The organism is Dyella kyungheensis (assembly GCF_016905005.1).
GTDB lineage: Bacteria > Pseudomonadota > Gammaproteobacteria > Xanthomonadales > Rhodanobacteraceae > Dyella > Dyella kyungheensis.
Genome location: NZ_JADIKC010000015.1, coordinates 1 through 42,917, shown reverse-complemented (window position 1 = coordinate 42,917; position 42,917 = coordinate 1). Strand labels below are relative to the sequence as shown.

Annotated in this window: 44 protein-coding genes; 12 read left to right on the top strand and 32 right to left on the bottom strand. The window is 61.4% G+C overall.

The window, feature by feature from the left end:
* Positions 1–732: 732 nt before the first annotated feature.
* From cyoE to ISP20_RS21225, 4 genes are read right to left on the bottom strand one after another with little or no spacing between them, the layout of a single operon-like run.
* Positions 733–1,647, bottom strand: a complete 915-nt coding sequence (gene cyoE, locus ISP20_RS21240) for a heme o synthase (protein WP_425490879.1) — start codon at positions 1,645–1,647, stop codon at positions 733–735.
* Positions 1,644–2,810 (bottom strand): COX15/CtaA family protein, encoded by a 1,167-nt coding sequence (locus ISP20_RS21235; RefSeq protein ID WP_204638221.1) that lies wholly within the window; start codon positions 2,808–2,810, stop codon positions 1,644–1,646. The genes cyoE and ISP20_RS21235 overlap by 4 nt, the downstream gene beginning before the upstream one ends.
* Positions 2,810–3,373: a hypothetical protein gene (locus ISP20_RS21230; protein WP_204638220.1), complete on the bottom strand. Its 564-nt coding sequence runs from the start codon at positions 3,371–3,373 to the stop codon at positions 2,810–2,812. Before ISP20_RS21230 ends, ISP20_RS21235 begins: the two co-directional genes overlap by 1 nt.
* The gene (locus tag ISP20_RS21225; protein ID WP_204638219.1) at positions 3,370–4,107 is read right to left on the bottom strand and encodes an SURF1 family cytochrome oxidase biogenesis protein; all 738 of its coding nucleotides are present in this window, start codon (positions 4,105–4,107) and stop codon (positions 3,370–3,372) included. Before ISP20_RS21225 ends, ISP20_RS21230 begins: the two co-directional genes overlap by 4 nt.
* Before the next feature lie 59 nt (positions 4,108–4,166).
* On the opposite strand from ISP20_RS21225, the gene ISP20_RS21220 reads away from it, so the two are divergent.
* Complete coding sequence (locus ISP20_RS21220) at positions 4,167–4,382, top strand: twin transmembrane helix small protein (protein WP_046971617.1); 216 nt, start codon at positions 4,167–4,169, stop codon at positions 4,380–4,382.
* 298 nt (positions 4,383–4,680) lie between these two features.
* On the opposite strand, the gene ISP20_RS21215 is transcribed toward ISP20_RS21220, so the two are convergent.
* From ISP20_RS21215 to ISP20_RS21200, 5 genes are all read right to left on the bottom strand, one after another.
* Positions 4,681–5,568: a cytochrome c oxidase subunit 3 gene (locus tag ISP20_RS21215; protein ID WP_204638218.1), complete on the bottom strand. Its 888-nt coding sequence runs from the start codon at positions 5,566–5,568 to the stop codon at positions 4,681–4,683.
* 108 nt (positions 5,569–5,676) lie between these two features.
* On the bottom strand, positions 5,677–5,808 hold the full coding sequence (locus tag ISP20_RS21770) for a hypothetical protein (protein WP_275586833.1): 132 nt from the start codon (positions 5,806–5,808) through the stop codon (positions 5,677–5,679).
* A gap of 50 nt (positions 5,809–5,858) precedes the next feature.
* The gene (gene ctaD, locus ISP20_RS21210; protein WP_204638217.1) at positions 5,859–7,478 is read right to left on the bottom strand and encodes a cytochrome c oxidase subunit I; all 1,620 of its coding nucleotides are present in this window, start codon (positions 7,476–7,478) and stop codon (positions 5,859–5,861) included.
* Between the two features lie 47 nt (positions 7,479–7,525).
* Positions 7,526–8,491, bottom strand: coding sequence for a cytochrome c oxidase subunit II (gene coxB, locus ISP20_RS21205; protein ID WP_204638216.1), 966 nt, complete (start codon positions 8,489–8,491; stop codon positions 7,526–7,528).
* A gap of 19 nt (positions 8,492–8,510) precedes the next feature.
* Positions 8,511–8,951, bottom strand: coding sequence for a DUF2244 domain-containing protein (locus ISP20_RS21200; protein WP_204638215.1), 441 nt, complete (start codon positions 8,949–8,951; stop codon positions 8,511–8,513).
* A gap of 511 nt (positions 8,952–9,462) precedes the next feature.
* On the opposite strand from ISP20_RS21200, the gene putA reads away from it, so the two are divergent.
* Positions 9,463–12,618, top strand: coding sequence for a bifunctional proline dehydrogenase/L-glutamate gamma-semialdehyde dehydrogenase PutA (putA, locus tag ISP20_RS21195; protein ID WP_204638214.1), 3,156 nt, complete (start codon positions 9,463–9,465; stop codon positions 12,616–12,618).
* Between the two features lie 54 nt (positions 12,619–12,672).
* On the top strand, positions 12,673–13,407 hold the full coding sequence (locus ISP20_RS21190; protein WP_204638213.1) for a TlpA family protein disulfide reductase: 735 nt from the start codon (positions 12,673–12,675) through the stop codon (positions 13,405–13,407).
* A gap of 766 nt (positions 13,408–14,173) precedes the next feature.
* Here ISP20_RS21190 and ISP20_RS21185 read toward each other — a convergent pair.
* Positions 14,174–15,643 carry a flavin-containing monooxygenase gene (locus ISP20_RS21185; RefSeq protein ID WP_204638212.1) on the bottom strand — a complete coding sequence of 490 codons (1,470 nt, stop codon included), beginning with the start codon at positions 15,641–15,643 and terminating at the stop codon, positions 14,174–14,176.
* A 64-nt stretch (positions 15,644–15,707) separates the two neighbouring features.
* Positions 15,708–16,517: an acid phosphatase gene (locus ISP20_RS21180; protein ID WP_204638211.1), complete on the bottom strand. Its 810-nt coding sequence runs from the start codon at positions 16,515–16,517 to the stop codon at positions 15,708–15,710.
* 128 nt (positions 16,518–16,645) lie between these two features.
* Between ISP20_RS21180 and ISP20_RS21175 the strand changes: the two genes are divergently transcribed.
* Together ISP20_RS21175 and ISP20_RS21170 are read left to right on the top strand one after the other, a co-directional pair.
* Positions 16,646–17,719, top strand: coding sequence for an AraC family transcriptional regulator (locus ISP20_RS21175; RefSeq protein ID WP_204638210.1), 1,074 nt, complete (start codon positions 16,646–16,648; stop codon positions 17,717–17,719).
* 30 nt (positions 17,720–17,749) lie between these two features.
* Positions 17,750–18,145, top strand: a complete 396-nt coding sequence (locus ISP20_RS21170; RefSeq protein WP_204638209.1) for a DUF4288 domain-containing protein — start codon at positions 17,750–17,752, stop codon at positions 18,143–18,145.
* A gap of 73 nt (positions 18,146–18,218) precedes the next feature.
* Here ISP20_RS21170 and ISP20_RS21165 read toward each other — a convergent pair whose 3' ends face one another.
* Entirely contained in the window at positions 18,219–19,742 is a 1,524-nt protein-coding gene (locus ISP20_RS21165; protein ID WP_204638208.1) for a glycosyltransferase family 39 protein, read from the bottom strand.
* Between the two features lie 428 nt (positions 19,743–20,170).
* Between ISP20_RS21165 and ISP20_RS21160 the strand changes: the two genes are divergently transcribed.
* From ISP20_RS21160 to ISP20_RS21130, 7 genes are all read left to right on the top strand, one after another.
* Positions 20,171–21,292: a retroviral-like aspartic protease family protein gene (locus ISP20_RS21160; protein ID WP_204638207.1), complete on the top strand. Its 1,122-nt coding sequence runs from the start codon at positions 20,171–20,173 to the stop codon at positions 21,290–21,292.
* Between the two features lie 99 nt (positions 21,293–21,391).
* On the top strand, positions 21,392–22,012 hold the full coding sequence (locus tag ISP20_RS21155; protein ID WP_204638206.1) for a hypothetical protein: 621 nt from the start codon (positions 21,392–21,394) through the stop codon (positions 22,010–22,012).
* A gap of 181 nt (positions 22,013–22,193) precedes the next feature.
* Positions 22,194–22,877 carry a CC0125/CC1285 family lipoprotein gene (locus ISP20_RS21150; RefSeq protein WP_204638205.1) on the top strand — a complete coding sequence of 228 codons (684 nt, stop codon included), beginning with the start codon at positions 22,194–22,196 and terminating at the stop codon, positions 22,875–22,877.
* 289 nt (positions 22,878–23,166) lie between these two features.
* Entirely contained in the window at positions 23,167–24,207 is a 1,041-nt protein-coding gene (locus ISP20_RS21145) for a TraB/GumN family protein (RefSeq protein ID WP_338031040.1), read from the top strand.
* Between the two features lie 36 nt (positions 24,208–24,243).
* A complete protein-coding gene (locus ISP20_RS21140; protein WP_204638203.1) occupies positions 24,244–24,576 on the top strand; it encodes a hypothetical protein in 333 nt (110 codons plus the stop codon).
* A gap of 409 nt (positions 24,577–24,985) precedes the next feature.
* The gene (locus ISP20_RS21810; RefSeq protein WP_204638202.1) at positions 24,986–26,395 is read left to right on the top strand and encodes an amidohydrolase family protein; all 1,410 of its coding nucleotides are present in this window, start codon (positions 24,986–24,988) and stop codon (positions 26,393–26,395) included.
* 135 nt (positions 26,396–26,530) lie between these two features.
* Entirely contained in the window at positions 26,531–27,301 is a 771-nt protein-coding gene (locus tag ISP20_RS21130) for a TIGR00266 family protein (protein ID WP_204638201.1), read from the top strand.
* Positions 27,302–27,612: 311 nt separating this feature from the next.
* Here the strand turns inward: ISP20_RS21130 and ISP20_RS21125 are convergent, their stop codons facing one another.
* The 20 genes from ISP20_RS21125 to ISP20_RS21030 form a co-directional block, all read right to left on the bottom strand.
* Complete coding sequence (locus ISP20_RS21125; protein WP_204638200.1) at positions 27,613–27,912, bottom strand: hypothetical protein; 300 nt, start codon at positions 27,910–27,912, stop codon at positions 27,613–27,615.
* A 33-nt stretch (positions 27,913–27,945) separates the two neighbouring features.
* Positions 27,946–28,389, bottom strand: coding sequence for a hypothetical protein (locus ISP20_RS21120; protein ID WP_204638199.1), 444 nt, complete (start codon positions 28,387–28,389; stop codon positions 27,946–27,948).
* A 349-nt stretch (positions 28,390–28,738) separates the two neighbouring features.
* Positions 28,739–30,946 (bottom strand): peptidyl-dipeptidase Dcp, encoded by a 2,208-nt coding sequence (gene dcp, locus ISP20_RS21115; RefSeq protein WP_204638198.1) that lies wholly within the window; start codon positions 30,944–30,946, stop codon positions 28,739–28,741.
* Positions 30,947–31,217: 271 nt separating this feature from the next.
* On the bottom strand, positions 31,218–31,652 hold the full coding sequence (locus ISP20_RS21110) for a hypothetical protein (protein WP_204638197.1): 435 nt from the start codon (positions 31,650–31,652) through the stop codon (positions 31,218–31,220).
* A gap of 215 nt (positions 31,653–31,867) precedes the next feature.
* On the bottom strand, positions 31,868–32,464 hold the full coding sequence (locus tag ISP20_RS21105) for a hypothetical protein (RefSeq protein WP_204638196.1): 597 nt from the start codon (positions 32,462–32,464) through the stop codon (positions 31,868–31,870).
* A 260-nt stretch (positions 32,465–32,724) separates the two neighbouring features.
* The gene (locus ISP20_RS21100) at positions 32,725–33,186 is read right to left on the bottom strand and encodes a hypothetical protein (RefSeq protein WP_204638195.1); all 462 of its coding nucleotides are present in this window, start codon (positions 33,184–33,186) and stop codon (positions 32,725–32,727) included.
* Between the two features lie 317 nt (positions 33,187–33,503).
* Entirely contained in the window at positions 33,504–33,818 is a 315-nt protein-coding gene (locus ISP20_RS21095) for a HigA family addiction module antitoxin (RefSeq protein ID WP_204638194.1), read from the bottom strand.
* A gap of 138 nt (positions 33,819–33,956) precedes the next feature.
* Positions 33,957–34,301, bottom strand: coding sequence for a hypothetical protein (locus ISP20_RS21090; protein ID WP_204638193.1), 345 nt, complete (start codon positions 34,299–34,301; stop codon positions 33,957–33,959).
* A gap of 726 nt (positions 34,302–35,027) precedes the next feature.
* Complete coding sequence (locus ISP20_RS21085; protein WP_239536260.1) at positions 35,028–35,573, bottom strand: RebB family R body protein; 546 nt, start codon at positions 35,571–35,573, stop codon at positions 35,028–35,030.
* A 579-nt stretch (positions 35,574–36,152) separates the two neighbouring features.
* Positions 36,153–36,542, bottom strand: a complete 390-nt coding sequence (locus ISP20_RS21080) for a hypothetical protein (protein WP_204638191.1) — start codon at positions 36,540–36,542, stop codon at positions 36,153–36,155.
* 110 nt (positions 36,543–36,652) lie between these two features.
* The gene (locus ISP20_RS21075; RefSeq protein WP_204638190.1) at positions 36,653–37,162 is read right to left on the bottom strand and encodes a hypothetical protein; all 510 of its coding nucleotides are present in this window, start codon (positions 37,160–37,162) and stop codon (positions 36,653–36,655) included.
* A gap of 62 nt (positions 37,163–37,224) precedes the next feature.
* The gene (locus ISP20_RS21070) at positions 37,225–37,791 is read right to left on the bottom strand and encodes a hypothetical protein (RefSeq protein WP_204638189.1); all 567 of its coding nucleotides are present in this window, start codon (positions 37,789–37,791) and stop codon (positions 37,225–37,227) included.
* Between the two features lie 62 nt (positions 37,792–37,853).
* Complete coding sequence (locus ISP20_RS21065; RefSeq protein ID WP_204638188.1) at positions 37,854–38,162, bottom strand: hypothetical protein; 309 nt, start codon at positions 38,160–38,162, stop codon at positions 37,854–37,856.
* A gap of 594 nt (positions 38,163–38,756) precedes the next feature.
* The gene (locus ISP20_RS21060; protein ID WP_204638187.1) at positions 38,757–39,203 is read right to left on the bottom strand and encodes a hypothetical protein; all 447 of its coding nucleotides are present in this window, start codon (positions 39,201–39,203) and stop codon (positions 38,757–38,759) included.
* Positions 39,204–39,395: 192 nt separating this feature from the next.
* The gene (locus ISP20_RS21055; protein WP_204638186.1) at positions 39,396–39,848 is read right to left on the bottom strand and encodes a hypothetical protein; all 453 of its coding nucleotides are present in this window, start codon (positions 39,846–39,848) and stop codon (positions 39,396–39,398) included.
* Between the two features lie 126 nt (positions 39,849–39,974).
* Positions 39,975–40,592: a DUF2059 domain-containing protein gene (locus tag ISP20_RS21050; protein WP_204638185.1), complete on the bottom strand. Its 618-nt coding sequence runs from the start codon at positions 40,590–40,592 to the stop codon at positions 39,975–39,977.
* Between the two features lie 187 nt (positions 40,593–40,779).
* A complete protein-coding gene (locus ISP20_RS21045; protein WP_204638184.1) occupies positions 40,780–41,271 on the bottom strand; it encodes a hypothetical protein in 492 nt (163 codons plus the stop codon).
* 166 nt (positions 41,272–41,437) lie between these two features.
* Positions 41,438–41,854, bottom strand: coding sequence for a hypothetical protein (locus ISP20_RS21040; RefSeq protein WP_204638183.1), 417 nt, complete (start codon positions 41,852–41,854; stop codon positions 41,438–41,440).
* A gap of 64 nt (positions 41,855–41,918) precedes the next feature.
* Complete coding sequence (locus ISP20_RS21035) at positions 41,919–42,299, bottom strand: pentapeptide repeat-containing protein (protein WP_204638182.1); 381 nt, start codon at positions 42,297–42,299, stop codon at positions 41,919–41,921.
* A gap of 84 nt (positions 42,300–42,383) precedes the next feature.
* Positions 42,384–42,650, bottom strand: coding sequence for a hypothetical protein (locus ISP20_RS21030; protein ID WP_204638181.1), 267 nt, complete (start codon positions 42,648–42,650; stop codon positions 42,384–42,386).
* Between the last annotated feature and the right edge of the window lie 267 nt (positions 42,651–42,917).

Genomic DNA, 42,917 nt, shown 5'->3' with positions numbered 1-42,917 from the left:
GGCGGAGATGTTCATGCGTGCGCTGGGGCGCGATGACCTCGCCCAAGCGATCGATGATGCACTTCTAGATTGACACCGCCTAACCAAAAGAAAGGGCCCCCCGGATGACGCGCCTTCCGGGCCTAGCGGCCCTCCAGGTGCGCGGGTGGGTTGCGGGGTTTTTCGACAGGGCATCCCGCCCTGGCGAAAAACTGGCCCGCATCCCTGCGGGCCACCCTGCGGGCTTTCCTCCACCCACCCGCCGCGTCATACGGGGACCCCTGAGAGCCAAGAGCCAAGAGCAAATAGCCAAGCTCGACTTGGCGATGTCGTCGCGATTACCCGCCCCTCACCCCAGCCCTCTCCCCGGCGGGGAGAGGGAGAAGTGGGGTGCATCGCGAAGACAAGCCACGGGAATACGCAGCGAACCTCCGCTTTAAGTCCTCAGCGACTGGGGCGCGTTGCGCAGCGCATTGAGGTACCCCTGGGGTACCCTCCCATGGAGATCCGGTGGGACGCGCCTCGAGCGCTCGCGCTTGGATTCAACACGATGCTGCCAGCTTTAAAGGCCATTTCTTTGGGTTACTTTTCTTTGGGCCAGCAAAGAAAAGTGACTCGAGCGGCGGCAGCCGTTCGAAACGCCCGCTGCGTAAGCGGCCAGATCGCGGGATCGCGACAACCAAGCGAAAAGGCACTGGATTCCTGCTTCCGCAGGAATAACGAGCTGGTGAGGCCTTCGCGGGAATGACGCGCTTAGAGCGCCCGTTCGAACACCACGCCCTGGTGCTGAATCAACGGCTCCATCACCCAATGATCCACCAGCAAAAACGCGAACAGCGCCATCAAATACACGATGGAATAGTTGAACACCTTCATCGCGAAAAACTCATCCGGCGGATTGAGCAGACGCACGGCGTAATAGAGAAAGCCCAGGCCCAGCACTACGGCGCCGCCCAGATACACCATTCCGCTATAACCGGTGAGCGCCGGCAACAGCGTCACCAACACCAGCAGGATCGTGTAGAACAGCACGTGCCAGCGCGTGAACACCACGCCATGCGTCACCGGCAGCATCGGCACCTGTGCGCGCGAGTAATCGTCGCGACGGAAGATCGCCAGCGCCCAGAAATGCGGCGGCGTCCAGACGAAAATGATCAGGCACAACTGCAGCGCGAACGGATGCAGCGCACCGGTGACGGCCGTCCAGCCCAGCACTGGGGGAATCGCACCGGCCAGGCCGCCGATCACGATGTTCTGCGGCGTCGCACGCTTCAGGTAGGCGGTGTAGATCACCGCGTAACCGATCAAGCCGCCGAAGGTCAGCAACGCCGTCAACGGATTGATCAGGAACACCAGGATCAACATCGACACCGCGCCCAGCGCCAACGCAAACGTCAGCACCTGCTTGGGCTTGAGATGGCCGGTGGCGAGCGGCCGGTGTGCCGTGCGCGCCATCACCTTGTCGATGCGCTGGTCGATCAGGTGATTGAACGCGGCGGCCGAACCCGAGGCCATCCAGATGCCCAGTGTGCCGAACACCAGCGCGCGCCACGGCGGTATGCCGGGCACGGCGAGAAACATGCCGATGACGGCGCAGAACACCAGCAACGCGACGACGCGCGGCTTGGTCAGTTCCAGGTATTCATGGAAACGGCGGCTCATCGTCATCGGTATCCGTGGGAAAGAAACATCGCGTCCTCATGACGCTTTTGCGTGCGCGCCAACGCCGCCAGCAGGGTGAACAGCAGCAGCGCGGCGACCCCATTGTGCAGCGTCGCCACCGGCAAGGGCAGCCCGAAATGCACATTGCTGATGCCCAGCAACACCTGCGTCACCAGCACCACGGCAATCGCCAGGCCCAAGGAACGCAAACCGCGGCGCGACACGCGATGCGACAGCCACGCCAGGTAGCAGAACACCACCAGGGCGCCCAGGCGATGGGTGATCTGGATGGCGCTGCGCGCGGCCATGTCGAGCACGCCGCCTTCGTAGTTCACGCCAATCCCGCGCCACAGCACGAAGCCTTCGCGGAAATCGGTGGCAGGAGCCCACTGGCCGAGGCATTTGGGGAAATCGGTGCCGCAGGCGAGCGCCGCGTAGTTGGACGACGTCCAGCCGCCCAGCGCGATCTGCGCCAGCAGCAATACGATGCCGACCACCACGGCCTTGCGCAGGCCCGCATAGCTGTCGTCGTTCGCGCCCACGCCAGCGAAACGCAGTGCGGCATAGGCGAGCAAGGCAAAGGTGGTGATGCCACCCAGCAGGTGACCCATCACCACGATCGGCTTCAACAGCAACGTCACCGTCCACATGCCGAGCATGGCCTGGAATACCACCACCGACAGCGCCAGCACGCTGATGCGCCACGCGCCGGGGCGATGAAGGCCGATCGCCGCGATCAACGGCAAGCCGATGGCGAGCAGCGATACCAGCAACGACCAGTGGTGTTCGCCCTTGATGTACATGGCGACGCCGACGGCCGCGAAGATCGCGCCCGCGATCACCGCATAGCGCGTCCACGGCTTGCGCCAGCTGGCGATCAGCGCGAGCACGAACACCAGCGTGCCCAGTGTGCCGGCGAGGAAACGGTGCACCTGCTCGCGCCAAGCCTTGTGGGTTTCGTACGGGCGATCCGGGAAGGCCTGGTTCGCCTGCGCGATCTCATGCTGTTGTTCGGGCCACGCGGCTCGTCCATAACAGGTCGGCCAGTCGGGGCACGAGAGGCCCGCATTGGACAGGCGCACGAACGCGCCGAACATCACCACGCCAAAGGCAAACACGGCAGCGAGCAACGCGAGGCCGCGCAGCACGTTGTGGGAGCGGGAGGTCATCAGCGGATCACCTTCTGCAGATCCTTGCGCAAGCCGGTGGCATCGAAGCCCACAGGATAGAACGACAACGCAGTGCCGTCGGATTCCACCAACAGAGCAGCGACGCTGTCGGGCGTGGTGGGCGTGAACGGCGCCAGCACGGCCATCGGATCCTGTCCGAGTTTCCAGTAGCCAGTCATGCCGCTGGCGACGGCATCGGCGGGCGGCCTGCCCACGTAAAGCAGACGCAGGCGCGGCGCATTGCGGTTGAGCGTGATGCGTGCGGCGGCCATCTTGGTCAGCACATCGAGGCACTGTTTGGCGCAGCCAGGACCGGCTAGTGCGACCAGCGTGAGTTGCGGCTCCTTCGCACGCCAGGCCCAGGTGTCGCCGTTGCTGAGCGAGATGGGCAGTTGCTCGGCGGCGAAATTTCGCTGCGGCGTCACGGGCTGGCCGTTGGCCTTGCCCGAGGGCTGCCAGCCGGCAAACGTGAGCACCAGGGCCACGATGATGGGTGCGGCGAACACCAGCATGATCAGCAGCAGTTTCAGGCGACTTGCGCGCAAGGCGGTGGGATCGGTCATGGCTTGTCCGGTCGGGAAGGACGACGACGATGCAGTACCAGCAGGATCACCACCACCGCCACGGCGAAGGTGAACCACTGGAACGCGTAGGCACGATGGCGCGCGGGCGGCATCGCCGAGAAATCGATGGTGTGCTCGCGCACGTAGATGGACGAAGGTTCCGCGTCGAGCGACAGGACGCGCGGATACAAGGCGGTACCGAGATCGCTGCCGATCTGCGCCAGGTCGAGATAGATGGTGGTCTTGGGCCAGTGCGTCTGCCGCGTCAGCGCGTTGCCACCCATCGCATAGCCCACGCCCGGAGCCGGCACATAAAGCCCGTGCAGTTGCTGCGGCCCGGTGGGCAGCGCCGGCAACTGCGGCGCCTGGTCGGTGCCATTGCCCGGCAGGAAACCCATGTCCACCAGCAGCAGGCGATCGCCGCTACGCGGACGGAAAGGCGCATAGACTTCCACACCACCGCGCTGATCGTGCTTGGGGTTGTCGAGCAGATAGAGACGGTCGGCGAGGTATTCGCCCTGCACGTCGACACGCGCAAACGCGTCCACGGGGGGATTTGAGGCCACGGCCGCAAAGTCGCGCGGCGCGGCCGTTTCCGCTGTGGCATACCGTCGCAGAATGGCTTCCTTCTCGTCGGCGCGATGCAGCTGCCAGACGCCCAAACGTATGAACAACAAGGCGCTCACCGCTGTGAGCAGCAGTGCAAACCAGGATGGACGGCGCAGCCACTTCACGCGGTGGCGCCGTGCACGACCGCTATACTGCGGATGTCTAAAACGTTCGGACCAATCACGTGGAAACCATCTACAAATATGCGCTGGTGATTCTGCTGCTGGTGGTGCTGTTCAATCTTGGTCAGGCCCTGTATTTCATGATGACCGACAAGGAAGGCAGCAAGCGCACGGTGTGGGCGCTGACCCGTCGCATCGGGCTGTCGGTGCTGCTCATCCTGATGGTGGTGTTCGGCATCTGGATGGGCTGGCTCCACCCGCACGGCGTGGGGCAGTAATTGTAGCGGTCAAGCGCCCTGCTCGCCTTGCTGCGACAAACGGTTCCTTGGAAAGCCCGCCCCTGGCGGGCTTTTCTTTTGGGGGCTCTCACCCCAGCCGTCCCCTTGTGGGAGCGCACCCTGTGCGCGACACCGACGGCGCGCACCCTTTGGGCGACTGCGGTACCTCCGTCGCTACCGCGCTGTCGGAGTCGCGTACAGGGTGCGCTCCCACAGAGATAGGGAAGGTCTTTGTCTGTCCGCCCCAACAAAAAAGCCCGCCTTTCGGCGGGCTTTTTTGCTGCGACGCGCCAGCGTCTCAGAGGATGTAGACGAACATGAACAGGCCGAGCCATACCACGTCGACGAAGTGCCAGTACCAGGCCACCGCTTCGAACGCGAAGTGGTGTTCCTTGGTGAAATGGCCCTTGGCCACGCGCAGCCAGATGATCGCCAGCATGATCGTGCCCAGCGTCACGTGCATGCCGTGGAAGCCGGTGAGCATGAAGAAGGTCGAGCCGTACACGCCGCTCTGCAGCGTGAGGTTGAGCTCTTTATAGGCCTCGATGTACTCGTGCGCCTGGAACCACAGGAAGGTGGCGCCCAGCAGCACGGTGAAGCCGAGGAACCAGAGGATCTTGGCGCGGTGGCCGGCCTTCAGCGCATGGTGCGCGATGGTCACGGTGACGCTTGAGGACAGCAGGATCAGCGTGTTGAGCAGCGGCAGGCCCCAGGGCAGCACCGTCTCGAAGTTGCCGCCGATGCGCTCCGGACCGCCACCGCCGCCAGCGCCCCACGAAGCGGCGTAGTCGCTCCACAGGAACTGGTGGGTCAGCACGCCGTGGCCTTCGCCGCCGAGCCACGGCACCGCGAACATGCGGGCGTAAAACAGCGCGCCGAAGAAGGCGCCGAAGAACATCACCTCGGAGAAAATGAACCACATCATGCCCATGCGGAACGAGCGGTCCACCTGGTCGTTGTAGCTGCCCGCGAGCGACTCGCGGATCACCGAGCGGAACCAGCCGAAGAACATCAGCAGGATGCCGACGATGCCGACGGTGAGCATGGTCTTGCCAAAGCCCGCTTCACCCGGGGGCGCATTCAGCCAATGCGCGGCACCGAGCACGGTGACGAACATGACCACCGCGGCCACGATCGGCCACTGGCTCTTGGATGGAACGAAATAAACGCCTTCTTGCTGGGCCATGCTGAGATCCCTATGGAATGCTCTGTCTACTTCCGCCCGCGCACTCGTCGCCCGGGCTGCAACCCGTGATGCCTCATCGGCATCGCGGAGGAATACTGCAAGGTCGCGTCAGGAGTACTTCAGCCCCTGCAACAACGAGAGCACGAAGATCGCAAAGGCGATGGTGCCGACCACCGTGACGGTGAGTCGCACACCTTTCTTGCGGGCTTGCTCGATCGTTGTCATGGACGGCTGGTTCATCGTTTCGCTTCCTTCCGCTCCGGCACAACACCGGAGCGGCAATACGTGGATCAGTCTTCGACGTGGCCGTGTGCCAGTTCGTCATCATGGATGACCGGCGGCACATCGAACGTGTGATACGGCGCGGGCGACGGCAGCGTCCACTCCAGGCCCTTGGCGCCTTCCCACACGCGGTCCGGTGCCTTCTTCTTGGAGAACCACACCGCGTGGATGATCACGCCAAGGAAGATCAGCTGCGAGGCGCCGAACAGGAAGCCGCCGATCGAGCTGATCATGTTGAAGTTGGCGAACGCCACGTTGTAATCCGGGATGCGGCGCGGCATGCCGGCCAGGCCCAGGAAGTGCTGCGGGAAGAACAACACGTTGACCCAGATCACGCTGTTCCAGAAGTGGATCTTGCCCCACGTTTCCGAATACATGCGGCCGGTCCACTTCGGCAGCCAGTAGTAGGTGCCCGCGATGATCGCGAAGATCGCACCAGTCACCAGCACGTAGTGGAAGTGGGCCACCACGAAGTACGTGTCGTGATACTGGAAGTCGGCCGGGGCCAGCGCCAGCATCAGGCCGGAGAAGCCGCCGATGGTGAACAGGATGACGAACGCGATGGCGAACAGCATCGGCGTTTCGAACGTCATCGAGCCGCCCCACATGGTGCTGACCCAGTTGAACACCTTCACGCCGGTCGGCACCGCGATCAGCATGGTGGCGTACATGAAGAAGATTTCGCCGCCCAGCGGCAGACCCACCGCGAACATGTGGTGGGCCCACACGATGAACGACAGGAAGGCGATCGAGGCAATCGCGAACACCATCGCCTTGTAACCGAAGATCGGCTTGCGCGCGAAGGTCGGGATGATCTCGGAGACCAGGCCAAAGGCCGGCAAGATCATGATGTAGACCTCGGGGTGGCCGAAGAACCAGAAGATGTGCTGGAACAGCACCGGGTCGCCGCCGCCCGCCGCATTGAAGAAGCTGGTGCCGAAGTACTTGTCGGTGAGCAGCATGGTCACCGCACCGGCCAGCACCGGCATCACGGCGATCAGCAGGAACGCGGTGATCAGCCAGCTCCACACGAACACCGGCATCTTCAGCAGATCCATGCCCGGCGCGCGCATGTTGAGGATGGTGGCGATGATGTTGATCGCGCCCATGATCGAGCTGATACCCATCAAGTGCACCGCGAACACCAGGTACGCGACCGAGTCACCCTGCAGCGACAGCGGCGGGTACATGGTCCAGCCGCCGGCCGGGCCACCGCCCGGAAGGAACAGCGTGGACAGCAGCAGCGAGAAGGCGAACGGCAGGATCCAGAACGACAGGTTGTTCATGCGTGGCAACGCCATGTCCGGCGCACCGATCATCAGCGGGATCATCCAGTTGCCCAGGCCCACGAAGGCCGGCATCACGGCGCCGAAGATCATGACCAGCGCATGCATCGTGGTCATTTCGTTGAAGAAGTACGGCTGCACCAGCTGCATGCCGGGCTTGAACAGTTCCGCGCGGATCACCATCGCGAAGCTGCCGCCAATGAAGAACATCAAGAGCGAGAACACCAGATACAGCGTGCCGATGTCCTTGTGGTTGGTGGACATGCACCAACGGACGAAGAAATTCTTGGGCGCGCCGTGATGATCGTCGTGATGATGATCGTGTGTCGCTGCGTGGGCCATGCCTTGCACCTCTACCTAAATGCGAATGCTGTGATGGAGCTGATTGCTCAGCCCTGATGGCCCTGCGAAACAGGTGCGTCGACGGCCGCGGTCTTGGGCGCGGCAGCAGTGGAAGCCGGTGCCGGTGCTGCGGGCTGAGCCGGCGGCGGCGTTGCCGCGGCCTCCTGCTCGGCCAGCCACTTCTCGAACTCGGCCTTCGGCAGCGCCTGCACCACGATCGGCATGAAGCCGTGATCCTGGCCGCACAGCTCGGCGCACTGGCCGCGATACGTACCCGGCTCGGTGATATTGGTCCAGGCGGCGTTGACGATGCCCGGGATGGCATCCATCTTCCAGCCCAGCGCCGGCACCCACCAGGAGTGGATCACGTCGCCCGCGGTGATCACGAAGCGGATCTTGGTGCCCACCGGCACCACCAGCGGCTTGTCCACGTTGAGCAGGTAGGTGTTTTCGTCGCCCACCTTCACGTTGTGCGGATCGAGGCCCGAATTGAGCTGGCGCGTCTCGTCGCTTTCGCGGTCGAGCTTGGACATGAAGCCGACCTTGTCGATCGCCTTGCCCTGGTACTCGACATAGTCGTAGCGCCACTTCCACTGGTAGCCGGTGACCTTCACAGTCATCTGCGAGCCGGTGGTGTCGGCGAACGTGCGCAGGCCGCCGGTGGCCAGGTAGGCCAGCACGATCAGGATGATCACGGGGATGGTCGTCCACACGATCTCGAGCGTCGTGTTGTGCGACCACTTCTCGGCCACCGCGCCGCGCGATTTGCGGAAGCGGAACATCGCGATGAACATCGCGCCGAACACAAGGATGCCAATCACGACGCACACGCCGAGGGCAACGTTGTTGAGGAAATAAGCCTCGGGCGACCAGGTGGACGCGCCGCGGGTCATGTTCAACTGCCCTGGCTGCGGATTGGCCGAGGCCACGCCGCCGAACATGGTTAGAGCGAAGAGTGCGCTTGCCGCCACTGCTCGCTTGATGCTGCCAGGCTTGATGCCGCCAGATGTCATGTTTGCACCTTTGTTGAACCTACCTGCGCTGCTGTTGGTTGAGCTCCGCCAGCAACACCATGAGTTTCCTTGACAGCTCGGCACGCTCCTCTTCCCCGAGGAAAGCCCCGATTTCCAGCTCCCGTCCATGCGACGCCAGCAGCAGACGATCCCTCCCTTGACCGGACCGCAGCCGCACGCGCACCCAATACGTGGGAAAACGCGCACTGCGCCGACCTGGCAGGGATTGCACCTCCAGCGACGACTCGTCGAGGGTGATGCGTTCGCTGCGGTCGCCGGCCCGCCAGGCTACGCCAAGGGCGAAAGCCACCGCGGAGGACTCGACCAGTGCAAACAAAGGAGCAAAGACATTCCCCTGCCATGCTCCCAACACGGCCGTCGTCAACGCCAGCGCCGCCAGAACTCCGATCAATCGACGCAGGTCGCGTCGGCTCAGGGCACGATTGGGCTTGAGCCACATCGTTGCGCACGGCAAGCCGGCTGCTGCTGGTCGAAGCACGATCATGAGAACCCGGCGTGCCTGGAACCCAAGCATGATAGGCCGCGAGCGCATCGGGGAGCAAGAATGCCGCATGTGCTTGATTTGAAGCAGGGGTGAATGCGCAAGTTCGTGCTCGCGTGCGCGTACAGACGCCCGCACAAGCGCTGCTTTCCCTTGCGGAACACACGTTTGCGCAACCCATGGCGCCCATAGTGACGACCACCAGGCTGAGCGGCGCCTTGGGTGCGACCGTTTGCCACGGGCCGCGGCGCGTGCCCGACACGCCGCTGACATCTGCCGCGCCACGCCATGCCGCCGGGATGACAACGCTCATCCGGGAAGCCTTCTTCCGCAGCGCTCCCGCCCATATATATGTGTACGGCCGCATGGCGGCTGCCGCACCGCAACACCGCGTACGGGTGCGTGCGTATGGCCCCCACGCGTACAATTCCGCGATTCCCTGCCCCCACCACGTTTCGGCTAAAGCCCAGTGACACAACCCATTCTCAGCCCCGAACTGCCGACCGGCGTCGAACCGGCTCGCGCGCGCATCACGGCCAACTGGCTGCGCGACGAGACCGAAGCGGTCAACGACCTGCTGGCCCAGGCCACCTTGCCGCCGGTCGAGCGCGAAAAGGTGATCGACCTGGCCGCCGAGCTGGTCAGCCGCGTACGTGTGCGCGCCAAGGACCAGAGCGCGGTCGAATCCTTCATGCGCCAGTACGACCTCTCCTCGGAGGAAGGCGTGCTGCTGATGTGCGTGGCCGAAGCGCTGCTGCGCATTCCGGACAAGACCACCGCCGACAAGCTGATCCGCGACAAGCTGGGCGACGCGAACTGGAAGAAGCACCTGGGCCAGAGCGAGTCGCTGTTCGTCAACGTCTCCACCTGGGGCCTGATGCTCACCGGCAAGCTGGTCACGCTGTCGGAAGAGACGCGCCACGATTTCACCGGCGCGCTGCGTCGCCTGGTGGGCCGCGCGGGCGAGCCGGCGATCCGCCTGGCCGTGCGCCAGGCCATGCGCATCATGGGCCACCAGTTCGTGATGGGCCGCACCATCGGCGAAGCGTTGGATCGCTGCGCGCAGAAGGAATATGCGGTCTATCGCTATTCCTACGACATGCTGGGCGAATCCGCGCTCACCAGCGAAACCGCCGAGCGCTATCAGCAGGATTATCGCAACGCGATCGCCGCGATCGGTTCGCGCGGTCCGTTCGCCAACCACACCGATGCGCCGTCGATCTCGGTGAAGCTCTCCGCGCTGCATCCGCGCTACGAAGTGGCCAAGCGCGAAATCGCCCGCCGCGATCTCACCGCCAAGCTGCTGGAACTCTCGCAGCTGGCGATGAAGAACGGCATCGCGCTGTCCGTCGACGCGGAAGAAGCCGATCGTCTCGAACTGTCGCTCGACATTCTCGGCGACGTGTTCGCGCACCCCTCGCTGGAAGGCTGGAACGGCCTCGGCATCGTGGTGCAGGCCTATGCCAAGCGCACGCCGTTCGTGATCGACTGGCTGATCGAAACCGGCCGCGCCAGCGGCCGTCGCTGGTACGTGCGACTGGTCAAGGGCGCGTACTGGGACGCCGAAGTGAAGCGCGCCCAGGAAAATGGCCTCAGCGGTTATCCGGTGTATACGCGCAAGCCGAACACCGACGTGTCGTACCTGGCGTGCGCACGCAAGCTGTTCGATGCCGGCGTGGCGCTGATCTACCCGCAGTTCGCCACGCACAACGCGCACACCATCGCTGCCGTGCACCACCTGGCGCAGAACCGTCCGTACGAATACCAGCGCCTGCACGGCATGGGCACGGACCTCTACGCCGAAGTGATCGGCAGGCAGAACTTGAACGTGCCGTGCCGCGTGTACGCACCCGTGGGCACGCATGAAGACCTGCTGCCTTACCTGGTACGCCGCCTGCTCGAGAACGGCGCCAACACCAGCTTCGTCAACCGCGTGGTCGACGAATCGCTGCCGGTGCGCGAACTGGTCGCCGATCCTTGCGAGACCGTGCGCTCCTTTGCCTCCATTCCTCACCCGCGCATCCCCCTGCCGGTGAATCTCTACGGTGAACTGCGGAAGAATTCCATGGGCGTCAACTTCTCCAACGATAACGAACTGAAGGCCCTCGCCGAGGCGATCCAGAACAAGAGCGGTCCGTGGAACGCCGAACCGCTGGTGCCCGGCGCCAAGAGCACCGGTGCCACCGTGCAGGTGAGCAATCCGGCCGACCGCCGCCAGAACGTGGGCAGCTACGTCACCGCCGACAGCGCCACCGTCGACAAGGCGCTCGCCAATGCCGTGAACGCGCATCACGCGTGGGATCGTCTGCCGGCGGCCAGCCGTGCCGCGATTCTCGAGCACGCCGCCGAGCAGCTCGAAGCGCGTCGCGGCGAATTCATCGCGCTGTGCGTGCGCGAAGCAGGCAAGAGCCTGCCCGACGCCATTGCCGAAATCCGCGAGGCTGCCGACTTCCTGCGTTACTACGCGACCATGGCACGCCGCCTGTTTGGCCATCCGGAACAGCTGCCCGGTCCCACCGGCGAGAGCAACCAGCTGTTCTTGAGTGGCCGCGGCGTGTTCGTCTGCATCAGCCCGTGGAACTTCCCGCTGGCGATCTTCCTGGGCCAGGTCAGCGCGGCGCTTGCCGCCGGCAACGCCGTGATTGCCAAGCCCGCCGAGCAGACCAGCCTGATCGGCTATGTCGCGGTGAAGTTGCTGCATGACGCTGGCGTGCCCGCCGACGTGCTGCAGTATCTGCCGGGCGACGGCGCCACTGTCGGTGCGGCGCTGACGCGTGATCCGCGCGTGTCTGGCGTGGCCTTCACCGGTTCGACCGAAACCGCCTGGGCGATCAACCGCGCCCTCGCCGCGCGCAATGCACCCATCGCTGCGCTGATCGCCGAAACCGGTGGCCAGAACGCGATGATCGCGGACTCTTCCGCGCTGCCGGAACAGATCGTCAAGGACGTGATTTCCTCCGCGTTCCAGTCCGCCGGCCAGCGCTGCTCGGCGGCGCGCGTCCTGTTCGTGCAGGAAGACATCGCCGACAAGGTCAATGCGATGCTTGCAGGCGCGATGGCCGAGCTGAAGGTGGGCGACCCGGGCCAGCTGTCGACCGACGTGGGTCCGGTGATCGACGAGGATGCGAAGAAGATCCTGGTCGACCACGCCGCACGCATGGACAAGGAAGCGAAGAAGATCGGCGAAGTCGCGCTCGACCCGGCCACCACCGGCAACGGCACGTTCTTCGCGCCGCGTGCCTACGAAATCCCGGGCCTGGCCACGCTGACCCGTGAAATCTTCGGCCCGGTACTGCACGTGATCCGCTGGAAGGCCGACGAGCTGCCGAACGTGGTGGACCAGATCAACGCCACCGGCTACGGCCTTACGCTCGGCATCCACAGCCGCATCGACGACACGGTGGAGTTCATCCAGAGCCGTGCGCGCGTGGGCAACTGCTACGTCAACCGCAACCAGATCGGCGCGGTGGTCGGCGTGCAGCCGTTCGGCGGCGAAGGCCTGTCGGGCACCGGCCCGAAGGCCGGCGGCCCGCACTACCTGCTGCGTTTTGCCGGCGAGCGCACGCTCACCATCAACACCACCGCCGCTGGCGGCAACGCCTCGCTGCTTACCATCGGCGAGTAAGCGCAACACGGGCCGGCGCAACCGCGCCGGCCCGCACGTTCGAAGGGAGCCCGCATGCGGCATGCTTCGCGACTGCTTGGTCTAATCCTCCTGGCGCTCATCCTCTGCCCGCTCCATGCAGCGGACAGGCAGAACGACGAGCAAGGCTTCGTCGCCACCCTGCGGCTGGGCCCGTCACCCGACGTCCACTACCTCGACGCCGCCGGCAAACCGCTGGACTACGCCGCGTTTGCGCAGCAGCTCGGCCAGGGTCGCAACTACAGCAGCACCATCGACAGCAAGGCCAACGCGGCGATGCTGCGCCTGCGTCCGCCCGGTACCAGCACGGGCGCGGGGCGTTTCTCGTTCGGACGCGGCAGCGCCTTTCCGCCGTTCGAGCTGCCGTCGCTGCAAGGCGACACACAGCATTCGAGCGACCTGCGCGGCCGCTACACCTTGGTGAGTTTCTTTTTCGCCGACTGTGCGCCATGCATCGCCGAAGTGCCGGTGCTGAATGCCTTTGCGCATGCCAACGGCGATATGGGCTTCGTCGCGATCACCTATGAAGACGCGGCCACCGCACGCCAGTTCGTGGCCGATCGGGGTTTGAAGTGGCCGGTACTGCACGACGGACAAGCGCTGGTCGACACGCTGGGCGTGAGCATCTATCCCACTCTCATGCTGATCGATCCCTCAGGCCGCGTCGCCGGCTCTGCGGTAGGCATGACCATGCGCGAAGGCCAGGACAAGCAACTCGCCGACCTCACCGGCTGGGTGCAGCAATGGAAGAAGGCATCACAGCACCCCTGATGCTCCCGCCGCTTTCTGTGGGAGCGCACTTGTGCGCGACAAGCCTACGGAGCGGTATCGGCGCAGCGCCGCAGTCGCGCGCAAGCGCGCTCCCACAAAGTGACGGCGTCTCTAACTCACCTCAGTCCTGTGGGAGAGCACTTGTGCGCGACAAACCTACGAAGCGGTAGCGGCACGGCGCTGCAGTCGCGTGCAAGCGCGGTCCCACAAGGTGACGGCGTCTTCAACTCACCTCAGTCCTGTGGGAGCGCACTTGTGCGCGACAAACCTACGAAGCGGTACGGCACGGCGCCGCAGTCGCGCGCAAGCGCGCTCCCACAAGGTGACGGCGTCTCCAACTCACCTCAGTCCTGTGGGAGCGCACCCTGTGCGCGACAAACCTACGAAGCGGTAACGGCACGGCGCCGCAGTCGCGCGCAAGCGCGCTCCCACAAAGTGGCGGCGTCTCCAACTCACCTCAGTCCTGTGGGAGCGCACTTGTGCGCGACAAACCTACGAAGCGGTAGCAGCACGGCGCCGCAGTCGCGCGCAAGCGCGCTCCCACAAGGTGGCGGCGCCTTCAACTCACCTCGGTCCTGTGGGAGCGCACCCTGTGCGCGACAAACCTACGAAGCGGTAGCAGCACGGCGCCGCAGTCGCGCGCAAGCGCGCTCCCACAAGGTGGCGGCGCCTTCAACTCACCTCGGTCCTGTGGGAGCGCACTTGTGCGCGACGAGCCTACGAAGCGGTACCGACATGGCCTTGCGGTCGCGCACAGGGTGCGCTCCTACAGGGAGTGCTGGATTTCCAGCGCGGCATCCGCAACGGGCCACTTCAGCAGCATCTCGCAATCGCGCTCGTAGTTGTTCAATACGCGCCACGGCACATGTCGGCCCTGTTTGGGCAACACCGGCGCACCTCGCTGCACATAGCCCGACGTCAGCGCGCCCATGATCGAATCGTCCTGCCGCTCATCCGCGGGTGCACGCGGCGTCACCACGCTGGCGCCCTGTTCACGCATATGCGCAAGCAATCGACAGACGTATTTCGCGGCGAGGTCCGCCTTCAGCGTCCACGGCGCATTCGTGTAACCGAAAATGCAGGCGAAGTTCGGCGTGTCCTGCAACAGCACGCCTTTGTAGGTGACCAGTTCGCCCATCACCCGCGGCTGCCCATCCACGTCAAGCTGCATGCCACCCAGGGTCTGCATGTCGAGCCCGGTGGCGGTGATGACCAGATCGGCCTCCAGCAGCTCGCCCGATGTCAGCTGCACGCCATGCTCGGTAAACGTGGCGACATCACCGGTCATCACGGATGCCTTGCCGCTCTTGATGGCCTCGAACAGGTCGCCATCGGGAACCACGCACAGACGCTGATCCCAGGGCTGGTAGGTTGGCGTGAAGTGGCGCATGTCGGCATCGGGACCGAGCTTCTTGCGCACACCGGAAAGCAGGAACGCACGCACCTTGTCCGGCCAGCGTCGCGCGGCCTTGTAGATAAGGCGGGTAAGGAAAATATTCCGCCGCCGCGCCATGCGGAATACCAGCGGCTTCGGCAGGAAGGTCTGCAGCACCGCGGAAATCTTGTCGAAGCGCGGCAACGACAGGATGTAGGTAGGCGAGCGTTGCAACATCGTCACGTGTGCCGCATCCCCGGCCATCGCGGGCACCAGCGTCACCGCCGTTGCGCCACTGCCGATCACGACCACGCGCTTGTCGCGATAGTCCAGCCCAGGCGGCCACTGTTGCGGATGCACGCACTGCCCCTGGAATCGATCCACGCCGGGAAATGCCGGCAGGTAGCCGCGATCGTAGTTGTAGTAGCCGGTGCAGACGATCAGGAAGCGGCTGGTGAACTCGCGCGTTTCGCAGCGTTGTTCGTCGAGCACCTGCACGCGCCACTGACGCGCCGTGCTCGACCACGACGAGGAGAGCACTTTCAGGCCGTAGTGGATCTTGCCGTCTACGCCGTACTCGCGCGCCGTGTCGATGACGTAGTTGCGAATGGCGTCCCCATCGGCCATCACGTCCAGCGCATGCCAGGGGCGAAACGCGTAGCCGAAGGTGAACATGTCCGAGTCCGAGCGCACGCCGGGATAGCGGAACAGATCCCACGTGCCGCCCATCGCCGCGCGGCGTTCGATCAGGCCCACGCGCAAACCGGGATGATCCATGGCGAGGTGGCATGCCATGCCGATGCCCGACAGGCCCGCACCGATGATCAGCGCGTCGAAAGACGACGAACTCTCCTGATCCATGCACTCGTCCCCGTGTCTCGCGGTGAAGAAGCCACGCGACCAGCTTACGCCGGTCGTGGCGTGCTCAATACGGCGTCGGTTCGATCAAGGCCTTCTGCGCGCTGCACTGCGCCGTGGGCATGCTGTGGTTCGCCGCGCGATACGCATTCAGTTCCTGCTTCGCGGCGGCCAGGCTGGACTGGAACGCTGGCGACGCATGCAGCACGGCCACCACCGCCGCGCCGTTCATCGCGCCCGCCTCGACGGCACTGAGATTGTGCACGCCGCAGACCACGCGACTGTCGGCGAAGGCGCGCGAGCGCAGCAACAGGTCGGTGGCGCGATCCGGCGCCAGCTCCGCCAACACGAGGCCCACGGCCCAGCCGCGCGTCGCATGGCCGGAGGGATAGTCGAAGCTCTTGGCGAGCCGTTCGGTGGACTGGCAGGTGGCGCCCTGGTCGATCAGGAACGGGCGCTGGCGCTGGTTGGCCTTCTTCGCCGGTGAAGTGGAGGCATCCGCCGCGTTGCTGGTGTCGTCCACCAGGGCCGCGAGCCTGGGGAGCGCGGCGGCGTCGAGCGGCGTACCCATGGCGCAGCTGAAGTCGGCCATCAGCTTGGGCGTGGCGTAATCGACGTCCTGCTGGGCCAGCGTCCAGCGCGGCGAGTCCTGCAGCTTGCGGGTGGCCAGGAACACCTGGCGGTCCGCCTCATAGCGGGGCGTGCCGGCCTTGGGGGCCGCCGGGAGCAATTCGGCCGTCTGCAGCGAGGCGGCCACCGATCCGGCGCTGGCCGGCGGCCGCTGGGAGGCCGGGGTTTGCACCGGGGCACAGGCCGCCAGCGGGAGCAGCAGGCCCATCCCTACGGCGCGACGACAAGCAGCCAGAAACGTGTTCATCGGCGTTCTCCCTGGGGCAACGGGGCGGCGGCCTTGTGCATTGCATAAGGCGCTGGCCCGAAGGCCATGATATAGATCAAGGGTCTCGCTGGGTCCATCCAGCGCTCTCGGGGGTGGGAGCACAGGTCATGTCCGCTGTTATCAGCCATGTCACCGACGATACCGCGTCGGCGCAACTGAGCGCCGATGCGCGCTTTACCGTGGCCGAAACACCGCCGAACATCCTCGTGCACCTCACCCAGCTTGCCTTGTCGCGCGGGCAGCGCTGCGACGGCTGGTTCGCGGGTTCGGGCCTGCAACGCGAACAACTGAACGACCCCACGCTGCGCATCTCCTATCGCCAGGCGCGCTCGGTGATCCGCCGCGCGCAGCAGGCCACCGGCGAAGCGGGGCTCGGGCTGGCCGTGGGCCGGACCGAAACGCTGGGCAGCTTTGGCCTGCTCGGCCTGGCCATGATGACCTCCGCTACGTTCGGCGATGCGATGAAGGTGGGCATCGCCCATCATCGCGTCAGTGGCAGCCTGGTCGACGTGAGTTTCGAAGTGGTGGCGCCGCGCGAAGTGGCGCTGGCCGTGTGGCCGCGATTCAACGACGCCCCCTTGCTGCCGTTCCTATGCGAAGAGCTGTTCGCCAGTTCGCTGGCGATCGCGCGCGAACTGGCCGGCTCGAACTTTCGCCCGCAACGTCTGGAACTGACCTACGCACGCCCCGAGCATGCGCAGGACTACGCCGATTTCTTCCAGTGCGAGCTGGTGTTCGGCGCCCGCCACAACCGCGTGGTGATCGACGCGCAGTGGCTGGAGCATCCCTTGCCCACCCACAACCCGCTCACCGCACAACAGGCACTCGCGCTGTGCACGCAACAGCACGACATCGAAGGCCCGCAGCAGGAAATCGTGGCCTCGGTGGAACGCCTGCTGCGCAGCCACCTGCGCCATCAACCCCGCCTGCCCGACGTGGCGCGCATGCTCAACATGAGCGAACGCTCGCTGCGTCGACGTCTCGCCGAAGGCGGCCGCGTGTTCCGCGAAATCCATGATCGTGTCCGCGCCGAGCGCGCTTTGGAACTGCTGCATGGCGGCACCTTGAGCGTGGCCGAGATCGGGCTGGAGATCGGCTTCAGCGATCCGCGCGAGTTCCGGCGTGCGTTCAAGCGGTGGACGGGAATGCCGCCGCGTAGCGCGCGGCAGCATGCGGCTTGAGTGTCTGTTCCGATACACAAGCACAGACCCATGAGCCAATCGTCGAGAGACACCTCACCCGTAGGCTGGTACGTAGGTTCATACCTTGTCCGATTCATCGAACTGAACGCCACGGGCAATGACGATGCGGATGGCGAATTCCTGGCCTGGGAAAATACCGTCCTCGTGCGAGCGGACAGTTTCGACGAGGCGTATAGCAAGGTCGAGGCCCAGGCAAGGCTGCACACCGAGCCTTATGAGGGTGGCTCGGAAGGTATTCCCGTCCAATGGGTCTTTGAAGGAATCAGCGATCTGGTTCCGATCTATGAGCCATTGGAAGATGGCTGCGAAATCCTGTGGACGGAACACGAGGCGCTCAAACTCGGCAAACTCCAAAGCATGGCCATATCAGTCGACGAACTGAGAGGCGATGCAAAGGGCGACTGAGAAGGCCTGTTTCCAACTCGAAGCGAGCGTCGCCGCCAGCTCGCCCCAAGCCCCTGCCAGCCTTTGAGCTAACTCACCCAAACTCCGGCCCACGCTTCCAAAGCTCGCTTATGGGCCCCCGAGGGCGGCCGCACACGAAGATATCGGGGTGATCCAGGCTTTCCTCGTTGCCCACGTTCCAGGCGTTGTTCGTATGGCCGGCAACGCGGCAATCGAAGAGCAACTGACTCGCGCGCTCGAGCGAATTGCCCAGCACGATGAAAGTGGTGGGTGCCGTCTGCGGATAGCCGCGCAGCCATCCGGAATTGATCGTGGTGATCGGTGTGGGAAGGTGATAGCGCTGGCCCATCACGGCGATGGCGCCGTACTCGCCATAGTTGCCCACGGCGATGCCCAGGTTCGCCTGCTGTTCGGGCGGCAACGCATCGCGGATGGCTGCCACGCGGGCGACGATGTCTTCCCAGCCGATCTCCTCGCGGAGATCGCCGTTGTTCCGCAGTGCAAAGTCACGCAACGGACCGCTCGTTGCAATAGGCACGATGCGCATCGTTGCATACACGCCCGCGGCGAGGACGCCGGTCATGAGCAGCGTGGCAATGCCAACCCGCCATGCAGGACGAAGGCTGCCCAACCACTGCACGCCTACGACCGAGCCCATGGCGAGTAGCATCGGGTACGCGCCGCACACGTAGTAGAAGCGCCCCCGCGCACACAGGAACAGCAGCAGTGGCACCACGTACATCCACGCAAGCATGCGATAGCGGCGACTTTTGAAGTAAGCGTACAAACCCGCCAACCAGACCGGTGCGGCGAACAGGTTCGCGTTCAACAGGAACTGATCTCGCAGGAAGCCGTCCGCGCGTCCCAGGCGCACATCACGCGCGTGGATGCTCTGCAGGAAATGGTACGAAATAAAGTCGTGTCGGATCAGCCAGGCCAGGTTGGGAGCGAACAGCAGTAGCGCAATGGCACCGCCGGCCCAGAACCAGCGACTCGTGACATAGCGCCGCGCATCCGTGAGAAGCACGCCCACCAGCACGCCTGTCAACTCGAACGCGATCGAATATTTCGTCAGCAAGCCGAGGCCTGCCACTACGCCAATCGCCACCCACCAGCGCGGCTCTTCGTCCCGCAACAGGCGAATGACGCACCAGGCGATCAGCACCCACCACAGCAGATCGAACGAGGAATACTGGAATTCCGTCGCCTCGAACATCGGCACGGGCGACAGCCCTACCGCGATGGCAGTGAAGACCTGCGCCGGCCGCCCGCCTCCCAGGTCGCGGGCCATCAAGCCAGCGACCAATATCACGCATACCTGTGCAAACACCGAGAACAGCCGCAAGCCCACGAGCGACAGGCCGAACATCTTGAGGCCCAGGAATTCCAGCGCCGCCGTCAAAGGTGGATAAGGCACGAAACCCCAATCCAGATGCTGCGCGTCGCTAAGGAACTGCCACTCGTCGCGATGAAAACCGTATTGCCCATTGGTCAGCATGTGGGCCACGCCAAACAGCACCGCGATGACGATCACGGGCGCGATACCTTTTCGGTTGCCCGGCGCCAGGCTCTGAGCTGGATTAACGGTCTCGATCATGGACACATCCTTGATGTCAGATGGACTGTTCGGCCACCAGGGCCATTAGCGGTTTTTTCTACGATAGCTAAGTCCGCTCTCGATCCATAGTGGACTTCTGGAAGATAAGCAAAGAGCTACCGCCCGATGGCATCGCGCGCACAACCATTCACACCGTGTCGTTCTGGCCGATATCAGACATCAGGACATTTGCTTCCGCTTAGACGCCTCAATCCGAAGTTCGGCAGGCGATTGAAATGCGCGCTTTCCCGGTTCAAAGATCGCGAGCCAACGACTCTTGGAATGCCTCTCTATATGGATCGTGATACTTGCAGCGCAAAAGACGGCATGACACGATTTATGCAAGGGGAAATCTGGTTTCACTGTCGACTGCGCAAGTTTTTGCGCTTCGTTCTCCTGCGCGTCTCAATAAGGCCAGGAGGATGGCAATGGATGGAATCCGTTCCGACAGAGAGATGAAGGAGTTTGATTCGTGGACGAGAGGCCCGATGGGTCTGTCGCAACGGATAGGCGCTGAACAACGTCCCCGTCCTGCGATAGCGCGAAGGTTGATCGCGCTCTGTGCATTTGCGTCAGTGGGATGGCTGGCCGGCTGCTCCCCTTCGTCCTCGGGACGAGAAGAAGCGAACACCTCCACGACGTCCGCGCCAGGCGCCACTCCCGCGTCTTCCGCAAGCGTGCAGGCCGCGGCGGTCAAGTGCATGCGCAGCAACGACCTCGCTTGTGCCGAGGCGAACTGGAGCGAGTACGTCAAGCGAAGGCCCACGGACGTGCGTGCCATTGCGAATCTCGGCTTCGTTCTCAACAAGCAGGACAAGCACGAGCAGGCCATTGCGGCTTTCGAGAAAGACATCGGCATGGGCGCGGGGTCGTACGATCTTTTCGCGTTCTACGCCGATAGCCTGGGAAAAGTCGGACGTACCGACGAGGCGATCGACTGGTCCTACAAGACCCTCAAGCTGATGCCGTCGCTGGTAGACGTCCGCGAAAATCTGGCTCGTTTGCTGGTGAGCAAGAAGCGCAACTACGAAGCGTTGACGTTGCTGTCGGAGTTCGATCAGTACCTCGACGAACATGGCGAGTCCGCACGCTTTATGGCCAATCGCATGGCTATCGAATCCTCCATGCATGATCTCGATGCCACCCAGGACCAGGAAGTCACGGGCCTGCGCCTGGTGAAATTCAAGGACACCTTCTTTGCGCCGGTCAGCGTCGGCCAATCGGGAGTTCGAGCCTTTGTGGTGGATACCGGCGCGACAAGCGTGGTCGTCAATGACGATTTCCTTGCTGCCGCCAAGACCCCCTACACCATGGTTCGCGCACAGGTCGAGGCGCATCTGGCCGACGGACGCGTGGTGGGCGCCAAAGAGGTGTTGATCGACCAGTTGATGGTCGGGCCGATAGAGCTGCACAAGGTGAAGGCATTGACGTGTCAGTCGTGCGAGTTGTTGCTTGGCGCCAATGCGCTATCCGCTTTCACCATGACCGTGGCGCAGATCAAGGGTGTCGACGTGGCAACACTTGTGCCCCGCGTGGCGCCGCACAGCTAGGTTGTCGCGCTTTTCGCTTCGCCAACTGAAATGCACGGGTGTCACATCGGCGCCCGCGGACAAACGACAAGTCATGGATGCTAACGAATGGGGAATTCGATGAAATTCATTCGCTTCTGCGCGGCAGCGATACCTGCCCTGCTTCTTTCGGCGTGCGCCGACGTCAAACCCAAGCCCATGGATCCGTCGTCGGGCTTGTTTCCAACGATGACGATCTTGGACAAAGACGCGGTCAGGCTGAGCAAGCCGTTCGATCCGAAGTTCAAGCATCTTGTCTACGTGAAAGTGCCCGACGAAAAGCCGAAGGAGTTTTCCCAGTTCTATGTAACCGAGCTGCGCAACTCCAAGCTGTTCGACCAGGTCGCCAACAAGTCCGATCTCGAGGCCATCGTCATCCAGCGCAACTTGACCGACCGCGTGCCCAACGTTTCAGACATGGTGGGGCTGCACAGGCTTGCAGAAGAGATTGGACCGTTCCTCGTCGTCGAGCCGTACTTCCAGTTCAGGGGTGGCTACAGCTATACGGGCCAGCTGACGGCCATCGATCCCGCATCCGGCCAGACCGTGCTTCTGCTGCAGCAGAACGCGTTCAATTGGGCAGGCCTGGATTCCCCGCTGGTATACCCGCTGCTCAATGGCTTCGTGCAATGGGCCCGAGGCGGAAGCATTCAAACCAAGGCAGGGGCCGTCACGCCGCCCGCCCAAACGGCCGCCAACTAACCAAAGCGGAGCAAGGTGCGAGCCTGTCGCGCCTTGGTTGCCCGACACCACAGGCGCGGACGTGCATGGCTTCGCTGCCTCCATGGCAAAGCCATGTGCGAATGGCGCCCCGTGGTGAGTACGGGCATATCGCGAAGCCCACGACGGGCGAATCGTTACATCTTTTGCCGGGAAAATGACTGTGCCTATCAAACGCTGGAAATACTGGTTGAGCCTATGTGCGCTTGCGTGCCTGATCGCCACGCTTTCGGGTTGCGTGGGACCCACCCCTTATCAGAAGTGGGCAAAGAACGGGGGCTATGACGAGTTCAAGGTTGACGTGGACACGTACAACGTCGTGTTCTACGGCAATCGACAGACCACCCAGGACATGGTCTGGTATTACTGGATGTATCGATGCGCCGAACTCACGCACGAGACGGGCTACGAAGCCTTTACCCTTGTGAAGCTGCAGACGGGACGCCCGACGGGCTCCTATCCGTGGCAGCCGCAGGGCGTTCAACCCTATAAGCCGTTCTACCAACAACCGCCCGGTGCTTCGAACACGCCGCCGAGCGGCCACTCGCCCACCGCCTACGACGGCGATGAAGGTGGCAGGCTCATTCCCGTGCATGCGGGCGGCACGGTTGTCGTACACACGATGTATATACCGGGCGGCACGGTCACCATGACTGAGTGGTCGGCGCACGGCATCGTCACCATGTACCACGTGCCGCTGCCCGAGAATGTCAAATCGGCCCTCAATGCCAAGGCCATCCTCGACATGCTCGGTCCCTACGTGATGTCGCATGGCAAGAGTCCTGCACCGTCCCGGATGGAAGTGCTCAAACGAGCGTCCGTTGGTCAGCAAGCGGCATCCATCTGACAGCAAAGCCGACCCAGCGTGGCTCCGAGCCGTCGATAGCAACCTTGAAAGATCCAGAGGCCGAGTTCGCCGGAGAACCGGGCGATGCCTTGTTTATCTCCGCCATCATGGGTGGCTCCAGCAAACAGGCGGTAGCGCGCTAGAGAGGCAATCCTCTCTAGCATGCCCTCATGATATTTCGCCGGCTGTTCGCTGAGGTCCGTCTCGATCCTTGGCAGACACAGATGAAGGCGTAGCTCCGGTTTATACGTATAGTGGCGGGCAAAGGCGTTCGTGCTGAGGAATTGCCATGCGGCTCAGGCAACTTCGCTTCTTTTGGCAGACGAATCGAAGGCGACTCCGCCTCGGTCTTCCACGCGCCACGGTTTTGCTAGCCTGCCTGGATTGCATGGCGTACGCGCAGTCGGTGCCACCGGTACCAACGCTCGCGCCAGTGGTAGTGACCGGTGTCTTGCCTGGACCCGCCCTGTGGAAGGTGAGCAGGGGAAATCATGTCATGTGGGTGCTCGGCCTCACCTCGCCCGTGCCAAAAAACATGCAGTGGAAGTCCGCCGACGTCGAACGCCAAATTGCCGCTTCGCAAGCGCTTTTGAAGTTGCCGAGCCTGGAGATTGGCGTGCGGACCAGTTTCTATCGCAGCTCGATGATGCCCTCGCCCCGTGAGCTGGAAAAAAACCCCAATCAGCGGAGCCTGCAGGACGTGCTGACGCCGGATCTCTACCAACACTGGACCGTGCTGAAGGCTAGATATCTTGGCGAGAATCGCCGCGTGGATCACATGCGCCCCATTCTGGCCGGGCGTGAACTTTATGAAGCCGCCCTCAAGCATTACGGCCTGGTCGACGATTACGACCTGGAAAACATCGTTTACAAGACCGCGTCCCGCCACGAAGTCACCAGCGTGAGCACTTCGTATCGACTGTTGCTGAAGGATCCGCGCGAAGCGGTCCGCTCATTGAACGACAAGTCGATGGACGATCAGCACTGCCTGAGCCAGGTGATGGATGCGTTGGATCAGGGACTCGCCCAGACGACGGCACGTGCAAATGCGTGGGCAACCGGGGATATCGATACGCTGCGATCCATCCTGTCGAACGTGCAACAGGATTCATGCATATCCACGCTGGATACTTCGCCCTTTGTCATGGCGCTCGGCGTCAACGACATCGAGAGCCGGGTAAGGAAGAGCTGGATCGACAGCGCCGAGCATGCGCTGGACAAGAACACGCAAACCTTTGCGGTATTGCCGATGCATGAACTGCTTGCGCCTGACGGTTACATGAGTTCGCTTCAAGCCGACGGCTGCATCGTGCAAGCACCCAATCCATAGTTCGTGCGATATTTGCCGGGAAAGCATTCATGCTTCATGGCGCGTACGTTCATGCCCGCTTTCGACGTGGCACGGACACACACTGAGGGACGTATGGGAACGCTTAGAAAGGTAGCCACCTGGTTGCTCGGCGCGACCATGGCCTGCATTTTTGTCTATGGCCTGGTTCGTTTTCCTGACAGCCCCATACATCCATGCGCCGAGCATGGATACTGCGGCAAGCAGGGGCAACCGCACACCGAGCAAGACTTTCGCGCCTTCTCCCAGTGGGACGGCCTGATGTCCTATTGGCCCGTGGGAATCATTGCGTTGATCGTTTTGCAGGGAGGCGTTCGCCTGAAATGGGGAAAGGATCGATCTTCCGTATAAGGCGCACAGGGTAGCCTTCCTAGGTCTAGCACTCCAATCCTCTGATCTACCGCGATCCAAGCGGCCGGAACTATGAGGGCACCGGTCTAAGCCCTGCGATCCCGTATCGCGTCATCGGGATAGATCCCACGATCGCCACCTATCGCAACGCCGTGCGCCATGCCGCTGAACTCGCCACCATGCATGACCTTGCTCACTGACCTACTTGGCTGTGCAGCCGATTCAGCGTCGACTGCGCTTGAGACCGCATTCTCGGGGCGCCGACAGCGCGATTCGAGCACCCAATGGGAAATGGTTCGGAATGCCCTGCCGATGTTCTATTCGCCTGCCCGAGCCGCTACGGTAGGTTAACTCTGCGAGCCGGGGCCTAACCATGCGTGTGAATGCCGTCCGATCATTGGCCCCGTGCGTGGGGGCCGTCTTGCTGGCGTGGACGTTCGTCTCGCAAGCAGCACCGGCTCACCCGCGCCCTTCCATCGCCATCACCGACGTCACCATCGTCGATGTCGAACAGGGGCGATTGCTGGGACCGCGTACGGTACTGGTCGACGACGGGCGCATCGTCGCGATACGCATGCCGCGCGATGCGGCCATTTCCGCATCGGCGCAGCGCGTCGACGGGCGCGGCCGATTCCTGATGCCCGGCCTGGTGGACATGCATGTGCACCTGTTCAATCTCTCCTCGCGACGGCCGCCGAATGACTGGTCGTTCCCGATGTACGTGGCCAACGGCGTGCTTGGCGTGCGCGACATGCGCGCGGACGCGGCGACCATGCTGCTGGTCGACCGCTGGCGCAAGGCCGTCGGCGATGGCGAACTCATCGCCCCTCGCATCCTCGCCGACGGCATCGCCGTGCACGGCAAATCGCCAGAGGACGCGACCCGCCAGGTCGATGCCGCCGCAGATGCGGGCGCCGAATTCATCAAGGTGTTTTCGGACGTCCCCGTGTCGCATTGGCGCGCGATTCTCACGGCGGCACAATCGCGCTCGCTTCCCGTGGTGGGCCATGTTCCGGCCGGCGTGCCGTTGCTTGAAGCCGCCAAGGCCGGGCAACGCAGCGACGAACATTTGATGCAGGCCTATGAGGCTTGTTCCACGATCGAAGCAACGCTGCTCGCCGAACGCGAAGGCCTCGATGGTGACGCCTTGACCGCGCGTAGCGAGGAACAGGAAGCGCGCACGCTCAACGCATTCGACATGAGCACCTGCCGTCGCGTGTCCAGGCAGCTAGCCCTCACCGGCCAGGTGCAGGTGCCCACGCTGGTACTCGCCGACGAAGACACGTTGGGGAATGGCGCCAACCCGGGTGCCGATCCGCGCTGGCGATACCTCCGTGCCGATGAACGCACTCGCTGGGAACGATTCCTCGCCGGTTACACCGCGAAGGATGCGGCGCTGGCCAAGCAGCGCTGGCCGATTGCCCGCCAGATCGTCTCGGCCATGCACCAGGCGGGCGTGACCGTGATGGCAGGCACCGACGCTCCCATGCCAGGCGTCTATCCGGGCTTCGCGCTTCTCGAAGAATTGCAGTTGCTGGTCGAGGCAGGCCTCACCCCGTTCGACGTGTTGCGCTCTGCCACGCTGGAACCTGCCCGATTCCTGGGCATCGCAGATACCAGCGGCTCGTTGGCCGTGGGCAAACGCGCCGATCTCGTGCTGCTGGATGCCGACCCCAGCAAGGACATCGGCAATACGCGTCGCATTCGTGCCGTCGTGCTCGATGGCCGGCTCCTGCGGCGCGCCGACCTGGATGCCTTGCTCGAGCAGGCCGCCCGCTCCCAGGCACCGCCGCATCAGGCGTTGGACCGCAAGCACTGAACCACATGACCTTCGGCAGGCGCCGATGCGCTGCAAGCATCAGGGCGTGTAATCTGCACGCGCTCGCTTGCCAACACAGATTCGCACGTTCTTTCGAAAACGCAACGGCGATCATCCACTCTCAAGAGAACACCCATGCAGACACGCATCCAGGGCACGGTGATGCCCGTGCTGGAAGTACAGCTCGATCCCAATGACAGCGTCTTCGCCGAAAGCGGCGAGCTGTCGTGGATGACCTCATCGATCCAGATGACCACGCACACCCAGATGGGCGGCGGCGGCGGTTTGTTCGGTGTGTTCAAGCGCGTGGTCAGCGGCGGCAGTCTGTTCATGACCGAATACCGCGCCGTGCAATCGCGTGGCGAAGTGGCATTCGCCACCAAGGTGCCGGGCCATATCGTGCCGGTGTCGGTGAGCCCGGGTAACGAATACCTGGTGCATCGGCACGGCTTCCTGTGTGCCACGCCGCAGGTCACCATCGGCGTGGGTTTTCAGCAGTCGCTGGGAGCCGGCATCTTCGGCGGCAGCGGTTTCGTGCTGCAGAAGCTGGGCGGCTCGGGCACGGCGTGGCTCGAACTCTCCGGCGAACTGATCCGCAAGGATCTGGCACCTGGCGAAACCCTGCGCGTGCACCCGGGGCACGTCGGTGCATTCCAGGCTTCGGTGAGTTTTCAGATCACCACCGTGCCCGGCATCAAGAACGCCATCTTCGGCGGCGACGGCATCTTCCTCGCCTCGCTGACCGGCCCCGGCACGGTATGGCTGCAGACGCTGCCGATCTCGCGACTGGCACATCAGATTGCCGAATACATGCCGAGCAACGAAGGCGGCGGCGGTCGAGCGACCGTAGGTGGCGCGTTGCTCGGCGGCATCGTGGGCTCACTGCTGAGTGGCGACGACAACTGAGTCGCCATCCCCTGCCCGTTCGTGCAAATGCCTGTCCGCCGGCTTGATGCCGGCGGCTCGGTCGATCCAACGTTTCGGCCAAACTTGATCGTTCGCATGGGCGCCGCGCGTTCCGGCAAACGCGGTTGAGAAGTGGAAAACCGCGGCGTACTCCGCAGAATCTACGCGGAGGGTGAGGCCGCTAGCTCAGCTTCGCCACCGTTGCCATCGAATGAGGTTCTTGAGACCACGAGCGTTCTCAAACAGCCAGGCATGGCAAATCTCCGCTTCGCGCCAGGACCGCCCTAAGGCATCTTTATCGTCTTGTGCTTTCAGGAGCTATTGTCTGGGTACCAGGCAGGAGGTGCCGCGTGATTGACCGCTTCTTCAATGTGGCGTGTTGACTCGTGAGGAATGGGTCTGTACCCGGTGGCGGGTGCCCTCCCTCTCTGCGTCCACATGAACATACCGATGAGCATTCCTCCCAGTGGAGGGATAAGCCACACGATCAGGACTTGAGCGAGCTTTTGAGGCACCGTAAGGCTTTCGCTTCTGACTATCACCACGGAAATGGTGAGGTTCAACAGCGCAATGCCGACGAGCACGTCTTCAAATGTGCGTACCCAGCTCATGAGTCCTCCTTGATGGGGAGCGGCATGTTTCCCTCAGGAACGCTCGACGCCTTTCAAGAACTGCACTTTCCACAGTCGGCCCAGTCGAATCGTCCTGGTTTGATCGACAGGAAGCTCCATACACCCAGACCATGCATTGCTGGATACATCACCAGGAGCTTGGGGAGCGACCGCTTCCGTCGACAGCTCGACATGCACCTGTTTGGGGTCCTTGCAAATCTGCCTCATCGCGACGCGCACTCGGAAGGTGCCATGGCCGCCGTCGACGGCATCTGTCGAGACGTATTCCGAGGGCTGATCATCAGGGACCGACAGCGCTGTCTGGTTCACCGTCTTGCCGTCCCGGACGAACGTCACGCTGATGGTTGTGATTGGCGTCGTTGCGCCCACCGCTGACATCGCAGGAGCAGGCTGAGCCATGGCTCCGCCAGCGACAACAAGAGACGAAACGAGTAGACCCTTTGCACGACGATGCATGGTGAGACACTCCCTGTGGTGAGTTCCAATCACGGGCCGCTTCGATGGCCTGCCGGCAAAGATTGTCGGACTCCTCCATTCACTGCGCAATCCGGCGGGATGGGTCCGGGCTAAGCCCTGACCTTCAACGCGGCCAGGGCTGTACGTCCATCCATCCGGTAATCCCCTTCCGTGGATGGCCGTCTTGGCATTTCCATGCGGCTTGGCTGGGGTCGGAGGCCAACCCGGGTCTGCGCCCTCGTACCACGATCACCAGGGGCGCATCTGGCCGGCAAGTCGTGAACGATGGCCGTCCAAAAAGAAAGGGCCGGCGTAGCCGACCCCTTCCTGTTCCAACACCAATAAGTCATTACTTCTTTTGCGGCGCTTCCTTCAGGCCACGATTGAGCAGCATCGGCTCGATGCTCGGGTCCTTGCCGCGCCAGTTCTTGTACATCGTGGCCAGATCCTGCGTGTTGCCCTGCGAGAGAATCATCGCGCGGAAGCGGTCGCCGTTCTCGCGGGTCAGGCCGCCCTTGTCGACGAAGCCCTGGAAGGCGTCGTCGGCCAGCATTTCCGTCCACAGGTAGGCGTAGTAGCCAGCGGCGTATCCGTTGCCCCAGATGTGCTGGAAGTAGCTGGAGCGGTAGCGCGGCGGCACGTAGCTGAGGTTGATCTTCGCCTTGGTGAGCGCATCCATCTCGAACTTGTCCGGATCCTGCTTCGGCGCATCGGCCGACAGGCTGTGCCAGCTCATGTCGAGCAGGGCAGCGCCGAGCAATTCGGTCATGTCGTAGCCCTTGTTGAAGGTCTTGGCCTTCTTGAGCTTCTCGACCAGTTCGGCCGGCATCGGTTCGCCGGTCTTATAGTTCTTCGCGTAGTTGGCGAAGATCTTCGGATCGGTCGCCCAGTGCTCGTTGAACTGCGACGGGAACTCCACGAAATCGCGCGCCGTCGCCGAACCCGACAGGCTCGGATACTCGGAGTTCGCAAACATGCCATGCAGGCCATGACCGAACTCATGGAACATGGTGATGACGTCGCCGAAGGACAGCAGCGCCGGCTGGCCCGGTGCCGGCTTGGTGAAGTTGGCGACGTTGAACACCACCGGCTTGGTGCCCATCAGTTTGGATTGCGCCACCAGGTTGCTCATCCATGCGCCACCCTGCTTGTTGTCGCGCTTGAAGTAATCGCAATAGAACAGCGCCAGCGAGGAGCCATCCTTGTCGAACACTTCGAACACGCGCACGTCAGGCTGCCAGACGGGAATGTCCTTGCGCTCCTTGAAGGTCAGGCCGTAGAGCTGGTTGGCGGCGTAGAACACGCCGTTCTGCAGCACGTTGTCCAGCTCGAAGTACGGCTTGATCTGCGATTCGTCCAGATCGTACTTGGCCTTGCGCACCTGCTCGGAGTAATGGTCCCAGTCCCATGCCTCGACCTTGAAGCCGCCCTTCTGCTGGTCGATCACCGCCTGGATGTCCTTGGCTTCCTGCTCGGCGCGCGCGGTGGCAGCCGGGGCCAGCTTATCCATGAAGCCGATCGCAGCTTCCGGCGTCTTGGCCATCTGGTCTTCCAGCTTCCATGCGGCATAGCTGGAGAAGCCCAGCAGTTTGGCCTGCTCGGCGCGGATCTGCGCGATGCGGGAAATCAGCTCGCGCGTGTCGTTGTCGTCGCTCTTTTCCGCGCGATCCCACGACGCCTTGAACAGCTGCTCGCGCGTGGCGCGGTCGTTGAGGTTCTGCAGCGCCGGCTGTTGCGTGGTGTTCTGCAGCGGGATTACCCACTTGCCGTCCATCTTGCGACTGGCGGCTGCCTGCGAAGCGGCAGCGATGTCGCCATCGGACAACCCATCGAGCTTGGCCTTGTCGTCCACCACCAGCGCACCGGCCTTGGTGCCAGCCAGCAGCTTCTTGGTGAACTGCGTGCGCAGGCCGGACTCTTCCTTGTTGAGGTCCTTGAGCTTGGCCTTGTCGGCGTCGGAAAGTTTTGCGCCGCCGCGCACGAAGTTCTTGTAGGTCACTTCGACCAGGCGCTTGGATTCCGGATCGAGCTTGAGCGAATCGCGCTGGTCGTAGATCGTCTGGATGCGCTTGAACAGCTTGTCGTTCATCACGATAGCGTCCTGATGCTCCGCAAACTTGGGCGCTTCGTCCTGCTGCACCTTCTGCAGCACATCGTTGGTATTGGCACCCGTCACCGCGAAGAACGCGCGGCGAACGCGGGACAGCAGCTCACCCGACTTCTCCATCGGGATGAAGGTGTTCTCGAAGGTGGGGGCATCCGGGTTGTCGGCGATCTTGTTGATCTCCGCCAGATGCTGCTTCATGCCCTCCTCCAGCGCCGGCTGGTAGTCGCCATCCTTGATCTTGTCGAACGGCGGCGCCTGGAACGGCAGCGTGCTGGCCGAGAGGAACGGGTTGACGGCACTGACGTCGGCGACTGGCGCCGCCGTGGAAGCCTTGGCTGGCGCGGTGCCGGCAGGTGCGGGAGCAGGCGGCGCGGCCTGCTCGTTCGATTGCTGCGAACAGGCGGCCAGAGCAATGGACGTGGCTATGACGAGCGTACGAAGGCGTAGCATCAGGAGTTCCCCAGTGGACTGCACAAACCCCGACCTAAACACATCTTGCCTCCTCTGCCATGGGTCGAAAGTCAGGGCTGCCCCCACTCAGCCGGCTGCTGCCACCTCCGTCATCACCCATTCGCGAAATGTCGCGATGCTGGCAGCGGGGAATGCTCCGCGCGATAGGCCACGTAAGCGCCAGTTTCAGTCGCGGAATCAACCGGATGAATGGGCCGATGGCTACCTCTGCGCGCGACCGCCATGCACCGAGCATCGGTACGCGTACCCCTCAAGGTGGCGCCTCTCGTCGACCGATGGCGACAAAGTAACCAGTCATCAATCCAAGCCACATGCCAAACAGGCAGGATCGATCGACCTGCATGGCATGAATGGTCTCCGGCGGCCGTGCACACATCGACAGCAGGCCGACCAAGACAAACAGATTGAGCACGACTATCGATCGATGCGCAGCCCGACGACGGGCTCTCCCGGTTGCAACCGCCTCTTCTTGGCTCAGTCCCAGCCAGTCTCGCCATTTATCGCCCCAGTCACGCAACGTCAGCGCGAACCCGAGCATGCTGCGTGGCTGCTGAGCGAGCAGGAAAAAGATCAACGCCCCGAGAAAGAAGCCATTTGCCATCCCCGGATTCAATGCAAAGAGGAACACCGCTGCGTTTGCAGCCACCAAGCCCAGGGCGATCGCGATGACCTGCGCAACGTTCACCGACACTCTCCTTCACGGTTCAGCTCCATAAGTAGACGCCTGCCATGGGTCGAAAGAGGACCTGCCTCTATTCCCGCAGGCGACCCGCTCGAACAACTTTGCAGTGGCAGCCCGCCAGCCAACCTTGAAGTCTTATTAAGGTTGGCTACCAGGCCGAGAGCGACACGTTGGTAGCCAATGTAAAACTCGTATGCCCGCGATATCAGTCCTCGCCGTTACTTCTTCCTAAGCTCTCTGGCGATGAAGAAGATCCAAACCACAGGGTGCAAGAGCAGAAGGGCACTGAGCACCCACTTCCCCACGATGCGAGACGCTGGTTCGGGCGTCATGGAATAGGGAAAGTAGTCGTACGACTGCGCCCATACGGCATTGAAGGTCGCAGCCACTAGCAGAATCGCCAGAACGAGCAACACAACAAATACGAACAGCTTTCTGGCCCCAGGATCATCGATTTGCGCGCCCTCTTTGCTTGGAGAGCCATCCGGCACCCCCTGGGTCTCACCAGCCTGAAGTTCCTCGCCAAGCACGTACTCGCCCTGATCGGTGGCCGCCATTATCTCCAGCGCCAACTGCTGCTGCCCTTCGCGCACGAACAGGCGCACGCCGCCCAATGCATTGACCAAGAACGGGTTGGCCAGCGCGTGATTCTGGCCGACCAGATGCGCATCAATGCCCTCGGCCTGAAGACGCCCCAACAAGACTTGCGCCTCGATGGGTGAAAGGTCGCGCACCAGTTGTCTATAGCCGGTGTCCAGTTCGCCTGCCTCTGTCATAACCAACCCGGCCCTCCCAAGCCCATGGGCATCAACCATGAATTGTTCGTGTAACACCGTCAATTCGAGTGAAGCGGGTTTTGGAAAGCCAGCTACTCCGCCGCTTTCTCAGTTCCAATCGACGGAACGGGTCCGGCTCAGATAGAAAGCTGGCCTTAGCGATGAGCCGAGATGTCGACCCTCGGGGTCGCCATGGAAGCAACATCGACGGTGAACTGTCCGCTTCGGAGTGCCGAAGCGGACAGTGGATGTACGTCAGCATTAGCCAATGACGCGACGATCCGCGCACGGTGTAATCGTTACTTCAGTACACCGAGCGCATACAGAACGACGTAGGGGCCGATGATGAGCGCGAGGGAGCCAAGCAGGCAAAGCAAGCCCATGCCAAAGACGTTCCAGTTGGACTGGAAGGTGTATTGGGTTGATGAGGCGATGGCCTGCTTGGTCAGTTGGTACTTCTCCACCACCAGCCGCGCCGTGACCAGATACGCGACAGTGAAGGGAACGCCGGACATCTTCTGCGGAAGGATCGGCAGGATCACCCACAGTGCCACGATAAGCGCCGCGCCAAGCATCAGGGCAGTGCGCGCTTCGGACTTCTTTCCAAGCACCACGAAGTTTCGATAGAGAAAATAGATAAGTCCGACCGGACCGCCAAGAAATGCCCCGGCAGATGCCTGCATGGGCGAGTAAAGAGCGCCTGTGGCCGATCCAGCCTCTTCCAGTGCCGCCTGTGGAGCGACATACATATTGTCCGACATTTTTTTCCCCTGTAGTCGTGACTATCTGATGGATGGACCGCCGGGTCTGATGCCATGCCCCCCGGCATGCCGACGTCCAAGCCCGGCTGTCAGTCCCGGGCATCGCACTTTACCTACTTTCGCAAGGCGAAGCTGACGCTGGGAATATCCGGCCCAGCCAAGTCGGTAATCCTGATCTGTCGCATGTTTTTGCCGATGTCCGCCTGGGGTCCAGAACGGACCTTCGCAGCGCCCAGAGCATATGGGACGGAGGTAGCTAATTCGAACAATGGCCGTGGGCCCTAACTACCTCCATCCCATTTGTCGCGCGTTTGTCTTTAATCAACGAGCGGACGATAGACGCGGATCGCAGGCTTCGCTTTCTCCAGATCGTATCGGGCCTGAAGTGCCAGCCAGTAGAAGGCGGTGGTGTCGAAGATGAGGGAAAGGCGTAGCGCGGTCTTGGGGGTGATGGGGTGGGTGTCGGCGATGAAGGCTTTGATGTGGTCGGAGGGGATGCCGGAGCGACGGGCGAGTTGGGCGGGGTTGAGCGCGCTGGGGATCAGGTAGGCGTGCAGCAGGATGTCGCCGGGGGCTCGCAGGGGTTGCGAGGGGTCCACTTCCGAGTGCGGGGTGAGCTGGATCAGTTCCATGGTGGTTCTCCCTGTCGGACACGGCCGCGCCGCGGCTCAGCGCTTACAGCGCTCCGTGTCAGTGAATGCTTGGCAGCTTCGTCGGTGATCGCCCGAGTACGGCGCATCGCCCTGCCGGCCGATGCGCCGTAGCGGCGATCATCGGAGGCGTGTGGTGTTCACTCGAGGCTCGTCACCGAGCAGGCGGGCGTACTGCTGCAGGCAGTAGAGGGCCGTGCCCAGGCTGGCGGTGACAGCCACGGGAAGCGGCCATGGCAGCGGTCTGCCGGGGAATCCCCGTGCCTGCGCGTGGCGGCACTGCTCGCTGTCAGCACGCAAGCGCGTGAGGGCGAGCACCGCCAAGGCGATGTCACCGCGAGTGCCATGACGCAGGGTTTCGGGCCATGCCGCCGCCGCAGATGACGGGTCGCCAAGCGGAGGAGTGAGGGTGTCGTCAGGGGGAACGGACGAGCGAATGCGTCCCGTATGATCGCGGGTAGCCATAATCAACTCCACATCAGTTGGTGATGGTTAGCGGGTCGTGGGTGTGTCAGCACTCACGGCCCGCGCCTCATGACTTGGTAGTCATGGTCATTCGCGAGGCCCTACAACACGACAGCGCGATTGACTGGCTGACCCTAACAAGCAGGGTTGGCATCGTCTGTCAGGGTTGGGCGAGATGGATGTACGCGTCGCTGCAGGCGAGCGTGAGGGCTCAGCGCTGACAAAATGTCCGCTTCGGGACGTAGAGCTAAGTCCTTTCAATGTATAGGACTTGATCGGGGTGATGCTCCCGGATGTTTTCTACAGCGTCTTGAACTGCCGCTTCGTCAGCCGGATCTATCCAGCGGACGAAGGTCGTCAGATCAAAGCGTTCTGCACGTAACCTTCCCAGAATCGCAGCGTCCAATAGACCGTCATTCGCCCAGATAGCCGAGCTGCTACCCCGAGCGAGATCAAGCATCTCGGATAGCCCCTGTTTCGTGAGCGCGAATAGAACCAAGGCAACCTCCTCATGCTGGCCTAGCGCAAAGTCTGCTTTGGGTCGAAAGCGGCCGGCTCAGGTCCTAGCTCACAATGTCTTTTCGAAAAGCCTTGCGAGCCAGAACATCTCCCAAGAGAAACCCGAGAGTCAAACATCCTTTCCAGTACGGAAAGGGTGCCAGGGACAACTAGGCATGGCTGAATTCGCCCAATCGCTCCTGACACCATTCTTCGCAAATCGCCGCGTCAGAGTTCTTCAATCAACTCAAGGATCTTCTGATACTGCTGCAGTTGATCGGGTGCGTTGATCAAGTGCACCAACACAGCCGCCTTCGCAGCCTGCTTCACCATGGCCATACCAGCTTCCTGTGACACCCGCTGAAATTCGCGCAAGGCGTCCGCTACTGTCTTCATCAACTCCCGTGCCTCATGGGACCACGGGCTGACATTGTCCGTTCCGAGTTTGTTCGGTGATTCCACCGCTCGTTCGATCTTCGCCAAGGCACCAGTCAAGTCTTCTATCGACTGCATTGGGGCGGAAGACTTTCCTTCGTTGAGCGACGCGCCGTTACTGTCGATCGACAACAGTTGCATGACGGCTTGCGTCGTTGCCGCTTGCATCAAAATGTCGTTCTGCTGCTGGCTATTGACGGCATTCTGCGCGGCATTGCCCAAGGCATGCACCGTGACCTGATAGAGGCTACCGAGCGCAGCGGCTGGCGAGCTTCCGCGGATCTGGGGATTGGTTTGCGTTACGGAATCGGTAACTTGAGGGTCAATCTGGGTCGACATCGACATGAACTCCTTCAAAGTGAGATCAACTGACAGCGTACGATCTGGTCTGCGAAACAGGTCCGCATATCTGCGGTTGTGGGTTCCACGGCTTTCGGTGTGCACGCGCGTTTAGGAAACGGTGCCAGGGACAATTAGGCATGGCTGAACTCGCCTAACTGATCCTGGCACCATTCTTCATTGTCTCTATCCATCGCGCCCCTTTTCTAATCATCCAGAATGACCGCTCTGGGCCGGAAGCGGATCTAGGCGATGTAGACCAATCCGGAAACGGTGCCAGGGACAATTAGGCATGGCTGAACTCGCCTAACTGATCCTGGCACCATTCTTCGTTGTCTCTATCCATCGCGCCCCTTTTCTAATCATCCAGAATGACCGCTCTGGGCCGGAAGCGGATCTAGGCGACGTAGACCAATCGGCTTCCGCGACAGGCCCGTAGGTCTCGCCTTCTTCGCCATCAAAGCAGGTGGTCAGAGTCGACTTTCACTCTTGTTCGCGCGCGGGAAAAAAAGTTCGCGCTGATCCCGGTTTTTCCTTAAGTCGCTGAACGGCAATGTCTGTCTGGGTCGAAAGCGGACCTTAGCCTCTACGTGTTCTTACATCGTGCAGCCCAGTGATACGGGTGACTCGCCCAACAGCCACACGCTTGGGACCTTCGTGGCAATAGAACTCCAGCCCGGGAACAATGCGGGCACGGTGAACTTCTGCGCGCATTTCATCGTTAACGACTGTCATTCTGGCCGATAGCTCCACTCCAATAGGTAACGGAGAATCTTTGGCCAAGCTGTCGCCCGATGGCGAGAAAAAGTCTGGCCAGATCATATAGAGCTGGTTCGAATCTTCATCAGATGCGTATGAAAAATCCCAACGGATACCGTTATAGGGAGGTGTCTTTCGACCTCCCTCTGCCTCGGAAAAGATCCGGATGGCAGCCTCGAAGTCGTCGATAACTACAGAAAGACGTTGCATAGGCAGAGCCCTAGTTCCTTTCGACCCTGAGATTCAACGTCCGCTATGGGTCGAAAGCGGACCTTGGCATCAGACTCGCATTGGTCGATCTTCAAGCGGCCAGGCCATGCTTATGGGCGATGCTTCGCGATTGATGAGTTATTGAACAGAGACTGGATCTGGTCAAGTGACTCCTGAATCTGCGTCGCTTCGTCAGGCCTCAGGTCCCCACGGACCACTCTGATCTGGACTTGCCCTTCGCGCGCTTCGAGCGCGACCGCGGCCCTTCCGGCTGGCCCTGTGATGTAAAGAGGGTAGCCTGCCTTTAACACTCGGTAGTCGTAGATCTTCGGCACTATCGACTGGCGATTGCAACCGACTGCGGTCACTCCCGAAGGAGCGTCGCTCGGCAAAGTGAACGGCGTGCTCTCGCTCGTAGTCGCAACATGAAGTGATGGTAGAGGGAGCAATGTTGACTTGCCCGTGTCGTCCTTCATGATGAGGCCGCATTTTTCCAGCGACGTGGTCTCGCGCTGCGGCTGCCTCAGGTTGCCTTTCTCCGTGTCCGCATAGACAGTTTGAAGAGCGGCTGAAAGAACCGCGGCTGCAGCGAGGCATCGTCCGTAATGGAATCGCTTCATTTCCTATATCCCAGTATTCGTGATCGGAGCGTAGGTCCGCTTTGGGTCGGAAGCGGACCTCGCTACAGGTTCAGTCCTGGAAAATATTCCTCGATCCAGCCCCGAAGCTCTGCCTCTCTGTGGGCGAGCATTGGCTTGCCTATCTTTAGGTCAAACACGCTTAGATGTTTTCCTTGCCGCACACGGACCAGTAGCACCTTCATTTTGGCTTCCACCCAACCAACAGAGGACGCGGTGCCATATGTATAGGAGTCCAGGAGCCGAAGGCAGAACGAGCGATCCACAACACCAACGGACCGAAGCACGGCATCGAGCTCTGCGTTCCATTTTTGAGCCTCGTCCATCGACTTCGGTTCCTGTCGCGTGTATTGACCATACATATCTTGTCCAGTCAGCTCGTTTGCCTGGCGAAGGACATTTTCAATAGCGTCGTATTCGGGGACGAAATCCTTCTTCCTGCTTGCCATGCCCATGCAAATTGATCGAAGTTCGGCTGTTAGATCAAGCATCGCTTGTCGCACCGCGGGGTCAAGCATCCGTCCAGATGTGGAGACCCTGGCCAACTGCAGCGCTTCCGCAAATGCTCCAAGCTCGACCTTCTCGCTAATTTTTCGCGCAAGCTCACTCATGTGGATCCCTCAACTGTTGAAACGACCTGAGGTCTGCTTTGGGTCGGAAGCGGACATCAGATTCAACCCAGCTTCTCGGCCTCCCAGGCAACCAATGCGAACAACAACGCGTCTGTCTGGGCAACTGCGTAGGCAGGATCTTTGTGCCGAATGTCGACGTCAGATAGGTAATGCCAGACTATTTCCGGCATGAGCTTCCCCACCGATGCAGGCGCAGAGTCCTTGAGGTACATGCTCAGCAGCAGGCAGGCGCGTTGAACATGCACATAGTCGCCACCATCGGTCAGTGGCCACCGGGCAAGCTCTTTTAGAGTGATTCTAAGCTCGGCTGCTGTCGTTGGTCGAACGTTCAATGGCGTCCCCTTCGTCATTGCGCATGTCCGCTCTGGGTCGGAAGCGATCGATCTCAAAAGTCTCGCCACGTCTTCCCCTTAGCCGCGCCAACTCGGATGCCGCGCCCAATATACCGACTGTGACAATGTCTGCTATGGGTCGGAAGCGGCCTTACAGCTATAGTGAACTTGCGAAGACACCGGCGCATACCCGGACGCTGCATCGTCTGCTAGGGGAACAGCCAGTAACCCTTGTCGATCACTTGACCATGGACGTCCAGTTCTAGTGACCACGCCTCGATACCCGGCAGGAGCCGATTCTCGAACCACAAGCGCTGCGTGCACCGCCCCGAACAGCCACCCGACGCATACTGAAGAAATGGTCTACCGGGGTATTCCGTCACGCTCGGGTCGCCAAATAGTGCGATCACATGCTCGCGCGAGTCCCCGAGGCCAATGCGCTCGAATGCGTCAGCGTACCGGCGATTTGTGTGCCAAGTCACAAGCAAGAAGCCGGCAACCATGAGCACCATCACGATGAGCCCTGCTCTGACTAGTCTTCCGAGCATATTCTTTAGCCCTCACTTCCTCCGGTAAAAGGTCTGCTACGAGTCGGAAGCGGACTGATTCAAGCTAGCCATCGTGCGCGAGTTCTACCACCACGTTGGCAGCGGACCGAGGCGCAAACGCCGCCTCGTATTCGAGCAAGATGTCTTCGAAACAGTCGCCGCCTGGATTGTTCAGGTTGGTGACGTAAACAAGCAAATCAGGCTTGCGTCCAATCAACTGAAGCGTCTTCAAGATCGCAACCCCTTCAATGAATACTGGGCGGGGTTTGGCTAGGCGTCGGCCGATGATTCGGTCGATTTCGTCCAAGTGATAGCTCAGCCCACCGCCCTCAATTAGGTAAAGATCCGACTCAATGAGGCTACTGTTGAAATACCAAGCCAGGAAGCGGCCCAGTGTTGACTTGCCCGCCAGGCAGCGCCCATAAATCGCAATAAGCTTGCCGGGGAAGTCGACAAGATGCGGAGCCAACTGCGTAGCAGCTGTATTGAACTCAGGAGGATGAATCGGCATCTAAGATCACCTTTGGGTCGACCGAATAGAGAAGGTTGCGAGTAGCAACTATCCGTCCTGGTGCCTGATCCATGTTCCATCGCCTTTGTCGCGTGCCGCGAGGTCGCCACCAGTCTCAATAATTCTCAGGTCCGCGCTGGGTCGAAAGCGGACTTCCCACCAGCACAACTATTCCAGGGCCTCATAGAGACCTCAACGTGCAATCTTTGACGAGTAAATCTTGGTGATTTCGACGTCCAGAAACTTGGATCCTGTTGGCTTTCTACTTTCTGCGTAGACATCGACATGATCGTCTACGAAAACGAAGTCTGCACCGTTGAAACTGTCTTCATGTGGCACAAGACTGCGCAGCGGAGCGCTGACCCTGTGACGCTGCCCATCATTGGAGGTCCAAATAATTTCGACTTCCTCGGGTATAGCTAAAGCCCAGCTCTCTGTAACTTTATAGCCCGGGCCTGGCTTCATTGTCCGGCCTATGGTTCCTGCTGGAATAGCCCGCCCACTGTAGGCAATCACAACGTCGTGGACTGCACCGACTCCATGATTGCCAACGCTGATTGACTGATAGACGGCGTGTGAATCGTTGAGCTTGGAATCGGCGCCATATGCCGTTGTCGCCATCGCTGTCAGTGCGAAGGGAGCCATAAAACGCGATGCTTCATTCAGTCCATTCCTTTCATCGTGCCCTAGCATCGATCGAGCCCGAGGCAGGCTTGACCTGACAATTGAAATGTCCGCTATGGGTCGAAATCGGACACGTCACGATTCGTCCTATCCGCCCTTGGGACGTGTCAAATAGTTCATCACCGCCCCCATGGTCTCCTGCTTGGCCTGCCGCGAATTCATGAACGTCGCTAACTTCTTCAATGCCAATCCTGCACCTGCATCGCTGACCTTCTTTGCGTCGTCTATGTCGGCCTGGGATATAGAGTTAGGCGAGCTCGGGGCCCCAGGCACCTCCATTCCAGTCAACTTAGCGACGGCCAAGCGACCAACGGGAAGTTCGAGAAACTCGCTAGCTTGTTGGGCTTCTGCATCGGACAGCTGATCGCGATAGATAGGAACAAGGAGATCCACGATCTCGCTATCAGGCGTGCTCTTCAGCTCGGCGAATATGGAGTCAACAGGTGATTTGACTCCCTTACCAACCTCCGAAAGGAGGTTGGTCTTCAAGAACGGAGCTAACTGCATATCTACGATGACCTTGCGGATCGCCAAGTCATGCGCGTTAAGCGGGCTACGCTCCTGTGCAAATGCAACGCCAGCAGAGCCCCATAGAAGAATCGTAACCAGCAGCACCCGCCTGGCCATGCGCGTGAGCATGCCCGATTGCGACATCGAAACAGCTCGCTCGGGTGCCGATTGAACCTGCTGCAATAGTGTGTACACGAATACCCCTGTATCCCGATTCACAAATACTGCCCTAACGGAAAGGTCCGCTTGGGGTCGAAAGCAGACAGTTCAGTCTCGCTCAGAACTTGGATCATCAACCCCCAAAAACCTCGATAGCCGGCAGGCAGTCGGCGCTGGGGACACCGCATGAGTTACCACATGCAGGCTGACCTTTTGCCTGATTTCAGTGCCGAAGTGCATCGAGAAGAAGTGCCACAGTCTTAGACGCCTTGTCGGAACAAAATCTTGGGTTGTCGACTTTGACTGTAACAACCTGGCCTTGCACAACCGCGTCCACCAGATCCGATTCGCCATCCATAACACCGCACGATACAGCTTTTCCGTTGTAAGCCTTCAAAACCTCAATGAGCTTTTTCAGTCGAACCAGATCGAGCGCCGGCTTCTCGGCTCCTAGATTGGCCGCTTTGACGAGCAACCTTCCTTGATCATGGGTCGACTCGCTTTCGAATGAGCGCTGCGTGCGATTAGACACAATAAATCCAGTGACCGCGCCGGACATGTAGTTGCGGGTCCAGACGCGGAGCTCAAAGTCGGCGGTCGATGTTAACGGTGCAAGCCCAGCGGCACGCGCGTATTCGCGCGCAGCGGGTTTGAGATCTTCCGGAAAGAAGCTGGAAGGCTTGCTCGCAGCAGCGAAGGAAGTGAACGCGAACAACAGAAACGCTAGACACCTCATTGACTGAGCTCCCCACAGACCATCCGAATATGTAGAAATCCTAAAAATGCATACCGGTCAAATTAGCGCGTCCAAGTCCGCTTCGGGTCGGAAGCGGACCTTAGAACGGCCCGACCGACATACGGCGTGATCGCCTAGCTTCGACCTATGCTCTCGCCTTCACTTGAAAAGGGTTGGCGATCCGAATCAGTTGAACAGGCTCGTCAGTGAAAAACCTGTCCATCGTCCACGTGCCGTCTTGAAGTGTCCAGATGGCCCGCGTTCCCTCTAAACCTTGAAGGATCTCATCTTTGACATCGATCAATTGCAGGGGTCTGCCCGCCAACCCACCCTTGATCGTGTTCGTGGATACTTCAACTCGTTCCACATGGCGGAGTGGAATGGGGCCGCCAGGCCCTTCTAGGTAGCCCTTCACGGGTATCGTCAAAAGCATCCCCCAGTGCCCCTCTTGGATCGAGGATCCCTCTCTCCAAATCATGCGAACCCAAAATTTCAGTTCTGACCTGAGTTGGCATATCGGAGACCAGTACGCGGCTTCGGCATCGGGGGTTTCGGTAGTCAAGTGGTCACTCGTTTTCGTTGAGGAACTGCCCGCTTCGGGTCGGAAGCGGATACTTCGTGGTCATCTAAACAGAGGCAAATTCAGTGCTCAAACCCTCAGTTCGCCGCTGCGTGCAGCCGTACCACCGCGAATCATCGAAGCTGCAACTTCCATTGAGGTTGTCGGGCAGGAAGCGGCAGTCTTCGAACTCACATTCGACGAACCGGCATCCAGAGAACGAACAACCTCGAAAGTTACAACCGTGAAATTTGATCCCAACAAAAGTAGCGATATTGAACAATGCCCAGTAAATGTCGCATTGCCTAAACGTAGAGTCGAGGAAGGCAGAGGTGACATGCAATCCTTCGCCATGGACGCCCCTGAATTCACAGAAAATAAAAACCTGTTCGTCCCAGGCAATGCCTTCCGATAGACCCTTCTCAAAGACTTCGCTGGTGACCTGCATTTAGCCTTCCCATCCATGAAAGTTGGTTTACCGCTACTTGTCCATCGGCAAGGCGATGTCTGCTATGGGTCGGAAGCGGACCTTCTACTCGCGGCAAATCGCCGCCTCAAAGTACCTGTCTGCGTCGGCTATCGTCTCGACAATGGCGGGCACTTCCGTAGCGCTCCAGAAAGGAAGGCGCCATTGCGGATCGTGTCCTTTGCTCAGAACGAAAGCAGACAACAGACCGTCCGCCCGCTTCACGACCACTGTCACCAGATCGAGAGCCGGCAGATAGCGCTCGGAAAGCACGGCATCGCCCTGGCCAAGGGATAGGTTCCAGATTCCGCCACACCTCTCTTCCCATGCCATGACGCCTCCTTGCCCCTTTGGGTTGCCGCCAAATCATCCGCTTCGGGTCGGAGGCGGACATCACCTATTTGGGCCCATCGTACAGGTGGTCACCTAGATCGTTCGGCCAGACTGATAGATCAGGCAGATTGTCTAGCCACCTACCCAGGGCATCCGCCTCGGTCTTCGATGCGACGCACACATCTCGGCACGCGTACGAAGTTTCGACACCATCTGCCACAAGAACAGACTCAACGATTAGCCGGCCCGAGAAGTCAGCCGGAGGGC

What these genes read in the sequence shown, in the direction of transcription:
- ISP20_RS21130 (WP_204638201.1), top strand. Translation starts at nt 26,531, where the DNA reads ATGCAGACACGCATCCAGGGCACGGTGATGCCCGTGCTGGAAGTACAG.
- ISP20_RS21080 (WP_204638191.1), bottom strand. Translation starts at nt 36,542, where the DNA reads ATGCAACGTCTTTCTGTAGTTATCGACGACTTCGAGGCTGCCATCCGG.
- ISP20_RS21120 (WP_204638199.1), bottom strand. Translation starts at nt 28,389, where the DNA reads ATGCATCGTCGTGCAAAGGGTCTACTCGTTTCGTCTCTTGTTGTCGCT.
- ctaD (WP_204638217.1), bottom strand. Translation starts at nt 7,478, where the DNA reads ATGGCCCACGCAGCGACACACGATCATCATCACGACGATCATCACGGC.
- ISP20_RS21160 (WP_204638207.1), top strand. Translation starts at nt 20,171, where the DNA reads ATGGATGGAATCCGTTCCGACAGAGAGATGAAGGAGTTTGATTCGTGG.
- ISP20_RS21190 (WP_204638213.1), top strand. Translation starts at nt 12,673, where the DNA reads ATGCGGCATGCTTCGCGACTGCTTGGTCTAATCCTCCTGGCGCTCATC.
- cyoE (WP_425490879.1), bottom strand. Translation starts at nt 1,647, where the DNA reads ATGACGATGAGCCGCCGTTTCCATGAATACCTGGAACTGACCAAGCCG.
- ISP20_RS21030 (WP_204638181.1), bottom strand. Translation starts at nt 42,650, where the DNA reads ATGGCATGGGAAGAGAGGTGTGGCGGAATCTGGAACCTATCCCTTGGC.
- ISP20_RS21055 (WP_204638186.1), bottom strand. Translation starts at nt 39,848, where the DNA reads ATGGCTCCCTTCGCACTGACAGCGATGGCGACAACGGCATATGGCGCC.
- ISP20_RS21075 (WP_204638190.1), bottom strand. Translation starts at nt 37,162, where the DNA reads ATGAAGCGATTCCATTACGGACGATGCCTCGCTGCAGCCGCGGTTCTT.
- ISP20_RS21170 (WP_204638209.1), top strand. Translation starts at nt 17,750, where the DNA reads ATGAGCCAATCGTCGAGAGACACCTCACCCGTAGGCTGGTACGTAGGT.
- ISP20_RS21100 (WP_204638195.1), bottom strand. Translation starts at nt 33,186, where the DNA reads ATGTCGGACAATATGTATGTCGCTCCACAGGCGGCACTGGAAGAGGCT.
- ISP20_RS21140 (WP_204638203.1), top strand. Translation starts at nt 24,244, where the DNA reads ATGGCGCGTACGTTCATGCCCGCTTTCGACGTGGCACGGACACACACT.
- ISP20_RS21215 (WP_204638218.1), bottom strand. Translation starts at nt 5,568, where the DNA reads ATGGCCCAGCAAGAAGGCGTTTATTTCGTTCCATCCAAGAGCCAGTGG.
- ISP20_RS21165 (WP_204638208.1), bottom strand. Translation starts at nt 19,742, where the DNA reads ATGATCGAGACCGTTAATCCAGCTCAGAGCCTGGCGCCGGGCAACCGA.
- dcp (WP_204638198.1), bottom strand. Translation starts at nt 30,946, where the DNA reads ATGCTACGCCTTCGTACGCTCGTCATAGCCACGTCCATTGCTCTGGCC.
- ISP20_RS21035 (WP_204638182.1), bottom strand. Translation starts at nt 42,299, where the DNA reads ATGCAGGTCACCAGCGAAGTCTTTGAGAAGGGTCTATCGGAAGGCATT.
- ISP20_RS21060 (WP_204638187.1), bottom strand. Translation starts at nt 39,203, where the DNA reads ATGCCGATTCATCCTCCTGAGTTCAATACAGCTGCTACGCAGTTGGCT.
- ISP20_RS21070 (WP_204638189.1), bottom strand. Translation starts at nt 37,791, where the DNA reads ATGAGTGAGCTTGCGCGAAAAATTAGCGAGAAGGTCGAGCTTGGAGCA.
- ISP20_RS21230 (WP_204638220.1), bottom strand. Translation starts at nt 3,373, where the DNA reads ATGACCGATCCCACCGCCTTGCGCGCAAGTCGCCTGAAACTGCTGCTG.
- ISP20_RS21185 (WP_204638212.1), bottom strand. Translation starts at nt 15,643, where the DNA reads ATGGATCAGGAGAGTTCGTCGTCTTTCGACGCGCTGATCATCGGTGCG.
- ISP20_RS21180 (WP_204638211.1), bottom strand. Translation starts at nt 16,517, where the DNA reads ATGAACACGTTTCTGGCTGCTTGTCGTCGCGCCGTAGGGATGGGCCTG.
- ISP20_RS21145 (WP_338031040.1), top strand. Translation starts at nt 23,167, where the DNA reads ATGCGGCTCAGGCAACTTCGCTTCTTTTGGCAGACGAATCGAAGGCGA.
- ISP20_RS21065 (WP_204638188.1), bottom strand. Translation starts at nt 38,162, where the DNA reads ATGACGAAGGGGACGCCATTGAACGTTCGACCAACGACAGCAGCCGAG.
- ISP20_RS21155 (WP_204638206.1), top strand. Translation starts at nt 21,392, where the DNA reads ATGAAATTCATTCGCTTCTGCGCGGCAGCGATACCTGCCCTGCTTCTT.
- ISP20_RS21770 (WP_275586833.1), bottom strand. Translation starts at nt 5,808, where the DNA reads ATGAACCAGCCGTCCATGACAACGATCGAGCAAGCCCGCAAGAAAGGT.
- ISP20_RS21235 (WP_204638221.1), bottom strand. Translation starts at nt 2,810, where the DNA reads ATGACCTCCCGCTCCCACAACGTGCTGCGCGGCCTCGCGTTGCTCGCT.
- ISP20_RS21125 (WP_204638200.1), bottom strand. Translation starts at nt 27,912, where the DNA reads ATGAGCTGGGTACGCACATTTGAAGACGTGCTCGTCGGCATTGCGCTG.
- ISP20_RS21105 (WP_204638196.1), bottom strand. Translation starts at nt 32,464, where the DNA reads ATGGTTGATGCCCATGGGCTTGGGAGGGCCGGGTTGGTTATGACAGAG.
- ISP20_RS21200 (WP_204638215.1), bottom strand. Translation starts at nt 8,951, where the DNA reads ATGTGGCTCAAGCCCAATCGTGCCCTGAGCCGACGCGACCTGCGTCGA.
- ISP20_RS21090 (WP_204638193.1), bottom strand. Translation starts at nt 34,301, where the DNA reads ATGGCTACCCGCGATCATACGGGACGCATTCGCTCGTCCGTTCCCCCT.
- ISP20_RS21085 (WP_239536260.1), bottom strand. Translation starts at nt 35,573, where the DNA reads ATGTCGACCCAGATTGACCCTCAAGTTACCGATTCCGTAACGCAAACC.
- coxB (WP_204638216.1), bottom strand. Translation starts at nt 8,491, where the DNA reads ATGACATCTGGCGGCATCAAGCCTGGCAGCATCAAGCGAGCAGTGGCG.
- ISP20_RS21175 (WP_204638210.1), top strand. Translation starts at nt 16,646, where the DNA reads ATGTCCGCTGTTATCAGCCATGTCACCGACGATACCGCGTCGGCGCAA.
- ISP20_RS21095 (WP_204638194.1), bottom strand. Translation starts at nt 33,818, where the DNA reads ATGGAACTGATCCAGCTCACCCCGCACTCGGAAGTGGACCCCTCGCAA.